Raw genomic sequence first — 56,780 nt, 5'->3', positions numbered from 1 at the left:
TGATCATCGAGGACGAACCGATCATCGCGATGGATCTGGAGGCGCTCACCACCGAGCTCGGCCATACGGTGATCGACATCGCGCGCACGCAGCGCGAGGCGCTCGACATCGTCGCGCGCCGTCGCCCCGGTCTGGTGTTGGCCGACATCCAACTCGCCGACGGCAGTTCGGGGCTCGATGCCGTCAACGCGATCCTGGAAACCTTCGAGGTGCCGGTGATCTTCGTCACCGCCTATCCGGAGCGCCTGCTGACCGGGACCAAGCCGGAGCCGACCTATCTGGTGACAAAGCCCTTCCGGCCGCAGAACCTGAAGGTGATCATCAGCCAGGCGCTGTTCTTCAAGGAACGCGCCACACGCAAGATCGCGGCCTGATCGGCGTCATGCCAGGCCCCATCGGGGGGCCTGAATCTCCGGTTCCCAAAAGGCAAGAAAGCCCGGGCCTCCCCGCCCGGGCTTTCTTTTGGCTCGATTTGATCTCGAGCTACCAGCCCATGAAGTACATGAGGATCAGCAGGGGGATCGGGACGCCAAGCAACAACATGACGATCCAGCGCATGATTGCATCTCCGTTCGGGGCAGAATTGCCTCATCGGTTTAGCAACGCGAACTTCACAATATGGTTCCCCGAAGGCCGTTGTTATGCAGTGATGGCTGCGTGACCGGAAGAGCGGAGCCTGTGCGGGGATCGAGACTGTCTGCCGGGTGCCGAAGATTGCAAAAAACCGCCGGCCATGTGGCCGGCGGTGCAGGTCAGGGGATGGGAACCATTCGGGGGGATCTTCTCAGGACGGCGCCGAGACCGGACTTCAGATGACCGTCCAGGGCGATCCGGTACCGTTTTCGGAGCCGACCGCCTGGGCCTGACGATCGGGGCCGAGTTCGTCGCTCGACGAGACGGCCAGGATTTCGAGCAGCCGACGGCGTGCCCGGTTGACCCGGCTCTTGATGGTGCCGACCGCGCAGCCGCAGATTTCGGCCGCCTCCTCGTAGGAAAAGCCGGAGGCGCCGACCAGCACCAGGGCCTCGCGCTGGTCGGCCGGCAGCGTGTCGAGCGCAACGCGGAAGTCGTCGAAATCCAGCCGCCAGGGCTGTTCGGGCTGGGACACCAACCGCGCCGCCGCCATCCCATCGACGTCCTGCACCTCGCGCTTGCGCTTGCGGTACTGGGAAAAGAAGGCGTTGCGCAGAATGGTGAAGAGCCAGCCGCGCAGACTGGTGCCCTGGGTGAAGGAGTGATAGGCGGCCCAGGCCTTGACCAGGGTTTCCTGAACCAGGTCGTCGGCCCGATCGGCATCGCCGCAGAGGGAGATCGCGAAAGCCCGCAGCGACGGGATTTCGGCGATCAGCGCGTCCTTCTGACTTTTCGACTGGGTCCCGACCATCAAGCGGCGCCTCCAAGCTCGGTGGCCCGTTTGCCCGGGTCGGGCGGCGCAGGCGTCTGGTCTCCGACGGGCTGCTCGGCCCGGTCGAGGGCATCGATGAGCGTCCGGAACCGTTCCGGGATGGGCTCCGACAGGACGCGATCGTAGATGCCGCGCAAATGCGAGCCGAGATGTGCCTGCAACCCCGCCTCGAGCGGCGGAAGTCCTGAGGACTTGGACCTTGTTTTGGACTTGCTCATGTGACCTGCTGGTGCTCGGGGACCCGGGTACGAAACCCCCGCCCCATCCTGCGGGAGAACCGCCTTGTCGATGTGGCTCGGACTAACGCGGCCAAACGGCATGAGTTCCACGCTGATCGACATGTTGTCCCGGAAAGGCGCCCGGCCTACCTTGGCGTAAGGAAATATTGGTACACCGGGAACAGCCGGACGGAGAACCTCGCATGTCGATCGCCGCCCTTGTGGCGCCGCAACTGCCCTATCTGCGCCGCTACGCCCGTGCGTTGACGGGGCGTCAGGATCTCGGTGACGCCCGCGTCGCCAAATGCCTCGAGCGCCTGGCCGACGACCCGGACCGGCTCGATGCCGATCTGGAGCCGCGCGTGGCCGTCTATCGGCTCTTCTCGGAAATCTGGAATGCGGCGCCGGTCCATGCCGGACCCGGCGGTTCGGCCGCCGACCGGCGCATCGGGGCCCTGCCGCCGCTGCCGCGCCAGGCCTTCCTGCTGACCGCCATGGAGGGCTTCACCGCCGAGGAGGCTGCCGACATTCTCGATGTCGATCCCGACCAGTTCGACGACTGGCTGGTCGAGGCCGGACGGCAGATGAGCGCCGAGATGGCGACCCGCGTCCTGATCATCGAGGACGAACCGATCATCGCCATGGAGTTGGAAAGCCTGGTGGCGGCGTTGGGCCATACGGTGACCGGCAATGCCCGCACCCATGGCGAGGCGATCGGTCTGGTCGAGCGCGACCGGCCCGGCCTCGTCCTGGCCGACATCCGGCTGGCCGACGGCAGTTCCGGTCTCGATGCGGTCAACGAGATCCTCAAGATCGCCGATCTTCCGGTGATCTTCATCACCGCCTATCCGGAATATCTGCTGACCGGCAAGCGCCCCGAACCGACCTTCCTGATCACCAAGCCGTTCCGGGACGACATGGTTCGGGCTGTGATCAGCCAGGCGCTGTTCTTCGAAACCCGGCCGGCGGCCTGACCCCGGTCAGCGCCACAGGAGCGCCAGCACCGCGATGGCCGCAGCCTGCAGGGCGAGCGCGAGCCGGTAGAGCCTGAGGGCCCTGCGGATATCCGCCGCGTCGGCGCGGCGTCGGCCGTCGCCCATGGTGGCATCGTCGACGAGCGTTTCGCCATAGACGCGCGGGCCGGCCAGCGCCAGCCCGAGAGCGCCCGCCATGGCGGCTTCCGGCCAGCCGGCATTGGGCGAGCGATGCTGGCGCGCGTCGCGCAGCACGGCGCGTGTTGCGCCGGATGCCGAGGCACCCGGCATCAGGGCCGCGGCGAGGATCAGCCAGAGTGCGGCCAGGCGCGAAGCCGGCAGGTTGATCAGGTCGTCGAAGCGCGCCGCCGCCCAGCCGAAAGCCTCGTGGCGCGGAGTCCGATGGCCGATCATGCTGTCCGCCGTGTTGGTCGCCTTGTAGAGCACGCCGCCGATCGGACCGGCCGCCGCGGTCCAGACGAGCGGGGCGACGATGCCGTCGGAGAAGTTCTCGGCCAGGCTTTCGATCGCCGCCCGGGCGACGCCGGCCTCGTCGAGACGGGCCGGGTTGCGCCCCACGATCATCGAGACGGCGCGGCGGCCCTCGTCGAGGCCCCGGTCGAGGCCGGCTGCCACGGCGGCGACATGCTGATCGAGGCTGCGCTGGGCCAGAAGCGAGGAGGCGGCGATGCCGAGAAGAAGGAGGCCGATCCAGCCGCCCGGCGCCAGGAGCACCGGCACGGCCGCTGCCGTTCCGGAGATGGCGAGCAGCAGGATGAGGGCCGCGACGCCGGCGATGCGCCGCCGGCCGGGCGGGTCGGCGTCCCGGTTCAGATGCCGGTCGAGCCCGCCGATCAGGCGGCCGATCCAGGTCACCGGATGGCCGATCCGCCGGAACAGGGCATCCGGATAGCCGAGGGCGGCTTCGATCACGAGGGCGATCAGGGCGACGGCGAGCGAGTCGGAAAGCGTCATGGCACCGGCGGAGGGGCTGGCGGAGGGACGGCGGCGGCGCCGATCGGGACTGACTGAAACCACGATGCGGCATCGAGGTAAACCGGGCGGGTGGCGGCCGCAGGTTCGGCGGGCGGACTTGCCGGCATCCGGCGTTCGGGGCATCAAGGCAGTCGAGCGCGCCCTCGCCATGGGCGGCCGCAGGAGCCGCTGCCGTGTCCGATCTCCGACCCGAAGACCGCCTCGCCGCCGCCTACGCGGCCATCGACCGTGCCAATGCGGACGATCCGACCCTCGCCGGCGATCCGCCGCGCCCCTATGCGGTGATCTACGGCGAACGCATGACCGCATGGCTCGAACGGTTGGTCCCCGACGCCTCCGATGCGCTCAGGATCGCCGTGCGCGGCCAGCATATCCGCCGCTTCGACCGGCCGCGGTCCGAATTTCCGATGGACAAGCCCGGCTATTTCGCCTGGCGCAACCGGCTCAAGGATCACCATGCCGATCTGATCGCCGGGATCATGACCGAAGTCGGCTACGGCGAAGACGATGTCTCTCGGGCGCGCTCGATCGTGCGCAAGGAGCGGCTGAAGCGTGATCCGGATGCGCAGGCGCTGGAAGACTGCGCCTGCCTGGTCTTCCTGGAGCAGGAGTTCGCGCCCTTTGCGGCCCGGCACGAGGACGACAAGATCGTCGATATCGTCGCCAAGACCTGGATCAAGATGTCGGCTGCCGGCCATGCGGCCGCAGTCGCCATGGTGCCGGCCTTGCCGGAGCGGCTGCAGCGGCTGGTCGGGCAGGCGGTCGCGGCGGCGGGAGCGCGCCGGGACTGAGCGCCCCGCCGTCCGGGCGATGCGCAGACCGGATCTTGACGGGCGCGAGGTCCGTTCAGCCGCCGCCCCGCATGTCGACGTGCCCGTCCATCGCCGCCGCCTGGGGCGGCTTCGGCCGGAAGCTGACGGTGAAGCAGGCTCCGCCTTCGGCGGTATGGTCCAGGCGGCCGTCGAGCTGGCGAACCATGGCACCGACCATCTGCATGCCGAAGCCGTTGCGGCCGTCGATGCGAAAATCCGGCGGCAGTGGTGTCGTGTTGCGGACCGAGAGGGTGCATAGCCCCTCCGCCATGGCCAGCGTCACGAATACCGCGGGCTCCGCGCCGCCGTGCTTGATCGCATTGGTGACCAGTTCGTTGACCACCAGGGCGAGCGACATGGCCTGGTCCGGGGTCAGCAGCAGTGGATCGGCCACGACCGCGCATTCGCGCCCGTCCGGCAGCATCGACTGGGACAGGTCCTGGCACAGTTCGCGCAGGAACGCGGCGAAGTCGACCGACTCGATGCCGTCGGAAGCGTGCATCCGCCGATAGGCCATCGCCATGGAGTTGACCCGGCTGACGGCCAGGTCGAACTGCTGGCGCGCCTCCGGATCGGTCACGGACCGGGACTGCAGCTTGAACAGGCTGGAGACCGTCTGCAGGCTGTTCATGATGCGGTGATTGAGCTCGCGCAGCAGAACGTCCTTGTAGGCGAAGGCCCGGGCCAGGTCGTCGGCCAGTTCGTCGAAGGCGCTGCCGAGCTGGGCGAATTCCGCCGTCCCGGTCATGGCGGTGCGCGCGCTCAGGTCCCCGTCGCGCCAGCGCCGGGTGACCGCGATGATCCGGTTGACGGGGCGGGCGATCAGACGGCGGCCGAACAGCCAGGCCAGCACCATGGCGGCGGCGGCGGCGACGACGATCCCGACGATCCCGCGCATCGTGGCGCTGTCGAGCGGGCCGAACGCCTCCGCGCGGCCGAGGCCGACCCCGATATAAAGCCCGCCCGGACTGACCGCGGGCGGAATGTAACCGACGATGCGGCGCACGCCGTCGAGCGGGGAGGTGACGTCGATGGTCCCAGGGGCGCTGGCCCGTGCGGTCTCGCGCCAGATGTCCTCCGGAAAGGGCTTGCCGACGAAGCGTCCCCCGTCGGGAAGGCGAAGCAGGATGGTGCCGTTGCGATCGGCGACGGTCATGACGCGGTTGAGCGACCATTGCGGTCCGTCGAGGTCGGCGGCGAGCCGCGCCAGCCCGATGCTGACGAAGACGACGCCCGCGGTCTCGCCCGCCGGGTTGCGGTACGGCATCGCCATGTGGAAGCTCGGCACGCCCGTCCGCTGCCCGACCGCGTAGGTCCCGACCGTGAAGCGGCCGGTTGCCATCGCCTCCCGGAAGTAGAATCGATCGCCCACCGGCGGCATCGGTCCCGCCGTGTCGAGCCGGTCGGTGGCGCAGAAGACGTTGCCGGCGCGGTCGGCAACGCCGATCGCCTCGAAATCCGGATGCGCGGTCCGCAGGGCCCGCAGGATCGCGGTGCATTCGGTCGGCTCGGCGTTGCGGATGTCCTTGGACTCGCTCAGCGCGGTCAGCATCAGCCGGACGCCTTCGGTCAGGCGTTCCTGGGCGGCCGCGACCTGCTGGGCCTGGAGGGCGACGCTGGCCCTCAGCTCGGTCTCGCGCGCGCCGCGCAGGGCGAACTCGTTGACCGCCTGGAGCGCCACGACAGGAAGGAGGGTCAGGCCGGCCAGGAGCACGACGCGACGGCTCAGGCTCATATGGCGGGTCTCCCGTCGGCCAGATGCGAGTCCCGGGAGACCGAACTCCCGAATTGGGGATCATCCACCATTTTTTCCGGCGATGCACCGGTCATTTCGGGTGGGTGGGTTCGGAATCCCCAACGTCTCCCGTTAGTTCCAGAGGTCGTCCGGCTGCGCCGCGCGCTGGCGGCCGGCGCTCGGGAGCGTCGGGCCGCTGAACGTCAGGCCGTGCGGTCGAGACCGCCGGCGCGGCATGTCGGTGGATGCGGGGGGCGAGAGTCCGTCCCGGTCAGATCGCCCCGATCTGATCGAAAAGGACCAGCTTTCGCCGTTGAGTCTGGAGCTTTGCCTTATCGATTGGATGATTCCATCCGATCGGGACAGGCTCCAGCAGATTGCTGAAAAACGCGTCGGAACGCGATCAGACGCGGCCCGTTTCAACTCTGTCATCCCCGGGGCTTGTCCCGGAGATCTCGATTTTCCAAAGACTTGGCCATCGCACTGGATCCCCGGGACAAGCCCGGGGATGTCAGAATGGCGGGTTCGGAGTGATGTTCAGCAGCCTGCTAGGCGTCGAGATTGGCCGAGAGCGCGTTTTCCTGAATGAATTCGCGGCGCGGCTCGACCTCGTCGCCCATCAGGCGGGTGAAGATCTCGTCGTTGTCCTCGGCCTCGCGCAGGCTGACCTGCAGCAGCGTGCGGGCGTTCGGATCGAGCGTCGTCTCCCAGAGCTGGCTGGGATTCATCTCGCCGAGGCCTTTGTAGCGCTGCATCGAGATGCCCTTGCGGCCCTGCGCGAAGACGGCTTCGAGCAGGCCGCGCGGGCCGCGGATCTGGGTCACGACATCCTTGCGCTTGAGCTCGGCCGCCTTCTCGTAGATTTCCTGCAAATGGGCCGTGTGCGCATCGAGCTTGCGGGCATCGGCGGAGGCGAGCAGGGCGGCGTCGATCCAGCGTGCCTCGGTCACGCCGCGCAGGGTGCGGGTGAACAGCAGGCTGCCGTCGGGCTTGGCCTCGCCAACCCAGCCCTTGGCGAATTCGTCGGCCAGGATGTCCAACCGGCGCGCGACATAGGCCGCCGCCTCGCGACCCTTCTCCAGGTCGTTCAGAACATTGGGCGTCAGCGCGCCGGCGATCGCCGCCTGCTCGACCACGTCGCGGTCGTAGCGGTGGTGCAATCCGTCCAGGATCGCGGCGACCGCGCGGGCTTCGTCGACCACGGCGCGCAGATCGAGCCCGGCCCGCTCCTCGCCGGAGGCGAGCCGGAGGCCGCTTTCCTCGAGGCCCATGTTGATCAGGTAGTCCTCGAAGGCCTTCTGGTCCTTCAGATACTGCTCGGACTTGCCGCGCGCGACCTTATAGAGCGGCGGCTGGGCGATATAGAGGTGGCCGCGTCGGATCAGGTCCTTCATCTGCCGGAAGAAGAAGGTCAGCAGCAGCGTCCGGATATGGGCGCCGTCGACGTCGGCGTCCGTCATGATGATGATCTTGTGGTAGCGCAGCTTGTCGAGGTTGAACTCGTCGGTGCCGATCGAGGTGCCGAGCGCGGTGATCAGCGTGCCGATCTGCTCGCTCGACAGCATCTTGTCGAAGCGCGCGCGCTCGACATTGAGGATCTTGCCGCGCAGCGGCAGCACGGCCTGGTTCTCGCGGTTGCGGCCCTGCTTGGCCGAGCCGCCTGCGGAATCGCCCTCGACGATGAACAGTTCCGACTTGGCCGGATCCTTCTCCTGGCAGTCGGCGAGCTTGCCGGGCAGCGAGGCCACGTCGAGCACGCCCTTGCGACGGGTCAGCTCACGCGCCTTGCGGGCGGCTTCGCGCGCGGCGGCGGCCTCGACCACCTTGCCGACGATCGTCTTCGCCTCGGAGGGGTGTTCCTCGAACCAGGTGCCGAGCGCTTCGCCGACCAGGTTCTCGACCACCGGCCGGACCTCGGAGGAGACCAGCTTGTCCTTGGTCTGGGAGGAGAATTTCGGATCCGGCACCTTGACCGACAGGACGCAGGTCAGGCCCTCGCGGCAGTCCTCGCCGGACAGGCCGACCTTTTCCTTCTTGGTCAGGCCGGAGGAATCGCCGTAGCCGACCACCTGCCGGGTCAGCGCGCCGCGGAAGCCGGCCAGATGGGTGCCGCCGTCGCGCTGCGGGATGTTGTTGGTGAAGCAGAGCGTCTGCTCATGGTAGCTGTCGTTCCACCACAGCGCGCATTCGACCGTGATCCCGTCCTTCTCCGCCTTCATGGTCACCGGCCGGGGCAGCAGCGGATGCTTGGCGCGGTCGAGATAGCGCACGAAGGCTTCCAGGCCGCCCTCGTAGCACATGGTCTCGGCGCGCATCTCGACGCCGCGGCGGTCTTCCAGCGTGATGTTGACGCCGGAATTCAAGAAGGCGAGCTCGCGCAGGCGGTGCTCGAGGGTGGCGTAGTCGAACTCGATCCGGGTGAAGGTCTCCGGGCTCGGCACGAAGGTGACCTCGGTGCCGCGCCGGCCGCCGGCATCGCCGACCACCGCCAGCGGGGCCTCCGGATCCCCGTGCCGGAAGCGCATGTGGTGCTCCAGGCCGTTGCGCCAGACGCGCAGGTCGAGCGTGGTCGACAGCGCATTGACGACCGAGACGCCGACGCCGTGCAGGCCGCCCGAGACCTTGTAGGAATTCTGATCGAACTTTCCGCCCGCATGCAGCTGGGTCATGATCACTTCGGCGGCGGAGACGCCCTCGCCGGCATGGATGTCGGTCGGGATGCCGCGACCGTCGTCGCGCACCGTCACCGAGCCGTCGGCATTGAGCCGTACCAGCACTTCGGTCGCCCAGCCGGCCAGCGCCTCGTCGATGGCGTTGTCGACCACCTCGTAGACCATGTGGTGCAGGCCGGAGCCGTCGTCGGTGTCGCCGATATACATGCCCGGCCGTTTGCGCACGGCATCGAGGCCCTTCAGCACCTTGATGGAATCGGCGCCGTATTCGGCCGATCCGTTGCTCGTCGTGCCGTTCGGGATGTCTTCGTTCATATCGATTCGTTCGCTCGCCTCAGCGCAGGATGCGCGCCCTTATAGACCCGCGCGCGCGGGACTCCAAACCGCCATCAAGCGAGGAAAAATGCCCGGAAAATCCGACCTTTCGGAGGCGCTTCCCTGACGGCGCCGGCCGCACCCCCGCGGGCGCGCCGGCGCAGACTTCGGACGTGCGTTCGCCGCGCCGCTCAGGCAGCGGCCGAGGCGCCGTCTCCGGCCGGGCGGGAGGCGATCTCGCGCAGCGCGAAGCGCTGCAGCTTGCCGGTTTCGGTGCGCGGCAGGCGTTCGACGAATTCGATCGCGCGCGGATACTTGTAGGGCGAGATCTCGGCCTTGACGAAGGCCTGCAGCTCGGCAACCAGCGCCGGTGACGGCGCGAAGCCCGGCTTCGGCACGATATAGGCCTTGACGATCATGCCGCGCTCGTCGTCCGGGGCGCCGACCACGCCGCATTCGGCGACCGCCGGATGGGTCAGCAGCACGCCTTCCACCTCCGGCCCGGCGATGTTGTAGCCGGCCGAGACGATCATGTCGTCGGAGCGGGCCTGGTACCAGAAGCGGCCCTCGGCATCGCGGACATAGGTGTCGCCGGTGACGTTCCAGCCGTCCTGGACATAGACCGTCTGCCGCTCGTCGGCGAGATAGCGGCAGCCGGTCGGGCCGATCACCGCCAGCCGGCCGGGCGTGCCGTCCGGCACCTCGGCGCCGTCGGGACCGATCACCTTGGCACGGTAGCCCGGCACCGGTCGGCCCGTCGCGCCCGGCGTCACGTCCTCGGGCGTCGAGCCGATGAAGATGTGCAGCATCTCGGTCGCGCCGATGCCCTCGGTCAGGACGATCCCGGTCGCCGCCTGCCAGGCGTCGAAGGTCGCCTTGGGCAGCGCCTCGCCGGCCGAGATGCACAGGCGCAGCGAGCCGATGTCGCGGCCGGGCAGGGCGTTCAGCATGGCCCGGTAGGCGGTCGGCGCCGTGAAGATCACGGTCGGCCGATAGCGTTCGATCGCGTCGAGCAGGTCGAGCGGCGCCGTCTTGTCGGGCAGGCAGGTCGAGGCGCCGATGCGGAACGGGAACAGGACCAGGCCGCCGAGCCCGAAGGTGAAGGCGAGCGGCGGCGAGCCGACGAAGCGGTCGTCGGGCGTGGCGCGCAGCAGATGCTTCGCGTAGGTGTCGCAGATCGCGAGCAGGTCGCGATGGAAATGCATGGTCCCCTTGGGCACGCCGGTCGTGCCCGACGTGAAGGCGATCAGGCAGACATCGTCGACAGCGGTGTCGACCGGCTCGAAGCGGTCGGGCTTGCCGGCCATCAGGGCCTCGAGGCCGTCGGGCGCGTCGGTGCCGAATTTCAGGACGGCGCGGAGGCAGTCGGAGCCGTCGCGGACCTTGAGGATGTCGTCGGCCAGCCGCGCATCGACCAGGGCCAGGCTGATCCGTGCCTTGTCGACGATGACGCCGAGTTCCTTGGCGCGCAGCAGCGGCATGGTGGCGACGACGATGCCGCCGGCCTTGATCACCGCCAGATAGACGGCGACCATCATGGGCGTGTTGGCGGCGCGCAGCAGAACGCGATTGCCGGGCACGAGGCCCATCTCGTCGACCAGCACATGGGCGATCCGGTCGATCCGGCGCGCGAGTTCGGCGAAGCTCCAGACGCCGCCCGCATGGTGGATCGCGGCCCGCTCGCCGCGGCCTTCCGCGACATGCCGGTCGACGAATTCGACGGCGGCATTGAGCCGGTCCGGATAGGCGAGTTCGGGCAGGTCGAACAGCAGCCGGGGCCAAAGGGCGGGGTCGGGAAGATTGTCCCGCGCGAAGGTGTCGGTGTGAGCCGAAGGCTTGAGTGCAGCACCCTGAACCGCCATGCCGTCCTCCATGACCGTCCCGCTCGACCGCGGAATAGTTGAAGATTAAACTATTTGGATGAGGCAAATCATGCCGGTGTGGCGTCTCCGGACGACGATTTTAGGCATGGTTTTCTCACCTTCATCGTCTGTTGGGTAAAATTCTCCCCGGCCGTCGGGCGCCCGAAGGCCGATTGCCTGATTCCGATGCGGGGTCGAAACGCAGGCAGTCGCCGGCCGTCCCGTGTGCTTGCGCCCCGGTCCGGGATCGGCGCTCCGGCGTGGCCGGCGCAGCGGACCGCAGAAAGTCCTGCGGGATCGGGGAAAATTCGGACTCTCTGCCGGTCCGACGGCATTTCCAGTCTGGATCCTGACATGTCCGGGGGGATATGGTCCGCCGGAAGCGGTGCCAAAGACGCGAAATCGCCGGCACCCACCGCAAGGTTCAGGGAGGAAACCATGAAGCTATTCGGACGTGTGTTTGCAGGCCTTGCCTTTGCGGGGCTCGCGCTGATGGCCGGCCCGGCACTGGCCCAGCAGGACATCAAGATCATGGCGCCGGCCGCGCCCGGCGGCGGCTGGGACTCGACCGCCCGCTCGATCCAGCAGACCCTGATGCAAACCGGACTGGCCAAGAGCGTCCAGGTGACCAACGTCACCGGCGCCGGCGGTACGGTCGGCCTCGCGCAGTTCATCACCGGCGCCAAGGGCGATCCCAATCAGCTGATCGTCAACGGCTTCGTCATGGTCGGCGCGATCCTGACCAACAAGTCGCCCGTCACGCTCGATCAGGTCACCCCGATCGCGCGGTTGACCGGCGAGGCCCTGGTCATCGTCGTGCCGGCCTCCTCGCCGCACAAGACCATCCAGGATCTCTCCGCGGCCGTGAAGGCGGATGTCGCCAAGGCCGTCTGGGCCGGCGGCTCGGCCGGCGGCACCGACCATATCCTGGCCGCCCTGTTCACCAAGGCCGCGGGCGCCGAGGCCGCCAAGGTCAACTATGTCGCCTTCTCGGGCGGCGGCGAGGCGCTGGCCGCGATGCTCGGCGGCCGCGTGACGGCCGGCATCTCCGGCTACGGCGAGTTCGAGAGCCAGATCAAGACCGGCAAGCTGCGCGCCCTGGCGGTGTCGTCGCCCAAGCGCATCGAAGGCGTCGACGTGCCGACCTTGAAGGAATCCGGCATCGACGTCGAAATGGTCAACTGGCGGGCCGTCATGGCGCCTCCCGGCCTCACGGCCGAGCAGCGCAAGTCGGTCACCGACATGATCGAGAAGATGACCAAGTCCAAGGAATGGGCCGAGGTGCTGAAGGCGCGCGGCTGGGACGACTACTTCATGGCCGGCGACACCTTCGACGCCTACCTGAAGAGCGAGCAGTCGCGCGTGGGCGACATCCTGCGCTCGGTCGGCCTGGTCAAGTCCTGACCGTGATCGTCGCGGCCTGACCGCAATCCGTCCGGAGGGCTGCAACGCCCTCCGGCTCTCCCTTGCCTGCAGGATGGCTCCATGAAACCGCAAGCCCTGCGCGGACGCCCGGATTGGCGTGCGCTGACCGTCGGAATCGGTCTGATCGCCATTGCCGCAATCATCGAGCGCGATGCCGGCCAGCAGACGATCACCGCCACCTACGGGATGGGCCCCGCGGCCATGCCGCACGTCGTTTCGGTCATGCTGGCCGTGCTCGGCATCGGCCACCTGATCACGGCCTTTCTGGGCGGCCTGCCGGTGCCCGACGAGGGCGATCCGATCGCGGTCGGCTGGATCGCCCTCGGGCTCGCCAGCCTGCTCGGCTGCATCGCCTTCGGCGGCGGCTTCATCCTGGCGACCACCCTGCTCTTTGCCCTGACGGCGCGGGCCTTCGGGCGGCGCGCGCTCTTCGCCGACCTGGCGATCGGCCTCGCCCTCGGCGTCGCCATCCATCTGCTGTTTGCGAAGATCCTCACCCTCTCCCTGCCGGCCGGGCCGATCGAGCGCCTGTTCTGAAGGATCGCCCATGGACGCGCTCGCCTCTCTCGCCCACGGCTTCGCGGTCGCGCTGGAGCCGACCAAGCTGATGTTCGCCGCCATCGGCGTGCTGCTCGGCACCGCCGTCGGCGTGCTGCCCGGCATCGGTCCGGCCCTGACCGTCGCGCTCCTGCTGCCGGTCACCTTCAAGCTCGACCCGACCGGATCGCTGATCATGTTCGCCGGCATCTATTATGGCGGCATGTATGGCGGCTCGACGACCGCCATCCTGATCAACGCGCCCGGCGAAAGCGCCTCGGTGGCGACCGCCATCGAGGGCAACAAGATGGCCAAGGCCGGCCGCGGCGGCCCCGCGCTGGCGACCGCGGCGATCGGCTCCTTCGTGGCCGGCACGATCGCCACCGCCGGGCTCGCCTTCCTGGCGCCCTGGCTGGTGCAGATCGCCGTCAACTTCGGACCCTGGGACTATTTCGGGCTGATGGTGCTCGCCTTCGTCACGGTCTCGGCGACCTTCGGCGATAGCCCGCTGCGCGGCCTGACCAGCCTGACCATGGGCCTCGCGCTCGGCCTGATCGGCATCGACAAGCTGACCGGCCAGTCGCGCCTGACCTTCGGCGTGCCCGAACTGCTCGACGGCGTCGAGGTGACCACGCTCGCGGTCGGCCTGTTCGCGGTCGGCGAGGCGCTGTTCGTGGCGTCGCGCTTCAAGCACGACCCGGAGGAGGTCGTGCCGATCCGCGGTTCGCTCTGGATGACCAAGGAGGATTGGAAGCGGTCCTGGGGACCCTGGCTGCGCGGCACGCTCTACGGCTTCCCGATCGGCGCGCTGCCGGCCGGCGGCGCCGAGATCCCGACCTTCCTGTCCTATGTGACCGAGCGCAAGCTCTCCAAGCACCCGGAAGAATTCGGCCAGGGCGCCATCGAGGGCGTCGCCGGCCCGGAAGCGGCCAACAACGCCTCGGCGGCCGGCACGCTGGTGCCGCTCCTGACCCTCGGCCTGCCGACCTCGGCGACCGCCGCGATCATGCTGGCCGGCTTCCAGCAATACGGCCTCAATCCCGGCCCGCTGCTGTTCGCCGAAAATCCCGGTCTGGTCTGGGGCCTGGTCGCCTCCCTGTTCATCGCCAACGCGATGCTCTTGGTGCTGAACCTGCCGCTGATCGGGCTCTGGGTCCGCCTGCTCGCCATCCCGCAGCCCTGGCTCTATGCCGGCATCCTGGTTTTCGCCGCCATGGGGACGGTTGCCGCCAAGCCGTCGGTGGTCGAGATCGGCATGCTGTTCGTGTTCGGCTTCATCGGCCTCCTGATGCGGCGCTGGGACTATCCGATCGCCCCGATGGTGGTCGGCCTGATCCTCGGCCCGATGGCGGAAGCGCAACTGCGCCGCTCGCTGCAGCTCTCGCTCGGCGACCCGATGGTGTTCCTGGAAAATCCGGGCTCCGCCACGCTCCTCGGCATCGCGGCCTTGTGCCTGATCGCGCCCTTCGTGATGCGCAATCTGAACCGCTTCAAGGCGAGCGAGGACTGACCGGCCGGCGGGCCCCGTCTCGGCGGTGAAGGCCCGCCCGTCGCGCAACGATACGAGGACCGGCCGGGTGGCATTGGAACTGTTCGATCTCAAGGGCAAGCGCGCGCTGGTCACCGGCTCGTCGCAGGGCATCGGCCTCGCGCTGGCCAAGGGGCTCGCCGCCGCCCATGCCGAGGTGGTCCTCAACGGCCGCGATGCGGTCAAGCTGGCGGCGGCCGCCGACACCATCCCGGGCGCCCGCATCCTCGCCTTCGATGCGACCGACCACGCCGCGGCCCGCGCCGCCGTCGACCGCTTCGAGGCCGAGACCGGGCCGATCGACATCCTGGTCAACAATGCCGGCATGCAGCATCGCGCGCCGCTGGAGGATTTCCCCGAGGAGGCCTTCCAGCGCCTGCTGCAGACCAATATCGCGTCGGTGTTCAATGTCGGCCAAGCCTGTGCCCGGCACATGATAGCCCGCCGCGCCGGCAAGATCATCAACATCGCCTCGGTGCAGACCGCCCTCGCCCGGCCCTCGATCGCCCCCTATACGGCGACCAAGGGCGCGGTCGGCAACCTGACCAAGGGCATGGCAACCGACTGGGCGCGCCACGGGCTGCAGGTCAACGCCATCGCGCCGGGCTATTTCGACACCCCGCTCAACGCCGCGCTGGTGGCCGATCCGGCCTTCTCGGCCTGGCTCGAGAAGCGCACCCCGGCCGGCCGCTGGGGCAAGGTCGAGGAACTGGTCGGCGCCTGCATCTTCCTGGCCTCCGACGCCTCAACCTTCGTCAACGGCCATGTTCTCTATGTCGACGGCGGCATCACCGCGTCTCTCTGACGCCCCGCGTCTCTCTGACGCCCCGCCTCGCCCTGGTCCCTCGCCTGCCGGCACCCGGCAACGGACCCGAGGCCGCCTGGGCGCAACCGCAGCCGGAGCCCTCAGCCCCGCCGGTCGAGCGCGAGCCGGAGGCCGAAGCCGATCAGCACCGCGCCGGTGACGCCGTCGATGCCGCGCAGCACGGCCGGCCGGCGCAGCAGCGCGGCGATCGGTCGGGTCGCCGCGGTCAGGGCCGCGAACCAGGCGATGCCCATGACGGCGTGGATGGCGGCGAGCCCGATGCTGAACGCGACGACCGGGACGCCGTCCGGGATGAACTGCGGCAGGAAGCTGACATAGAACACGCCGACCTTGGGGTTGAGCAGGTTGGTCATCAGCCCGCGCGCGACCCAGCCGCCGCGGCCGGCCGCACCGGCCCCCGGCGCCGCCAGCCTGCCGGCCGCATCGCCCGGGCGGATCGCCGCCCACAGCATGCCGGCGCCGAGCCAGACCAGATAGGCCGCGCCCGCAGCCTGCAGCACCCGGTAGGCCAGGTCCGACACGGCCAGCACGGCCCCCAGCCCAACCGCGGCGACCAACCCCCAGGCCAGACAGCCGGCGCTGATCCCGATCCCGGCCGCCATGGCGGGCCGCGCACCCTCGACGGTCGCGGTGCGCAGCACCAGCGCGGTGTCGAGACCGGGCGTCAGGGTGAGCAACCCCGCAGCCAGCGAGAAGGCGAGGATGGCGGAAAGGGGATCCATTCTGGCCTCCGGGAGGGGCACGGGACGAGGCGGGCGCCGGGACGGCACGGGCACCGAGCGGACCGGGATGCAGCTGCATCATACCGGTCGGATCGGCAGTCCCCCGATGCGGCGCGCCCGGCGCATGGCGCCTTCCTATCCGAACCGCCCGACCGAGTCCTCCGCTGCGGGCGCGGGATCAGCCTTGCGGCTCCGGCGGGCGGGAGCGCCGGACCGATCGCGGCGGAACCCGGCGATCCGGCGGTCCTGACCGACGGTGCCGCGCCCGGCCGGACGTGCGGTCGATCCCTCCGCTCAGATGCGCCTCAACATGAAGCCGCCGATATAGAGCCGGTCCGGACGGGTCGGGTCGGCGGTGGTCTCATAGGGAAAGGCGGTCATCACCGTGACGGTCCCGTCGCTGCCGGTCAGCGTGATGGTGGTCTCGCCGACGCTGTAGCGGCCCCCCTGTCCGCGGCTGATGCCCGCAACCGCACCGTTGAGCACCCCGGAGGACGACAGCGAGGAACTGGTGTCGATCTGGTAGGTGCCGTCCGGGGCGAAGCGATAGGTGCGCGTGCTGCCGACATTGGTATTGCCGAGCCCGCCCGTGAAGCTGCCGGCGAGCACCTGGCCGGGCTGGAAGGTCTTGACCCGGCAGAACAGCCCGGCATTCCAGTTGAAGCACTGGCCGGCCGGCTGGGCGGCACGGTAGTCGGCGGCTTGAACGCGGCCGTCGCCGAAGCGCAGGGTCCAGCGGCTGCCTTCCACAACCACGGTGCCGGAGGTCTTCGGATCGGCGCCGGCGAAGTCGAAATCGCGGAGCGCCGCCTTCGGCTCCCGGACGAATCGATCGCCGGCGAAGTACCAGACCGCCAGTTCCACGGACGATCCCCAGACCCGCGTCATGACATAGAGGCCGTCGCGCTCGGCGGCCCCGACCGGCGCCGCTCCGACCAAAATCGCCGCGAATCCGACCGCACAGGCCGCCAGCCCGTCCCGGATCGCTCTTCGATCGCGCATCGCATTCCTCCAGCTTGCGGTCCGGACGCCGACGGGCGGCCGATCCAGGTGACATAGTGACGGGCATCGACGACAATTCATACCGCTGCCGGTCATACCGCCGCCGGTCATGCCGCCGCCGGACCCTGTCGCCGGAGGGGCGGGTCTTGGGGGCGGGCGGCCCCGCGTCAGCACGTCGCCTTGCCAAGGGCTGCCGAATTGGTATCTTGTATGCCAAGGTAGCCCGGTCGCGGGCTGCCGGACCCTGAAGGACCCCGGCACGATATCCGCGCCGTCAGATGCGCGGGGGAGGTCTGCAGGTTCGGGAGGCGACGCCATGAATCTCCATGAATTCCAGGCGAAGGACATCCTCGCCCGCTACGGCCTGATGTCGCCGGGCGGTGCGGTCGCGATCACGCCCGAAGAGGCGGAGGCCGTGGCCCGGCGCCTCGGTTCGCCGATGATCGCCGTCAAGGCCCAGGTCCATGCCGGCGGCCGCGGCAAGGCCGGCGGGGTCCGGCTGGTGACCTCGCCCCATGCCGCCCGCGAGGCTGCCGCGGAGATGCTCGGGCGCAAGCTGGTCACGGCGCAGACCGGGCCGGAAGGCCGCATCGTCCGCCGCGTCTTCGTCGAGACCGGGCTCGCCTCGGCGCGCGACCTCAACCTGGCCGTCCTGGTCGACCGCACCCTGGGCGAACTGGTCGTGCTCGGCAGCCCGGAGGGTGGCGAGGACTTGGAAGAGCGCGCGCTGAAGGGCGAATTGAAGCTCGAGCGGCTGCCGCTCGGCACCGGCGCGACGCCACGCCACGACGAGGCGCTCGCCTTCGCCGCACGGCTCGGCCTGACCGGCGCGGAGGGCGCGGCGCTCGCCGGCATCGTCGACGGCCTGCGCCGGGCCTTCGTCGAACTCGACGCCAGCCTGATCGAGATCAACCCGCTGGCCCTGACCGAGGACGGCCGGCTGGTCGCTTTCGACGCCAAGATGGTGATCGACGACAATGCCCTGTTCCGCCAGCCGGAACTCGCCGCCTTGCGCGACGACGAGGAGGCCGACCCGATCGAGGTCCAGGCCCAGCACCATCAGCTGAACTATGTCCGCCTCGACGGCGACATCGGGCTCGTCGTCAACGGCGCCGGCCTCGGCCTCGCCACGCTCGATCTCCTGCGCGAGGCGCAGGGACGGCCGGCCAATTTCATGGACATCCGCACCACGGCCAAGAGCCAGCACATCGCCTACGGCTTCGGCCTCTTGTTCGACAATCCGGCCGTCAAGGCGATCCTGGTCAACATCCATGGCGGCGGCATGCAGCCCTGCGACACGGTGGTCGAAGGGCTCGGCATGGCGGCGCGCCGCTCCGGCCGCACGATCCCGATCGTCGCCCGGCTGGCCGGCAACAATGCCGATTTCGCGCGCTCGCGCTTCGTCAATTTCGGCCTGCCGATCGTCGAATGCCCCGACATGTGGACCGCCGCGACCCGCGCGGTCGCCATTGCCCGGCATGGGAGGTGATCATGGCCATCTTGGTCGATGCCGACACCCGCGTCCTCTGTCAGGGCATGACCGGCTGGGCCGGCACGCATCACACGGCGCTGATGATGGACTACGGCACCTGCGTGGTCGCCGGCGTCACGCCCGGCAAGGGCGGGCGCCATCACCTGAATGTGCCCGTATTCGATCGGGTCGCCCCGGCGGTCGCGGCGACCGGCGCCAATGCCAGCATGATCTTCGTGCCGCCCGCCCACGCCGCCGCCGCCATGATCGAGGCGATCGAGGCCGGGATCGGGCTGGTCGTGGCGGTCACCGAACGGGTGCCGGTGATGGACATGGTGCGCGTGCGCGCGGCGCTGAAGGGCAGCCGCACGCGGCTGGTCGGGCCGAATTCGCAGGGCATCCTGGCGCCCGGCCTCGCCAAGATCGGCGTCATGGGCACCGGCGCGGAGCGGCCCGGCTCGGTCGGCATCGTGTCGCGCTCGGCCTCGCTGACGACCGAGGTCGTCGACCAGATCACCCGCGCCGGGCTCGGCCAGTCGACCACGGTCGGCGTCGGCGGCGATCCGATCCACGGCATCGGCATGGCCGAATGCCTGGACCTGTTCTTCGCCGACCCGGACACCGAGGCCGTGGTGCTGATCGGCGAACTCGGCGGCACCGAAGAGCAGGAGGCGGCCGAATTCCTGCAGTCGACCGGGCTGAAGAAGCCGGTCATCGCCTATCTGGCCGGCCGCCATGCCCCGCCGGAGCGGCGCATGGGCCATGCCGGCACGATCACGCTGCACGGCCGCGGCGACGTGGTCGCCAAGACGGCGGCGCTCAGGGCGGCCGGCGTCACGGTCGTCTCCGGCGCCCACCGGGTCGGCGAGACGGTGCGCCAGGTGCTCGGCGCCGCAGCGCGATGACGGCGGCGCGATGACGGCGGCTCGGTGACGCCGCACGGGCCGACAGGGGCGCGTGCAGGCGCGGCAGCGGGTCGCGTTTGCGGGCCGGTCCGCATGGGCCACATCTGGGATACCAACAGGGTCGCCGGCAGCCTGCCGCGCGCGACGGACAATCGGGGGAAGCGATGAAGGTTTGCATCTACGGCGCCGGCGCGATCGGCGGCTACATGGCCGTGATGATGAAGCGCGGCGGCGTCGACGTTTCGCTCGTCGCGCGCGGCGCCCATCTGGAGGCGATCAAGGCCAACGGCCTGACGCTGCGCATGGCCGGCGAGGAGATCACCGAGCGCATGCCGGCCGCCAAGGATCCGGCCGAACTCGGCCACCAGGACTATGTGATCATCGCCCTGAAGGCGCATCAGGCCTGGGAATCGGCCGAGGCGATGAAGCCACTGCTCGGCCCCGACACCGCCGTCGTGACCGCCCAGAACGGCGTGCCGTGGTGGTACTTCCACGGCATCGAGGGGCAGTATTCCGATCTCCGCCTGCTCAGCGTCGATCCCGACAACCGGCAGTGGGATGCGATCGGGCCTGAGCGCGTGATCGGCTGCACCGTCTATCCGGCGACCGAGATCGTCGAGCCGGGCGTCATCAAGCATATCTACGGCGACCAGTTCGGCCTCGGCGAGCCCAACAAGCAGATCACCCCGCGCGTCCAGAAGCTCGCCGACGCGATCAATGCCGGCGGGCTGAAGGCCAAGATCTATCCCGACATCCGCAACGACATCTGGCTGAAGCTGTGGGGCAATCTCTGCTTCAACCCGATCTCGGCGCTGACCCACGCCACCCTCGATGTCGTGGCGACCGACCCGGGCACGCGCACGCTGGCGCGCAACATGATGCTGGAGGCCCAGCGCATCGGCGCCCGCCTCGGCGTGCATTTCCGCGTCGATGTCGACCGCCGCATCAACGGCGCCGCCAAGGTCGGCGCGCACCGCACCTCGATGCTGCAGGACCTCGACAAGGGGCGTCCGCTGGAGATCGACGCGCTTCTGACCGCCGTCCAGGAAATGGGCCGGCTGGTCGACCTGGAGACGCCCTTCATCGACAGCGTGCTGGCCCTCGTCCAGCAGATGGGCCGCGTCAAGGGCGTCTACCCGACGTTCCCGGAGAAGGCGGCCGACGAGGAGGGGCGCTCGATCGCCCCGTGAGCCGCGGCGGTGTCGGCGGGCGGCGCCGGAAGCCGGACCGCCCCGCCGACCTACCGCATCAAGTCCCAACGTCCCGGTACGCCGCTCAGGCGTAGCGTCGGGCGAGCGTGACGCAGAGGACGACGGCACCGGTGGCGGCGATCATGCTGGCCGCGATCGGCTCGCCGAGCAGCCATCCGGCCAGCACCAGGCCGAAGAAGGGCTGCAGCAGCTGCAACTGGCCGACGCCGGCGATGCCGCCGAGCGCAAGGCCGCGATACCAGAACACGAATCCGACCAGCATCGAGAAGACCGAGACATAGCCGAGGCCGAGCCAGGCCGGCAGCGCGACGCGCGACCAGTCGGCCGGCCAGGTGACGGCGGCCAGCACCAGCATGACCGGGGCCGCCAGCAGCAGCGCCCAGGAGATCACCTGCCAGCCGCCGAGCCGTCGCGACAGGGCCGCCCCCTCCGCATAGCCGAGCCCGCAGACCACGATCGCGCCCAGCATGGCGAGATCGCCGCCGAGGCTCGCCGCGGCGTCGTTGGCGAGCGCGAAGCCGGCCACCACGGCGCTGCCGAGGATCGAGAACAGCCAGAAGGCCGGCGCCGGGCGCTCGCCGCCGCGCAGCACGCCGAACACGGCGGTCGCCAGCGGCAGGAGCGCGATGAACACGATCGAATGCGCCGCCGTGACCTGGGTCAGCGCGAGCGCGGTCAGGAGCGGGAAGCCGAGCACCACCCCGAAGGCGACGATGGCGAGCGAGGCGAGATCGCGTCGCGCCGGCAGGCTCTGGCGCAGGGCCGTGAGCAGGATCGCGCCCAGGGTCGCCGCGATCGCGGCCCGCGCGGCGGTCAGGAACAGCGGCGAGAAGCCCGCGACCGCAATCCGCGTCGCCGGCAGCGAGCCGGAAAAGATCAGCACCCCCAGGAGCCCGTTGGTCCACCCGGCCGTCGACGCCTTCATGCCTGTCTCCCGATCCGATGCCGCCTAGGCGGCCGCTGCCGCTTTGGCGGCCGCTGCCGCTCCGGTGCCCGAAGCCCCGGCTCCACTGCGAGCGCCGAGCCGTGCGGCCCGTCCGCTGCCGGCCGGGTGGCGTCAGGCCGACCCGGCCGGCCGTTGATCGGACTACCGCCGGCCGGCTGGTGCGAACAGGCACAGTCCAGTACAATTCAGCCAAACTGTATGGCTGGTGGGCGCCGTACAGTTGCGGGGGATCGGGGTGTGACGACGCGCGTGGCGACGGTGATGACGGCGATCCGGACCCGCATTGCGGCGCGCGGGCTCGGTCCGGGCGACCGTCTGCCGTCGATCCGCGCCCTGGCGGCCAGCATGGCGGTCTCGCCGTCGACGGTGGTCGAGGCCTATGACCGGCTGGTCGCCGAGGGCGTGATCCGGGCCCGTCGCGGGGCCGGCTTCCACGTCGCCACGGCCGAGCCGGCACCGTTCCGCGTCGCCGCCGCGGAACCGTCGCGCGACCGGGCGGTCGATCCCTTCTGGGTCTCCCGCCAGTCGCTCGACACCGAGGCCTCGGCCTCCAAACCCGGCTGCGGCTGGCTGCCGGCCGACTGGATGCCGGTCGGCGCCCTCCGACGGGCGTTGCGCGGGCTGGCGCGCGGCGCCGATGCGCTCTTGACCGACTATGGCGGCACGCGCGGCTCGCCGGCCCTGCGCCGCCTGCTTGCCGGCCGTTTCGCCGAGGAGGGGCTGGCGATCGGCCCGGACCAGATCCTGCTGACCGGCTCCGGCACCCAGGCGATCGACCTGGTCTGCCGCTTCCTGCTCCGGCCCGGCGACACGGTGCTGATCGACGATCCGGGCTACTTCAACTTCCGCGCCCTCCTGGAGGCGCACCGGGTCGGCGTCGTCGGATTGCCCTATGGCCCGGCCGGCCCGGATCCGGCGGCCTTCGAGGCGATCGTCGCATCCGCGCGGCCGCGGCTCTACATCACCAATTCGGCCCTGCACAATCCGACCGGCGCGACCATCGCCCCGGCGACCGCGCACCGGCTGCTGAACCTGGCGACGGCCCACGGAGTGACGATCGTCGAGGACGACATCTTCGCCGACTTCGAGCCCGATCCCTCGCCGCGCTATGCCGCGCTCGACGGTCTCGACCGGGTCGTGCGCATCGGCAGCTTCTCCAAGACCCTGTCGGCCTCGGTGCGTTGCGGCTATGTGGCGGCGCGGCCGGACTGGATCGAGGGGCTGGTCGACCTGCAGGTGGCGACCGCCTTCGGCGGGCCGAGCCCGGTCGCGACCGATCTGGTCGCGGCGGTGCTCGCCGGCGGCGGCTATCGCAAGCATCTCGACGAGGTCCGCCGGCGTCTGTCGGGTGCCCGGCGCGCGACGGCGCAGCGGCTCGGCCGGCTCGGCCTCGTCCCCGCCCTGATGCCGCGCGGCGGCTTCTATCTCTGGTGCCGTCTGCCCGACGGCCTCGATAGCGCCGCGATCGCGCGGCTGGCGCTCGCCGAAGGCCATGTCCTTGCCCCCGGCAACGTCTTCAGCGTCTCGAATTCGGCCGCCGCCTTCCTGCGCTTCAACGTCACCCAATGCGGCGCCCCGGACCTGGACGCCGTGCTGGCAAGGGCGATGCGGGCGGCGGCGCGGTCGGGCGAGCCGGTGTGAAAATCGGTGTTCGCCGCCGTCGATGTGCGAACCCGGAGAGATTGCGAAGAGCGGGAGGGTGCCCAAAAGCAAAACGCCCCGGAGGGGGCGTTGCAGGTCGTCATGGGCAGAAGCGAAACTGGAGCGGGCGAAGGGATTCGAACCCTCGACCCCAACCTTGGCAAGGTTGTGCTCTACCCCTGAGCTACACCCGCATCCGGTTTCGGCGCCCGGCAGCGCCGGACGGCGGTTCTATGCACCATGGCGCCGGGCATTGCAACACCCATTTTTCCATCCCGAACGCGCCTGTGGATGACGGGCCGGGCGGTCGCCTCCGCGGCGCGGAAAGCTGCGGTTTTGCGAGGATCGGGCGTCCGGGTGCGGGAGCCGGCGGACCGGCCACAGCGTTTCGCCGACGAAGCGACCGCCGAATCGCCCGGCACGGGCGCGGCCGGCGGCAAGGACCCGGCGGCGATCGGATCGGCGGGGAGGGGCGGCGGACGGAACCCCGCCGGGACGGCGCCATCGGCAACGGAAGGCGGACGCGACCGGAAGGCGGGCGCGAATTCCGGCGGCGCTCAGGCCGGGATGGCGGCGGTCTGGCGGCGGGCTTCGGCGATCAGGCAGGCGACCGCGCAGGAGGCGAGCCGGGTCAGGCGCGAATCGGCGCGGCTGGTCAAGATGATCGGCACCCTGGCGCCGAGCACGATGCCGGCGGCATCGGCCCCGGCCAGGAAGGACAGGCTCTTGGCCAGCATGTTGCCGGCCTCCAGGTCGGGCACGACCAGCACATTGGCGCGTCCGGCGACCGGCGAGACGATGTGCTTCAGCGCCGCCGCGCCGAGATCGACCGCATTGTCGAGCGCCAGCGGCCCGTCGATCAGCGCGCCGGTGATCTGGCCGCGATCGGCCATCTTGCACAGAGCCGCCGCCTCGATGGTCGAGGGTACCTTCGGATTGACGGTCTCCATGGCCGACAGGATCGCCACCCGCACCTCGGGAAAGCGCAGCGCATGGGCGAGGTCGATCGCGTTTTGGACGATGTCGGCCTTGGCGGCGAGGTCGGGCGCGATGTTGATCGCCGCATCGGTGATGATCAGCGGCTCGTCATGGCCGGGCACGTCCATCACGAAGCAATGGCTGACCCGTCGCGCCGTGCGCAGGCCGCCGGTCGAGGCGACCACGGCGGACATCAGTTCGTCGGTGTGCAGGCTGCCCTTCATCAGGGCTTCGGCCTCGCCCGCCAGCACCAGCGCCACGGCACGGTCGGCGGCGGCATGGCTGTGTGGCGCGTCTTCCAGCCGGAACGGCGCGATATCCATCCCGGCCGTGGTTGCGGCCGCGACGATTTTGGCCCGCGGGCCGACCAGGATCGGCTCGATCAGGCCCATTCCGGCGGCCTCCACGGCGGCTTCGATCGAGACCGGGTCGCAGGGATGGACCACCGCCACCCGGAGCGGCCGCGCCGCCTGGGCGGCGGCGATCAATTGGCGGTAGCGGAGGTGATTGGCGTCGTGTTGCATGGAAACCTTTCCGGGTCGGCGGGCGATCAGCGCCTCGTCGCGCGCCCGCGGCGATGCCGGTCGCCCGGCGGCCGGTTTCGCGCGCTGCACTGCAGCATGGTTCATCTGTGCACGTCCGCCGACGGTCTGGAAAGTCCGGCGAATTCCGGGGGTGGAGGCGGTTCGCGCAGGCTCTGTGATCTTTGCGACAGCCCGATCGCGGCTCGTCCCTAGAATAACAGACACGGGGTCCGCTTTGGGCACGTTTCGACAACTCGCACATTACCGGGAACAGGCTGATGACCGATCTCGAATTCCTGACCAGTCTGATTGCAGAGGTCGGCACCCGCGACGACGACATCGCCGGTGTGCTGCGCACGTCGCCGAATTCCTGGCTGGTGCGCTTTGCCGATGTCGATGTCGAGATCGAGCATCAGGCGAGCCGCGACCGGCTGGTCTTCGCCTCCGTGATCGGGCCGACGCTCGCCGGCAATCGCGAAGCCGTCCTGGAGGCGCTGCTCTGCTACGGCTTCCTCTGGCGTCAGACCGGCGGCATGCGCATGGCGCTGACCGAGCCGGGCGGCGACGTCCTGCAGCTGTTCGACCTGGAGGCTGCGCGGATCGATCTCGCGACGCTGACCAACGTCGTCGTCAACATGGCCGACAACACGCGCAACTGGCGCGTCTTCCTGGCCGCCGCCGCCGATGCCGGCAGCATCGCCGCGCCGGCCCAGGCGCCCGCCGTCGACTCCATGATCCGGATCTGAGGAGAGCGCCATGCCGATCGTCGGTGGAAACCTGGTCGTCACGAGCCAGACCACGCTCACGGAACTTCAGTCCTACCTGAAGGATCATACGGCCCAGGGCGACAAGATCCTCGGCAAGGTCGACAAGACCACCGGCAACACGATTCTCTATGTCGGCGGCAAGACCACGCTCGGGGATACGATTTCGGGCAAGGCGGAACGTCGCAAGGAACTCGCCAAGCAGACCTTCGACCGGCTCCTGGAAGAGGCCGTGAAGTCGGACATGAGCGCGCTCGGCAAGGATGCGCGGATCTCGCTGATGGGCCTGGCCGAAAATATCGGCTCGGCGCGCGAAAGCACCGGCAAGCATTCCATGCGCAGCGCCCAGATGGAGCGGCTGACGACGGCCTATATCAACCGATCGACCACCGAACACGGGATGGCGGCGACCGTGCACGGCGGCCCGAAGCTGAGCGATCTGGGCAATTTCGGCAGCACGATCCAGGTGGCCGTCGGTCATTTCCAGCAGGCGCTGGCGTCCGGCAAGGACCTGACGCCCTATGCGGAGGCCCTCGGCGACGCGCTGGCGACCGCCTGGCTCGCCGGCCACAATACTCCGAACGAACGCATCGAGTTCGCCGCCTCGAACGGCAAGGGCTTGCGCAACGAAATCCGCGACATGATGCAGACCCTGATCGGTGGCGATGCGGGGTTGGCCTTTGCCCACAACGACAAGGTCGAGACGGCGCTCGCCAAGGCCTTCAACCGCGCGGCCGGCCAGATGCTGCCGGACGGCGAAGTCGCCGGCACGTCGACCCAGATCCGCGGCCCCGGCAGCAAGATGAACGACCTGCCCAACATTCGGATCGGGGGTCAGGAATACAAGCCGGTCGGCTATATCGCGGAAGGCGGCTTCGCGCGGGTGTTTCGCTATGCCCCGGTCAGCGGCCAGGGCAACGAGATCGCCTACAAGCGCCCGGAGGCGGGCAGTCTGAAAGGCAAGTCGGACCTTGCCCGCATGGAGACGCTCGACGAACAGACCAAGGCGTCCGGCGAGGAACTGCTCAATCATCTGACCGCGCAGGGCAACGGCCATGAGAATGTGGTCGAACTGCTCGGCGCCACGCGCAACAGCGACGGTCAGCTCGGCTTCGCCATGGAGATCCTGCCGCACGGCACCATGCTCGACTTTGCGGGCGAACTGGCCGGCGCGGTCGGCACCGGCCCGGGCAAGATCGACAAGAGCCTCGCCGACGTACTGCGACTGACGCTGATCCAGGACCTCGCCGAAGGCATGGCGCATGTCCAGGACACCAACGGCGTCATCGACCTCGACTTCAAGTCCCCGAACGCCATGATCGGCGAGAACGGCATCGGCAAGGTGATCGATCTCGGCGCCGCCCGGCGCGGCAACACGGTCACGCTGCAGGATGTCCCCCTGCCGGACAATCCGTTGTGGCTGGCGCCCGAGATCCTGAAGGGCAAGAGCGATATCTCCGATCTCGCCAAGCCGATGGGCGTGCTGAAGAAGGTCGAGGATTGGACGACCTCCGTCGTGCAGGGGATGTTCCCCAAGTTGAAGTCGGGAAAGGCGATGTCGATCGGCGGCAACATCCTGGCGCCCGACACGGTCCGGGAAGGGAGCCGGGTCAAGGGGCAGCAGTCCGCCCTCCAGGTCAATGGCGCGGTCAATGTCTGGGCGCTCGGCATGGTGGCGGCGGATCTGTTCGCCGGCGACATGTGGGGCAGCCAGTACAGATTCATGTCCGATGCCCAGGATGCGATCGTGGATTTCGGCAAGAACCCGAACAATGTCGCGATCGCCCCGAAGCTGCCCGACGGGAGCCTGCCGCCGACCGCCTTGCGGGAATCGACCGGCAATCCGACGGTCGACGGCTTCCTGAACCAGATGCTCGCGCCGGTGCCCGGCAACCGGCCGACCCTGACGCAGGTGACCAATCACCAGATCTTCCAGGGCCGCGGCATCGGCGGCCAGGAGGCGCGCGATCTGATCGTCGCCCTGAAGAGCGGCGATCCGACCCGGATCGATCTCGCCAAGGCCAATCTCGACCGTGTCGTCAATCCGCCGCCGCCGAACCGGATGCCGCCGCAGACGCCGCCCCGGCCGCTGCCGCAGCCGCCGACCACGGTGCAGATGCCGCCGCTCCCGGACGTCCCCGACGGCACGGGCTGAGCGGTCCCGAACGGCGCCGTCCCGACACCAAGGTTCCGACAACAGAAGAGCGGGTCCGGTCATCCCGGGCCCGCTCTGTCGTTTCGGAAGGACGGCGACCGATGCCGCCGTCGGATCAGACCAGATCGAAGCGGATCGGCTGGGCGCCCTTGTAGAGGGTCATGCGGCCGAGCTCGTAGACCTTGTCGAGGTCCGACACGATGGTGATGAAATGGTTGCCGGCGAGCTGGCCGACCTTGCTCGAGAAGCTGACGCCGCCATAGGCGAGCAGGATCTCGGTTTCCGAAATGCCGCCCGGATAGAGGATGATGTGGCCCGGCGCCGGATGGCTGGTGTGGTTCTCGTAGTCGACGCCGAACTGGTAGTCGCCGAGCGGCATCCAGACGCCCTCGCCCGACCAGCGCACATGCACCACTTCGCTGATGAAGGGCAGGCGGGCCTTGAAGGCGGCGACCGTCTTCGGCGCCTTGGCGTGCTCGAAGACGGCATCGAAGGTGAACGGGCCGGCGGTGATCTTCAGGTCGGGCATGAGTTCCTCTGGGAGCTTGACCAGGATGGGGCGCGAGGCGGGGATGGCGATCCGGGTCCGGTCCCGATCGGACGCATCGCCCGATCGGGACCGGAGACCGGCCTCGAGCGAGCATTACACCGTCGCGCGCGCGCCGGAAACCGGGGCCGAAACATCCGTATGCGATGCCGTTGCCGCAGCGTCGGCGCGCGGTCTCCTGAAACCGCTCACTGATGCGACAGGTGGATGTCGCGGATCATCCGGCGGCGCATCTCGTAGAGGCCCTCGTCGAGGCCGGCGACATAGATATGCGGCTGGTCGAGGCGGCGGTGGGCCGGATCGAGCCGGTCGAGCCCGGTGCGGGCGAAGGCCTGGATCTCGTCGAGCGACGGCATCTCGTAGACGATGTCGCCGCGGGTCATCATGCGCCGGTGCGGCACGTAGCAGAGCTGGCCGGCGCGGAACTTGGTCGGCCGCTCCGGATCGGCGAGATTGACCGAGACGAGGTCCGAGGTCAGCTGGAAGCGGCCGTTGTCGGGGCTGGTCAGCTTGTCGGTGGCGCCCCAGCCGGTCACCCGGCCGAGCGTGTCGAGCGACAGGAGCGTGTCGCCGGCGATCCGCTCGCGCCCGTCCTTGTCGCGCAGCATGCGCACCACGCCATAGGGACCCGGAATGGTCGTCTTGGTGTCGGCGGCGCTGACGCCGCGCTCGGCAACCTTGATGACCGGCCGGCCGGCGACCTCGGCCAGCTTGTAGACGCCGCCGAGCGCGCCGCCCTCGTGCGGGGCGCCGATGTCGGTGCCGACCATCCAGCGGTCGATCGCCGCCTCGCCGGCCTTCTGCTGGGCGCGCAGCGAGGCGATGGTGCGCGGGTTGAGGTCGTTGGAGGCCATTACGTAGGTGTCGCGGAACCCGGCCTCGTCCAGGATGCGGCGCACCTCGAGGCTGAGCCAGCCGAGATCGCCGGAATCCAGCCGCACGCCGAGCAACGGCTTGCCGAGTTCCTTGCAGATGCGGGTGGCGAGCCGCGCCGCGGTCAGCGTGTCGTAGGTGTCGAGCAGCATGACCACGTCGTCCATCGTCTCCGCATAGTTGCGGAAGGCGGTCTCCTCCTCCTTGTGGAAGGTGACATAGGCATGCGCGAAGGTGCCGCGCGCCGGCAGGCCGAGCGCGCGGGCGACGGCGACGTTGGAGGTGCCGCTGAAGCCGCCGATGAAGGCGGCGCGCGCCGAGGCATAGCCGCCGACATCCATGCTGCGCCGGAGGCTGCCGTCGATGACCGGGGTGCCCTCGGCCGCATGGACGCAGCGCGAAGCCTCGGTGGCGACCAGCGACTGGGCGTTGATCAGGTTGAGCAGCGTCGCCTCGACGATCAGGCACTGCCATTGCGGGCCGGAAACCCGGGCGACCGGCACGTTCGGAAAGGTCAGTTCCCCCTCCGGCAGGGCGTCGATGGTCAGCGACAGCGGCGTGTCCCTGACCATCTTCAGAAAGGCATCGTCGAAAAGCCGATTGCCCTTCATGGTCTTCAGCGAGGCGAGATAGTCGGTGCGATAGTCCGTGAAGCGGAAATCGCGCAGCCAGCGCAGGAAGTCGTGGATGCCGGCTACCAGCGTGTAGCTGCCGCCGAAGGGATTCTTGCGCACGAAGGCATGATAGGTGGTCGGCGTGTCGTGATCGCCCTTGCGGAAATGGGCGAGCGCCATCGTATAGGCATACATGTCCGCATGAAGCGGGCCGTGCGGCAGATTCCACATGTCCGAACTCCCCGCCCCGGCGCGGCTTTTCTTGGTGTGGCCGGCTCTGATGGCCGGTCCTTGCTTCTTTGTCGGCTTACTCTGCCGCAGGCCGCTGCACCAGTCGGGCGCATCGCATGCCTGACCGCTCGGTAACGGTAGCGCAGGCCGGCCGGCGCCGATAGCCGGGCGGCGGCGCGAAAAGCGTGCAGTCCGCGCGGCGCCGGCCGATCGGCGTCAGGGCCGCCGTCACACCGCGAGATCGCGGAATTCGCGATGCGTCCGCAGCCAGCCGGCCGCGTAGCCGCAGAGCGGACGGATCGACAGCCCCTCGGCGCGCGCCGTCTCGGCGACGGCGCGCATCAGGCGGTCGGCGGCGCCGGTCCCGCGCAACGGCACCGGCGCCTCGACATGGGTGACGATCAGGAGGCCGTCGCGGCGCCGGTAGTCGGCGAAGGCGACCAGACCGTCGATCTCCAGCTCGAAGCGGTTGCCGGCAGCATTGTCGCGGAAACCGTTCGTGGTGGAGCCGGCCGGGTTCGGGTGCGTCATGGCTTGTTTTCCTGGGACCGCTGCGGCGACGGCCGTCGGTCGGGATCCTGGAACGCCGGCCGGGCGGCTTGCGTTCCGCCCGGCCCACCGAACCGCCAGAAACCGCCAGAAACCACCCGAAGGCTCAAGCCAGCGTATAGCTGGTCTTGACCGTGGTGTAGAACTCCTTGGCATAGGCGCCCTGCTCGCGCGGACCGTAGGACGAGCCCTTCCGGCCGCCGAACGGGACGTGATAGTCGACGCCGGCGGTCGGCAGGTTGACCATCACCATGCCGGCCTCGGCATTGCGCTTGAAGTGCTGGGCGTGTTTCAGGCTGGTCGTGCAGATGCCGGACGACAGGCCGAATTCGGTGTCGTTGGCGATCGCCAAGGCCTCGTCGTAGCCCTTGGCGCGGATGACCACGCCGACCGGCCCGAAGATCTCCTCGCGGGCGACCCGCATGCGGTTGTCGACATCGGCGAACAGCGCCGGGGCCATGTAGAAGCCGGGCGTCTCGCGGTTGAGGCGATCGCCGCCGATCACCAGCCGCGCGCCCTCGTCCTTGGCGATGGCGACATATTTCAGGTTCTGGTCGAGCTGGCTCTGGTCGACGACCGGGCCGATATGGGTGCCGGCCTTGAGCGCGTCGTCGACGACGAGGCCCTTCAGGCGCTCGGCGACGGCCTCGACGAAGCGGTCGTGGATGCCTTCGGTCACGATCAGGCGCGAGGAGGCCGTGCAGCGCTGGCCGGTCGAGAAGAAGGCGCCGTTGACGGCGCATTCGACCGCGATCTTGAGATCGGCGTCGTCGAGCACGACCAGCGGGTTCTTGCCGCCCATCTCCAGCTGGATCTTCTTCATCGGGCTCGCCTCGACGGCCGCGGCGGCGACCCGGCGGCCGGTCGAAACCGAGCCGGTGAAGGAGATCGCGTCGATGCCGGGCGCGCGCAGCAGGGTCTCGCCGACCACCGAGCCGCGGCCCATGACCATGTTGAAGACGCCCGCCGGCAGGCCGGCCTTGGCGATGATCTCGCCGAGCAGATGCGCGGTGCCGGGCACCAGGTCGGCCGGCTTGAACACCACGCAATTGCCGTAGGCCAGCGCGGGGGCGATCTTCCAGGCCGGAATCGCGACGGGGAAGTTCCAGGGCGTGATCAGGCCGACCACGCCGACCGCTTCGCGCGTCATCTCGACACCGACACCGGGCCGCACCGAGGGCACGATCTCGCCGGAAAGCCGCAGGCACTCGCCGGCGAAGAAGGCGAAGATCTGGCCGGCGCGGACGGTCTCGCCGATGCCCTCCGGCAGGGTCTTGCCCTCCTCGCGCGACAGCATGCGGCCGATCTCGTCCTTGCGGGCCAGGATCTCGTCGGAGATGCGCTTCAGGATCTCGTAGCGCTCCTGCGGCGTCGAGCGGCTCCAGCCGGGAAAGGCGGCGCGGGCCGCCGCGATCGCGCGTTCGGCATCGGCGGCGCTGGCGCGCGGATAGAGCCCGACCACGTCATTGGTGTTGGACGGATTGATGTCGGGAGCGGCATCGCCGGCGGCGACCCATTCCCCGGCGATGAAATTCAGCGCGGCGTCCGTCATGTCGTTCTCCCTGGATCGTTTCCCGTGCGGGTTTCCGCCGTCATAGCCCATCGCGGCCTCCGCTGGAAACGCTTCCATCGCAAGTCGCATGCGTCCGGCACCCGGCCGGACGAAAGCGACGGCGGGCCATCGGCGCCGCCGTCGCGAGGGGTCAGGTGGTTGCGCGGCCGGTCATTTCAGATCGGTCACTTGAGATACTGGCCGACCGTTTCCTTGGTGACGGTGTCGAGCCCGGTATAGATGATCTCCGGGATCTTCTCCTTCTTCTTCAGCGCCAGCAGGGCGTCCATGGATTTCTCGCCCATCTCGAACGGCCGCTGCCCGGTCAAGGCGTTGGAATAGCCGTCGCGCAGCAGTTCGAGCTGCATCTTGAGCGTATCGGCGACGACCAGCGTGAACTTGCCGGCGTCGATCTCCTTCTTGTTCTTGTTGACGAAGGCCTTGAAGCCTTCCGGCGCGAACATCGGCCAGCCGCCGATCGGGACGATCGCGGCCAGATCCGGGGTCGCGCTCTTCAGGTCCGCCATCTGCTGCACGGCGAGCGCCACGTCGTCGTTGCAGAAGGTCGGCGAGCCGGACACCTCGACCCACTTGGAGCCCTTCAGCGCCTCGCGCACGCCGTCGACGCGCTCGGCCAGGTTCTTGGCGCCGGGGCCGCCCGACACCATGGCGTATTTGCCGCCCTCGGGCCTGAGCGCGAGCAGCTGCTTGCCGAGCGCGAGGCCGAATTCCTTGTTGTTGGTGCCGATATAGGCCGAACGGGCCGAGCCGGGCGCATCCGCGTCGAAGGTGATCACCGGGATGCCGGCATCGACCGCCGCCTTGATCGAGCGGGTCGCGGAGGCGACATCGGCGACCGAGATGGCGAGGCCGTCGACCTTCTGGGTGATGAAGTCCTGGATCAGCTGCGCCTGGGTGGCCGGCTCGTGCTCGACCGGGCCGCGATAGATGCATTCGATATTGCCGAGTTCCTTGGCGCGCTTCAGGCAGCCGTCCCGGGCGAGATCGAAGAACGGGTTGTTCATCGCCTTCGGCACGACGGCGAAACGGTATTTCTGCTGGGCCTCGGCCGGTTGACCGAGCGTCGCGAGCACGGCGACAGCCGCCGCGAGCATCCATTTCCGCATGGCACTTCCTCCGGTTTGGGTCCGCGTGTCTTGAGACCCGGTCTCGGCTGCGGACGGGCGCGGGGCGCGCGGTGCCGGACCGGTATGCGAAAGGGAGGAACGCAGCCGGTCACGGCCCGCGGGTGCGCAGGCGGTCGACCAGGACGGCGAGAACGATGATGCAGCCGACCAGGGTCTGCTGCCAGTAGGAGCTGACCTGGGCCAGGACCAGTCCGTTGCGGATGACCTCGAGCAGGATGCAGCCGACGATCGCGCCGAGCGGGCCGCCGATGCCGCCGGCCAGATTGGCGCCGCCGATCACCGCCGCGGCGATGATGTTGAGCTCGTAGCTGTTGGCCATGTTGGCCGGCGCCGAGCCGAGCCAGCCGGAGACGATGATGCCGTTGAGGCCGGCAGCCAGCGCGGAGAGGACATAGACCTGGATCTTGACCCGGCCGACCGGCACGCCGGTCAGCTCCGCCGCCTTCTCGTTGCCGCCGAGTGCAAAGACATGGCGGCCCCAGGCGGTGTGGTGCAGCACGATCGCCATGACGATCGCCAGCCCGACCAGATAGACGAAGGACATCGGCAGCGGGCCGACCCGGCCGGCGGTGATCGCGTAGAAGAGGTCGGCATCCGGCCCGCTCGGGAAGCTGCCGCGGCCGTTGGTGACGACGTAGCAGAGCCCGCGCACGATCGACAGCATGCCGAGCGTGGTGACGAAGGGCGACAGGCCGAGCCGCGCGATGGCGAAGCCGTTGGCGAGCCCGATCACCAGCGACACGGCGAGCCCGGCCAGGATCGACAGGGCCACGATCAGCCCCGGCACCGCCGCGGCCGGCTTGCCGTCGACGGTTGTGATCAGCCAGGGCGCGATCGAGCCGTCCGACAAGGCCGTCATGGTCATCGCCGAGATGATCGCCGCGAAGCACATCACCGAGCCGACCGAGAGGTCGATGCCGCCGGTGATGATCACCAGCGTGATGCCGAGCGTGGCGATGGCGATGAACGAGAAGTTCTGCGCCACGTTGGAGATGTTGCCGGCGGTCAGGAAGTTCTGGCTGGCCAGCGACATGCCGATCACGACCGCGACCAGCGCGAGGCTGACATAGGCCGATTGCGAGGCGAACAGCCCGCGCTGCCACCAGGATGCGCGGCCGACATTGTCGAGATCGAGTCCGGGAACGCGTCCGGGTTCAGCCATTACGCCGTCTCCTTCGCGCCGGTGATCAGGGCGGTGACTTCCTCGGGCGTCGAGTGGGCGATCGGCTTGTCGGCGACCTTGCGGCCGCGCCGGAGCACGACGACCCGGTCGCAGACCGAGAACACGTCCGGCATGCGGTGCGAGATCAGGATGACGGCGATGCCCTGGTCGCGCAGGCGGCGGATCAGGTCGAGAACCTCGGACACCTGCCGGATCGAGATGGCGGCGGTCGGCTCGTCCATCAGCACGATCTTGGCGGCGGCGAGCCGGGTGCGCGCGATGGCCACCGCCTGGCGCTGGCCGCCGGACATCTTGTGCACCAGGTCGCCGGGGCGGGTCTCGGACTTCAGGTCCGCGAACAGTTCCGCCGCCCGCCGCGTCATGGCGCGGTGGTCGAGGAAGCGGAACGGGCCGACCCGGCGCTTGAGCTCCCGGCCGAGGAAGACGTTGGCGGCGGCGGACAGGTTGTTGCAGATGGCGAGGTCCTGGTAGACGACCTCGATGCCCTTCTCGCGCGCCTCGACCGGGCGGTGGAACTGCACCGCCTCGCCATCGAGCACGATCCGGCCGGCGCTCGGCGGGAAATTGCCGGCGATCAGCTTGACCATGGTCGACTTGCCGGCGCCGTTGTCGCCCATCAGGCCGACGATCTCGCCACGTCCGACGGCGAAATCGACATCCGACAGGGCCTTGATCGGTCCGAAACTCTTCGAAATCCCGCTCAACTCGAGCAACGCCATCGCATCCTCCCCGACGGCCGTTTCCCCGGATGGGCTGCCATCGCCCCGGCTCGGCCGGGGTCGTGACAACGCCTATTCCTCCGAGTTTATGCGCGGGTCGGCATCTTTGGGAAGTCTGAATCTTGTCATATGTCCGAGGAATTAACGAAGCTCGTCGAGGCGTGTCTTCAGCGGAACGTACTCGTTCAGCTGGTGCCGCCAAAACGACCAAGGCCGCGATCGGAGCCCGATCGCGGCCTTGTCGGATAACTGCCGGTCTTCCGATGCCGGCCCGCCGGGGCCGGGCGTCAGCCGCCGAAAATGGTGGCCTTCAGATAGTGGCCCATGCCCTGGCCGCAGGCTGCCGCCGTGTTGCCGTGGCAGGCGACCTCGTAGGCGCCCATCCAGACCATCTTGAGCGCCACGTAGAAGATGACGAAGAAGCCGAGCCACGCGATCCAGCGGTAGCGGGTCAGCAGATGGGCGATCAAGGTAGCGGCCGCGCCCATCAGGGCGACCGAGAGCAGGAGGCCGACCACCAGCACCCAGACATGCTCGCCCGCGGCGCCGACCACGGCGAGCACGTTGTCGAGCGACATCGACACGTCGGCGACCACGATCTGGACCATCGCGTCCATGAAGCTCGCGCCCTGGCCGGCGGCTTCCGTCGCCACCGCACCGGCCACGGCCGCCCCGCCGACCGCGGTCGCGACCTCGGCGCCCTCGGTTCCGGACAGCGACTGCTCGGCCATGGTCACCGCGGCCTCTTCCTCCTCCACCGTCTCGGTGATCTCCCGGTACATCTTCCAGCAGACCCAGAGCAGCAGGATGCCGCCGGCGAGCGTCAGCCCGACGATCGACATCAGCTTGGTGGCGACCAGGGCGAAGATGATGCGCAGCACGACGGCGCCGCCGATGCCCCACAGGATGACCTTCTTGCGGATCGACGGATGCACCGCCGCGGCGGCCATGCCGACCACGATGGCATTGTCGCCGGAGAGGACGACGTTGATGAAGATGACGTTGGCGAGCGCGATCAGCTCGGGATAGAAGTCCTGAAACATGGGCGATCCTTGAGCCGCTGGACAGTGAAGCGCATAACCCGTTCGTCCCGTCTGCGGACGGGACGTCGGGATCGGCTGGTTGCGGTCGGATTCCCCACTCCGAACCGCCCCGGCAGGGCCGTGGGCGATCGGGAATGGGGACGTCGACCTCGATCCACCGGTAGCCGATCGGGCAGTCGGTCGCAAACGGTTTACTGGGTGGTTCTGGCATTTCATGTTCCAGATCCGCCGATGCGTTCGTGCTGTCAGCTATTCGTCACACTTGGTCAGCTTTCTGTCATGTCATGACAGCTTTTCGTCATCTTGTGAAACCTTCCCGCGGCGGGTGCCGCATCCTATCCGTCAGGAGCCGACATGGCCGGAAGCCAGGACTACGCCGCCGATCCGCGCAATGAACATGTGAAAATCTACCTGAACGGCGCCCTGGTTCCGCGCGCCGAGGCCAAGGTCTCGATCTTCGACGCCGGCTACGTTCTCGGCGACGGCGTCTGGGAGGGGTTCCGCCTGCACAAGGGCACCGTCGTGTTCGCCGACCGGCATTTCGACCGCCTCTATGCCGGCGCGAAGTCGATCGACATGGATATCGGCATGGCCAAGGCGGAGCTCGCCGCCGAACTCGACCGGATGCTGGCCGAGAACGGCATGTCGGACGGCGTGCATATCCGCCTGATGGTCACGCGCGGCCTGAAGAAGACGCCGAACCAGGACCCGCGCCACACCATTTCGAAGGCCACGATCGCCATCGCGGCCGAGTACAAGCTGCCGTCGCCCGAACTGGCCAGGACCGGCCTGTCGCTGTTCACCTCGACGATCCGCTGCTCGCCGCCCGACATGTTCGACATGCGGCTCAACTCGCACAGCCGCCTGAACCTGATCCAGGCGCTGATCCAGGCCATCAAGGCCGGCGCCGACGAGGCGCTGATGCTCGATCCGCACGGCTTCGTGTCGAGCTGCAACGCGACCAATTTCTTCTTCGTCACGAACGGCGAGGTCCGGACCTCGTCCGGCGCCTATTGCTTCAACGGCATCACGCGCGCCCATGTCATCGAACTGTGCGAGCGCCACGGCGTGCCGATCCGGCTCGGCAACTTCACCCTCGCCGAGGTCTACGATGCCGACGAGGCCTTCGTGACCGGCACCTTCGGCGGGCTGACCCCGATCCGCCGCATCGACGGCCGCGACCTGCCGACCGCCCTGCCGGGACCGGTCACCGCCCGCCTGCGCCGGCACTATGCCGACCTGATGGACGAGGATGCCGGCGTGATCGAGGCCTGATCGGCCGACCGCCGGGCTCGGCCGCAGCCGGCTGCCGCCCGGCGCGGCCCCGGGCACCGGCAGGCGGCGGTCGCAGTAGGGGGCGGATATGGGCAGCCTCCGGCGCGCCGGAGGCTGGGCCTACTCGGCGCGCTTCGGGGCCAGGACGCGGGGATTGGTGCGGGCCGGGTCGACCTCGACCACATCGACGCCGACCGAGAGGCCCTGCGGGCCGGAATAGACGATCACGCCGTCGACCGGCGAGACGTCGGCATAGTCCCGCCCGACGGCCAGCACCACGTGGCTGTCGCCGGCCGCGATGGCGTTGGTCGGATCGAGGCCGATCCAGCCTTCCGCGGGGCCGCACCAGATCTCGACCCAGGCATGGGTGGCATCCGCACCGGCCAGACGGGGACGGCCGGGCGGCGGCTCGGTCCGCAGGTAGCCCGACACGTACCGGGCCGGCAGGCCGAGGCCGCGCAGGCCGGAGATCATCGCATGGGCGAAATCCTGGCACACGCCGCGCCGCCCGGCGAACACCTTGGCGACCGGAGTGGTCACGTCCGTGGCGGTCGGGTCATAGGCGAAGTCGGACCGGATCCGGCGATTGAGCTCGACCGCGCCGTCGAGGATGCGCCGGCCGGGCGGGAAGGAGCGCGCCGCATAGGTCGTCGCCTCGTCGACGAGCGGGACCGAGCGGCTCGGGAAGACATAGTGGACCGGATCCTCCGGAGCGAGGCTGAAGCCGGTCGCGGCGAGATCGGCGATGGTCTCCCAGGTCGGCGTGCTGCCCGGCCGGGGGAGATCGCGGGCGACCACCGACACGGTCGAGGCGGCATGGATCTCCAGGAAGGCGTGCGGGGTGCGCAGCGTGATCCGGGTCGTCCGGTTGCCGAAGAAGTCGACGCCTTCGCTGCGCTCGGCCGGCCGCGGGTCGACCACGAGACTGGTCGCCAGCACGCGCTGGCCGGGCCGGTCGACAGGGGTCAGGTGCAGCATGTTGCGCGTGACCGGGACCGTCGCGCGATAGTGATACCGCGTGACATGGGTGACCTCGTAGATCATGGGCCGCCGGTCTCCCCCATCGATCCGCCGCCCGGGCCGATCTCGTCGGCGGGCTCCTCGCCGGCGCTTTCGCCGAAGTAGCGGCGCGTGATCGCGTCGGAGAGCTTCATCAGGCGGATCTCGACATCCATGATCATGTCCGCGTCGAACTCCGCCGGATCGGCGGATTTCAGCAGGGCGGCGAGGCGCAGGGCGGCGCGCGCGGCGTCGTCGGCGCGGCCGTCATGGCGGCTGGACAGATGCGTCAGATGCTCGACCAGGCGATCCAGCTGGAAGGCGGCGGAGCGCGGATGGGTCTCGTCGAGCAGGACCAGGTCGAGGACGGTCTTCACCGAGGGCCCGGAAATGTAGCGGGCGCGGTGCACGATCTGGCTGTCGGTCAGTTCCAGGAGCCGGATCAGAAGGTTCGAGCCGGCCTCCGGCTCCGCCAGGCGCCGGGCGTAGCGCGCGACCGCGATCGCCCGCTCGATGCGCGCGCCCATGTCGAGGAACCGCCAGCCGGACGGCCGGTACATGTTCTCGTGGGCGAGGCCGGTAAAGGCCGCGATGGTTCGCAGGCCCAGGTCTGCGGCGGCGAACAGGTCCGCCTCGTCCTCGTCGCCGTCGCGGTCGACATCGCCGACCGTCTCGTTGCGCTCCGACGACGGCCGGGGGAAGACGGCGGTCAGATCGGCCAGCGCTCGCCAGGCATCCGGCGACAGCCGGTCGCGCACCACGGAAGCGGTGCGGCGGGCCTCGCGCGCCAGCTGCGGTGCGGCGCCGACCGAGGTGCCGCCGAGCGCCTCGCGCACGATCTCGGCATAGTCGTCGAGCCCGAACGGCGTCGCCCCCCAGGCGGCCAGGAGATCGGCGACATGGCGGGTGGAGGGGCCGTCGCCGGTATCCGGGCCGTCGTCGCTGGTCTGTCCGGCGAGGCTGCGGGCGAGCCGCAGGGTGGCCTCGGTGCGCTCCAGATAGCGGCCGAGCCAGTAGAGATTGTCGGCGGCCCGGCTCGGCAGGGCACCGGTATCGCGCCGGATTTCGACCTGATCGGGGTCCGGCACCAGAAGGCTCGGCTCCGGGGCGGCGCCGGTGGCGACCCAGACGTCGGCCGAGCGGCCGCCGCGCTGCATCGACAGGGCGCGCGCGTCCGGCCGGTCGGAAATGCGGCAGAGGCCACCCGGCATGACCGTCCAGCCGTCCGGTCCGCGCACGGCGAAGACGCGCAGCGCGAAGGGACGCGGCTGCAGCCGCCCGCGCTCGAAGACCGGCGTCGTGGCCAGCCGCACCGGCTCCTGGCCGACGAAATCGGTGCCGCGCCGCTCCATGGCGGCGATCAGCCGCTTCAGGTCCTCCGGCGACAGGTCGGCGCCGTTGACGCCCATATTGTCGAGCGTGCCGCGCAAGGTGCGGCCGAAGGCGGGTGCGAGCGCCTTGGCGCGGATGTCGCCGATCACGGCGGCGCGCGCGTCCGGATCGCCGCACCACCAGGTGGCGAGGTTGGACAGGCGCAGGTCTTCGCCAAGCAGGTGCCGGGACAGCGCCGGCAGGAACGGCATCAGGGCGGGTGCCTCGACCAGTCCGGCGCCGAGCGCATTGGCGATCACCACCGTCCCGGCGCGCACCGCCTGCATCAGGCCGGGCACGCCGATGCGCGAATGGGCGTTGAGTTCGAGCGGGTCGGCGAAATCGGCATCCAGCCGGCGCAGGATCACGTCGGCACGGATCGGACCCTCCACGGTCCGCAGCCAGACCTGATCGCCGCGCACCGACAGGTCGCCGCCCTCGACCAGCAGGAAGCCGAGCACGCGGGCCAGATAGGCATGCTCGAAATAGGTTTCGTTGGCCGGGCCGGGCGACAGCAGGGCGATGCGCGGCTCGTCGCGGCCGGACGCCTTGGCGAGGCCGGAGCGCAGCGCCTGGAAGAAGCGCGTCAGCCGTTCGATCCTGAGCGCCCGGAACACGTCCGGCAGGCCGCGCGACGACAGGGCGATCCGGTTCTCGATGGCGTAGCCGGCGCCCGAGGGCGCCTGCGTGCGGTCGCCGAGCACCCACCAGCGGCCGTCCGGTCCGCGCGTCACGTCGGCGGCGAAGACATGCAGATGATGGCCGCCGGCCGGTTTCACCCCCACCAGGGGACGCAGGAACTCCCCGTTTCCGGCGACCAGCGCGGCCGGCAGGTGACCTTGGCGGACAAGGTCGGCGGGGCCGTAGAGATCGGCCAGGATCGCTTCCAGAAGCTCGGCGCGCTGGACGACGCCGGCGGCGAGGGTCGACCAGTCGGTCTCGGCGAGGACGAGCGGCAGATGCGACAGCGGCCAGGGCCGCTCGGCCCCGGTCTCGTCGCCATAGACCCGGTAGACCACGCCGGCATCGGCCAGATGCCGGTCGGCCAGCGCGAAGCGGCGGCGCACCTCGTTCGGACCGAGCCCCGCGAGCAGATTGAGCAGAGGCAGCCAGTGGGCGCGCGGGCGCCCGTCCTCCGCCATCATCTCGTCGTGGACGCCGGCCTCCGGGCGATAGCCGGCCATCAGCGCCCGCACCGCCTCGCTTCCCGGAGCGCCTGCGCTCCCGGCGAAGCGCATCTCGAATTCGAGCTGGGCGGTCTCGGTCATTCCGAATGGAACCTCAGAGGCGGGGCGGCGGACGGCGCAGGTCGAGCGTCAGCGGGAAGTCGAGGCTGCGCTCGTCCGGCGGGACGGCCGCGAAGCCCGGTGTATGGCCGTGATCGAAGAAGCGGGCAAGCCGGCGCGCCTCGGCCTCGTAGGAATTGACCGGGAAGGTATCGTAGTTGCGCCCGCCCGGATGCGCCACATGATAGACGCAGCCGCCGAGCGACCGGCCGGTCCAGCGGTCGAGCACGTCGATGGTCAGCGGCGCGTTCACCGGCAGGGTCGGATGGATGCCCGAGGCCGGCTGCCAGGCCTTGTAGCGGATGCCGGCCACGAATTCGCCGGAGCGGCCGGTCGAGGTCATCGGCACCCGGCGGCCATTGGCCGTGACCACATGCCGCGCCGGATTGAGGCCCTCCGCCTTGACCTGCAGGCGTTCGGTGGAGCTGTCGACATAGCGCACCGTGCCGCCCGCCGCGCCCTCCTCGCCGGTGACGTGCCAGGGCTCCAGCGCGGTGCGGATCTCCAGCTTCACGCCGGCATGCTCGACGGCGCCGTAGAAGGGGAAGCGGAACTCGCGCTGCGCCTCGAACCAGACCGGGTCGAAGGCGTAGCCGGCGCAGTTCAGATCGTCGAGGACGCCGAGGAAATCCTCCCAGACGAAATGCGGCAGCATGAAGCGGTCGTGCAGCGCCGTGCCCCAGCGGGCGAATTCGCCCTCCTGCGGCTCCCGCCACAGCCAGGCGATGATCGCCCGCAGCAGAAGCTGCTGGGCGAGGCTCATGCGGGCGTCCGGCGGCATCTCGAAGGAGCGGAACTCGACCAGTCCGAGCCGGCCGGTCGGGCCGTCGGGCGAGAACAGCTTGTCGATGCAGATCTCGGTGCGGTGCGTGTTGCCCGACACGTCGGTCAGCAGGTTGCGGAACAGCCGGTCCGTCAGCCAGGGCAGCGGCGGATTGCCGGTCCAGGGCGTCGGCACGTTGGCGAGCGCGATTTCCAGCTCGTAGAGCGCGTCGTGGCGGGCCTCGTCGATGCGCGGCGCCTGGCTGGTCGGCCCGATGAACAGGCCGGAGAACAGGAACGACAGCGAGGGCCGGCGCTGCCAGTAGAGCACCAGGCTCTTCAGGAGATCGGGGCGGCGCAGGAACGGACTGTCGACGGGGAAACGGGCGCCGACCACGACATGGTTGCCGCCGCCCGTGCCGGTGTGGCGGCCGTCGACCATGAACTTCTCGGTGCCGAGCCGGCTGTGCCGGGCATCCTCGTAGAGGCCGGTGGTGATCGCGACGCATTCGTCCCAGGTGCCGGCCGGCTGGACGTTGACCTCAATGACGCCGGGATCGGGCGTCACCTTGATCACGTCGAGGCGCGGATCCCACGGCGGCGGATAGCCCTCGATATGAACCGGCACGCCGACCGTGGCGGCGGTCAGCTCGACGGCGGCGATGAGTTCGAGATAGTCGTCGAGGGCGGAGACCGGCGGCATGAAGACATGCAGCACGCCGTCGCGCGGCTCGACCGTCATCGCGGTGCGCACCTGGTTGGCGCCGATCTCCTCGAGGAAGCGCTGGGTCGCGCGCGTCGGGGCTTCCGAGCGGCTGTAGACCTGCGCCAGTTCGTCGGGATCGGGCAGCGGCGGCAGCTGCAGGAAGGTGTCGCGCTCGGTGATGTAGGGGTAGTTGGCCGGCGGGATCCAGGGCAGCGAGGCGATCGGCAGGCGGTAGCCGACCGGGCTGTCGCCGGGGATCAGGAACAGCTTCTGGCGCCTGAGCCGCCACTTCTCCGAATACCAGCCGGTGCCGGCCGCCGCCTGCCAGCGCTGCACGGGCAGCACATAGCCGGTCGGCCGGGCGAGACCATGCTCGAACACCTTGGCGATGCGGTGCCGGTCCTCCGGGTTTTCGAGCTTGGAGTCCTCGGTGGTGACGTTGTCGGGGAGTTCGATCTCCCGCAGAATCCAGTGCGCCGGATCCTCATAGGCCGGAATGACGTAGTCGGCGCCGATGTCGAGCCGCTCGGCAATGCCGGCGCAGACCTTCTGGGCGGCCTCGACGGTGGCGTTGCGCGGACCGGCCTCGCGGGCGATCAGGTCGGGATTGCGCCAGATCGGCTTGCCGTCCTTGCGCCAATAGAGCGCGAAGGACCAGCGCGGCAGGCTTTCGCCCGGATACCACTTGCCCTGGCCGTAATGCAGGAACCCGCCGGGCGCGAAGCGCTCGCGCAGGCGCCGGATCAGGTCGTCGGCCCGGTCGCGCTTTGTCGGTCCGACCGCGGCGGTGTTCCACTCGGCCGACTGGTAGTCGTCGATCGACACGAAGGTCGGCTCGCCGCCCATGGTCAGGCGGACGTCGTGCTTGACCAGATCCGCGTCGACCTTGCGGCCGAGATCGTCCAGGGCCGCCCAGGCATCGTCCGAGAAGGGCGCCGTGACGCGCGGCTTCTCGGCGATGCGGGTGACCCGCATGTCGAAATGGAACTCGACCTCGGCCTGGCCGCCATAGGCCGAGACGGTGCCGGTGATCGGTGCGGCGGAGCGGTAGTGCGGCGTTCCGGCGAGCGGGATATGGCCCTCGCCGGCGAACAGACCGGAGGTCGGGTCGAGGCCGACCCAGCCGGCGCCCGGAATATAGACCTCGCACCAGGCATGCAGGTCGGTGAAGTCGTGATCGGTGCCGGACGGGCCGTCGAGCGCCGCGATGTCGGCCTTGAGCTGGATCAGGTAGCCGGAGACGAAGCGGGCGGCGAGGCCGAGCCGGCGCAGAAGCTGGACCAGCAGCCAGCCGGTGTCGCGGCACGAGCCGGAGGCGAGCGTCAGCGTGTCGTTCGGCTCCTGGACGCCCGGTTCCATCCGGATCACATAGCGGATGTCCTGCGACAGGCGCTGGTTGACGGCGACCAGGAAGTCGACGATCGGCATTTCGCCGCGATCGATGCCCGCCAGATAGGCCTCGAATTCCGGCCCGGTCGGCTCGGTGACCAGATAGGGCGCCAGTTCCACCGCCAGTTCGGGCGTGTAGGCGAAGGGGTACTTCTCGGCATAGCTCTCGACGAAGAAGTCGAACGGATTATAGACCGCCATCTCCGCGAGCAGGTCGACCTCGATGCGGAACTCCGTCGTCTTCTCCGGGAAGACCAGGCGCGCCAGCCAGTTGCCGTGCGGATCCTGCTGCCAGTTGATGAAATGCTGTTCGGGCACGACCTTCAGCGAATAGCTCGGCACGCGCGTGCGCGAATGCGGTGCCGGGCGCAGCCGGATGACCTGCGGGCCGAGGGTGACCGGCCGGTCGTAGCGGTAGGCGGTGACGTGGTGAAGGGCGGTCAGGATGGCCAATGTCGGGCTCGCTGGCTGTCTCGGCTGAGGCATCGGCCCCGATCGAAGCGGGGCCCCGAAGGGATCCGAACCTTTAGCCTAGTTCCTGGGCAACGGTATGCAAAGCCTTCACTTTGGGCGGCGCCATGCGACCGCCGCCCGTGGCGGAACGGCAACGGCTCCCTGGGATTCGGGTCTTGCAGCCATGCGATCGGCGAGGCCGCGCATCCGCTGGGCCGCGCCGATGACAAATGCCGTTAGGGATCCGCCGGGTCTTGCCGGAGCGGCAGGTTCGCGCTCCCATGGCGGCCGCCTCTCACGAAGGGTTTCTCTGTGCGAATCCTGTCCCGCCTCGCCGTCGGCCTCGTCGCCGCCCTGACATCCGTTTCGATCCGCACCGCCGGCGCGGCCGAAACGGGCTTTCCCTGTGCGGGCTCGTTCCTGCCGCTCGAGCGGCGCCACGACCTGCCGGTGCTGCTGACCGGACTGTTCCTGCCGCTGGCCGTGCTCGACGCGGCGTTGCGCGACCATCTCGGCGAGAAGCCGCGCAAGCCGGTGACCGTCCGGGTGGTCGGCGCCGACGGCAAGCCGGTGCGCGGCGCCCGGATCGGCGTGCTCTACCAGGACAAGGATCTGCCCCGTTTCGTCGTCGACGACGAGGCCGGCACGGTCGCGCTGCCGGAGGGGCCCTATGTGGTCAATGCCGTGCTGCCGGGCAAGGCGATCGCCTGGGGCACCGCCCGGTTCCGCGTCGGCCCTGGAGCGACGCCCGCCGTCACCGTCAAGCTCGACCGCACCCTTCCGGCCATCGCGCCGGTCGCGGTGGAAGCCGCCGCGCCGGGCGGGGCGGTGGTTTCGGTGCCGCTGACCGGCTTCAGCGAGGGGATCTATGGCCTCAAGGCCGATCCAGGCAGCGCGCTGATCCGCGAGGTCTGGCCGAACGAGATCGGGCAGGGCGAGGTGGCGCTACCGTCCGAACCGGGCGCCTACCGGATCGTCTACATGACCTGCGCGCCGCGCGTGACGCTCGCCGAATGGCCGATCCGGGTCGGAAAGCCGGACATCGCCCTCGACGTGCCGGGTTCGGTGACCGCTGGCGACAGCTTCGAGGTGACCGTGCGCGGACGGTCGGGTCTCGCCGCCAGATCGCCGGAACTGCTCGGACGTAAGGCCGATGACGGTGCGCGGGTCTACGACCGAGGCGAGGCGGTCGTCGGCGGCGGCGAGACCGCCCGGCGCTACAGGCTGACGGCGCCGCCGCTGGCGGGTCGCTACCGCGTCGTCGTTTCGGTCGAGGCGAACGAGAAGGACGTGCTGGCCGAGCGCGAGCTTTCGGTCGCCGCCAGGACCTACGTGGTCGGACTGCCGGACGCCATTTCTCTCGGCGAGCGGATCAAGCCCGAACTGGCCGGGCCGAGCGGCATCTCGATCGAGCTCTGGGCGCTCGACAAGTCCGGTCGCCCCACCCGCATGGTCGCCGAAGCCATCAAGGGCAACACCGAACGCTTCCCCGCACCGGAGGGGCGCTACGAGGCGCGGCTGGTGACCTTTTCGGACGGCATCGTCCTGGCCCGCAAGACCGTCACCGTCACCGGACGGGCCTTCGGCGATGTTGCCGGCGAGGTCGCGCGCGGCGGGACGCTGCCGGTCACCTTCGCCATGAAGGCCCTGTTCTTCGACAAGGTCGGCTTCCTGCCGGCCGGCGTTCCCCTGCCGCGCTTCGGCACCGACGCGCTTCACGACGTGCGCAACCGGACCGAATTCGAAGTGCCCGCGCCCTCGAAACCCGGCCGCTACGACCTCGTCTATGTCTATGGCCGCCCGGGCACGGCCGATGCGGTGATCGAACGCGTGCCGGTCACCGTCAAATGAAACGGGCCGATCCGAGGATCGGCCCGTCGATATCGGGAACGGGTCGCTCGCCGCGGATCAGCGGGCGAGGCTCTCCAGTTCCTTGAGGATGGCGGCGCCCATCTCCTGGGTGCTGACCGCGTTGGAGCCCTTCTCGGCGATGTCCTTGGTGCGGGTGCCGGTGGCCAGCACGTTGGCGATGGCCTTGTCGAGCAGGTCGGCGGCCTCGCCGAGGCCGAAGGAGTAGCGCAGCGCCATGCCGACCGAGGCGATCATGGCGATCGGATTGGCGAGGCTGCGGCCGGCGATGTCCGGCGCCGAACCGTGCACCGGCTCGTAGAGCGACTTGCGCTGGCCGGTGCTCGGGTCGGGTGCGCCGAGCGAGGCGGAGGGCAGCATGCCGAGCGAGCCGGTCAGCATGGCGGCCACGTCGGACAGGATGTCGCCGAACAGGTTGTCGCAGACGATCACGTCATACTGCTTCGGCCAGCGCACGAGCTGCATGGCGCAGTTGTCGGCGAGCACGTGCTCGAGCTGCACGTCCGGATATTCTTCCTTGCCGATCTTGGTGACGACCTGGTTCCACAGCACGCCGGACTTCATGACGTTGCGCTTCTCGGCCGAGGAGACCTTGTTGCGCCGGGTGCGGGCGAGATCGAAGGCGACGCGGGCGATGCGCTCGATTTCGTGGGTCGTGTAGAGCTGGGTGTCGACCGCGCGCTTCTCGCCGTTCTCCAGCGTGACGATCTCCTTCGGCTCGCCGAAATAGACGCCGCCGGTCAGTTCGCGCAGGATCAGGATGTCGAGGCCCTCGACCACGTCGCGCTTCAGCGAGGAGGCGTCGGCGAGCGCCGGATAGCAGATGGCCGGGCGCAGGTTGGCGAACAGGCCGAGATCCTTGCGCAGGCGCAGCAGCCCGGCTTCCGGACGGGCGTCGTAGGGCACGCCGTCCCACTTCGGGCCGCCGACCGCGCCGAACAGGACCGCGTCGGCCTGGTCGGCGAGCTTCATCGTCTCCTCGGAGATGGCCTTGCCGCAGGCATCATAGGAGGCGCCGCCGACCAGCGCCGTTTCGGTCTCGAAGGACGCGATGCCGCGCTTGCCGAACCAGTTCAGAATGCCCTTGGCCTCTCCCATGATCTCGGGGCCGATCCCGTCGCCGGGCAGGAGAAGGAGATTGTGGGACGCCATGGGGTTCCTCGCAGGGTCTGGGTGGCCGGGACGCGTCGGGGCGGAGCCGGAACGAGCGGCGTTCTTTAGCAAGCGTCCTCAAGGGCGGCAACGTTCGGCATGCCGGCCAGGCGACGGTACGAATAGGTACCGACCGGCTCGGCGGCCCGAGCCGGCCCGGGCCGGCCCGCGACCTGTTCCGCCCGCGTCAGCCGGCCGGCATGGCGACCCGCGCGGCGCCGGTGTCGTCCGGCGCGGCATCGCCGAGCGCGTGCCATTGATCGGCGGCCTCGTCATAGACATGCAGTTCGCCCAGGCTGATGTCGAACCAGGCCCCATGCAGGGCGAGCTTGCCGCGGCTTTCCAGGGTATTGACGCAAGGGAAGCTGCGCAGGTTGTTCAGCGAGTGCCGGATCGAGATGCGCTCCAGGAGCAGGCGGCGCTGGTCGGGCGCGAGGCCCTGATGGCAGGCGCATTCGGCGACGGGTTGCTCGAGCAGCGAAATCCACTTGCCGATGAAGTCGCCGGGCGAGAGCGGCTCGGCATTCTCGTTGAGCGCGGCCGCGATGCCGCCGCAGCGGCCATGGCCCATGACCACGATGGTCTTGACCCTGAGCGCCATGACGGCGAATTCGAGCGCGGCCGAAGTGCCGTGGTGCTCGCCGTCCGGAGTATAGGGCGGCACCAGGTTGGCCACGTTGCGCACGACGAAGAGATCGCCGGGCGGCGCGTCGAAGATCAGTTCGGGCGCGGCGCGGCTGTCGCAGCAGGCGATGATCATGGTCTCGGGCTTCTGGCCGGCCTCGGCCAGATGGCGATAGCGTTCGTGCTCGACCGTGTACCGGCCCGACCGGAAATTCCGATACCCGTGGAGAAGTCGCGTTGGCAGCATGGCAGGCCCTCCGTTCCGTTCGATCGCATGAAATCGCAGCCGCGGCGAGACTAGATGGTGCGGCGCAGCGATCTGTCACGGTCCCGGAGAGACTTTTCCTATAGCCCGAAAGGACGACCGGCGCCGGGGGTGCCGACGCCGGTCGCAAGGTGCGCGGAGAGGGTCAGATGTTCTTCTTGCCCATTTCGGCGGCGATATACTCGGCCTGCCGGGTGGCGAGCGCCACGATCGTCAGGGTCGGGTTTTCGGAGGCGCCGCTGGTGAACTGGCTGCCGTCGGAGATGAACAGGTTCTTCACGTCATGCGTCTGGCCGTATTTGTTGCAGACGCCGTCGCGCGCATTGGCCGACATGCGACAGGTGCCGAGATTGTGGGTCGACGGATAGGGCGGGGTCGGGAAGGTCCGCACCGCACCGACCGCGTCATAGACCGCCGCGCCCTGCTTCCAGGCGTGGTTGCGCATGGCGATGTCGTTGGGATGGTCGTCGAAATGCACGTTCGGGACCGGCATCCCGTACTTGTCCTTCTGGGTGGCATGCAGGGTGATGCCGTTCTTCTCCTGCGGCATGTCCTCGCCGACGATCCACATGCCGGCCATGTTCTCGTAGCCGTCCATGGCCGAGGTGAAAGACCGGCCCCAGCCGCCCGGATCCAGGAACGCCGCCATGAAGGGCAGGCCGAGCGAGAGCGTCTCCATCTCGTAGCCGGCCGCAAAGCCGCGCTTCGGATCGTGGACGGACTCGTCCTTGATGATCCCCGCCATGGTGGTGCCGCGCCACATCTTCACCGGCTTCTCGAACACGGCATAGACCGAGGCGGTCAGGTGGCGCATGTAGTTGCGCCCGACCTGGCCGGACGAATTGGCCAGGCCGTTCGGGAACTGGTTGGAGGCGGAGTTGAGCAACAGCCGCGGCGTCTCGATCGAGTTGCCGGCCACCGCCACGATGCGCGCCTTCTGGCGCTGGACCGTGCCGGACTTGTCGGCATAGACCACCGCCGTCACCTTGCCGGAGGCGTCGTGCTCGATCTTCAGCACGTGGCTGTTCGGCCGGACCTCCAGGTTACCGGTCGCCTCGCCCTTCGGGATTTCCGAATAGAGCGTCGACCACTTGGCGCCCGACTTGCAGCCCTGGAAGCAGAAGCCGATCTGCTGGCAGGCGCCGCGGCCGTCGCGGGGCTGCGAGTTGATCGACATGTTGCCGGTCGAGACGGTCTTGTAGCCGAGCTTCTTGGCGCCGGCTTCGAACACCTTGTAGTTGTTGTTGCCGGGCAGGCCGGGAATGCCGTGGGTCCGGGTGGTGCCCATCCGGTTCTCGGCCTTCTCGTACCACGGCTCCATTTCGGCGAGCGTCACCGGCCAGTCGAGCAGGTTGGCGCCGGCGATCTCGCCATAGGTCGTCCGGGCCTTGAACTCATGCTCCTGGAAGCGCAGCGAGGCGCCGGCCCAGTGGATGGTCGAGCCGCCGACGGCGCGCACGATCCAGGCCGGAAGGCCCGGGAAATCGCGCGCCACGCGCCAGGATCCGGAGGTGGTGCGCGGGTCGAGCCACGAGATCTTCGAGAAGTTCGACCATTCGTCGTTCTCGAAATCCTCGATCTCGTGCCGTCCGCCCGCCTCAAGGCAGACGACCTTGATGCCCTTGAGGGCGAGGTCGGTCGCCAGCGTGCCGCCGCCGGCGCCGGAGCCGATCACCACGACGACGCTGTCGTCGTCGAGCTTGAAGGGTGCAGCCATGGGGTTGTCCTCCCTGCCGGTCAGAGCCAGGCGATGTCGTTGAAGCCGCGGTTGATGTAACCGCCCTTGGAAGCGGATTCGCCCTCGTAGCCGAAGAGCGGCCAGACTTCCTTCTGGTTGTAGAGGCTGACCACCAGGGTGCCGCGCACCTTCTGGAAGAAGCTGTCCTTCTCCATGCCCTTCAGGATCGCCACGCGGTCGGCCTCCCAGCCGACATCCGCATAGCCGACGCCATGGGCGGCCTTGGCCTTGGCGTCGAGGCCGGCAATGCCCTCCTCGACCAGCGCCTTGGCGCCGGCGTCCCTGGCCGCATCGGTGTCGAAGCCCTTGACGGCGACCGCGTAGAAGCGGTCGGCGAGCCGGTCATGCGGATAGATGTCGCGGGCCATCCGGATCAGGGTCCGGAGCGTGGTCGGCTTCAGGGCCTGCGCCTCCAGCGCCCAGGCCTCGGTGGGGCAGAAGATCGCCCCGCCCTTGACCACGATGGCGGCAGCGGTGCCGGTCAGCAGGAAATTGCGTCGGCTGAGGCCCTTCTTGTCCGGGGCCGGCAGTTCATCGCGCTTGGTCATTCGCGTTCCTCCCGAGTGTCGATCGGCCGGCCTCCCGCCGGCCGGTATCAGCGGTAGCGTCCGTGGGTCTGCAGCACCTCGATCTTGTAGCCGTCCGGATCCTGGACGAAGAAGAAGCGGGCCATCAGGCCGCCGTCGCGGTGGAACTCCTTGATCGGATTGGGATTCAGTCCGGCCGCGACGAAACGGGCATGCTCGGCGTCGAGATCGGCCACCGCGAAGGCGACATGGCCGTAGCCGGTGCCGAGGTCATAGGGCTCGGTGCGGCCGTGATTGATCGTCAGTTCGACTTCGAAATCATTCTCGGCATTGCGCAGGTAGACGAGCGTGAAGCCGTCGAAGTCGAACCGGTCGGCGACCGCGAGGCCGAAAGCCTGACCGTAGAATGCGACGGATCGGGCCTCTTCGAGGACCCGGATCATCATGTGGATTGCCTTCGCCATGCCATCCTCTTGGACTGGGAGCCGTGCCGGGCTGCCGCGCGATCACATCGCCGACAGGGATTTCAGATACCGGATGATCAGCTTGCGCTTCTCTTCGTCGGCCTGGCGGTAGTTCATGACGGTGCCGGGCCGGGTCAGCTGGGCGTTGGTGATCCAGGGTTCGAGCAGATCCTCGGTCCAGACCTCGCCCCAGGACTGCAGTGCGGGGGAATAGGCGAAGCCGGGCAGGGTTCCGGCCTTGCGTCCGATCACGCCGTGGAGATTGGGACCCTGGCGCGGCGCGGCGCCCGGCTCGACGCTGTGACAGGTTCCACAGCTCTTCAGGAACTGGGCCTTGGCGGCCTCAAGGTCGTCGGCGCGGGTCGGGACCGTCAGGACAAGGACGGCGGTCGCCTGGGCAAGGAACATCGTTGCCGCAACCGCAAAGGCTGCAGTCTTCCTGGTACGGAACAAGTGCGCTTCCTCCAGCGGATCCGTTTGCGGATCTTCGTGGCTTCTGGAGGGAGTGTAGGCGTTCGCCGGCGGAGCGGGTGGTAGGTCTATACTACAAGCGCGCTATTCGGCCGCCGCGAGCGGGTAGCGGAAATCCCGACGTGCCTCGACGACGAGCGCGGCCTCGGCCTCGTCGCGGCCGCGGATCTCGGCCAGATAGGTGAGGCAGGCGCAGCGCAGCAGCGAGGCGAAATTGGCCACCTCGCCATGCCGGTCGAGGATCTCGTCATGCAGCTTGGTCAGGAACTTCGGCAGCGTGACGCCCTGCTGGTCCGCGATCTCCTCGAGAATCTGCCAGAAGCGCAGTTCGAGACGGATCGAGGTGGCGTGGCCGCCGAGCCGGACGGACCGGGTCTGGAATGCGTAGGTCGCCGGCGGCAGGCTCGCGAAAATCTGGCACATTCGGTTCCTCCCAGGGCGCACCCGATCTGACGTCGGGTGTCGCCTCATACTTTATGCGCAGACGCCGCCGGACACTACTGGCCTTTCTGAGGAGGATCGCGGACGCAATACCGGCGAAACGAAAAAGGGGTAGCTCTAGGGAAGGCGCCGGTGGTCCGGCCGCGCGGACCCATCCCGGAAGGCTTCCCGGAGCCTCCGCAGGGTCATGGCGGTGTCAAAGCGTCATCCATGGAGGGGACGGGCATGCTCCGCAGAGCCTTCCGGGCGCCGGCCGCAGCGGCCGCCATCCTCTTCGCGCTGCCCGCCGCCACCGCCCCGGCCCAGGAGATCGGCGGCGTCTATGCCGTCAAGGGCACCAATTTCGACGGCACGACCTATCGCGGCAAGGCGACCATCTCGCTGACCGACAGCACCAATTGCCGCATCGTCTGGGAGACCGGCGGCGCCACCTCGGTCGGCATCTGCATGCGCAATCTCGACGCCTTCTCGGCCGCCTATGCGCTCGGCCATTCGTTCGGCCTCGTCGTCTACCACATCCAGCCGGACGGCTCGCTCGAAGGCGTCTGGAGCACGGCCGACCAGTCCGGCGCCGGCACCGAGACACTGACGCCGCAGGCCGCGCAACGGTAGCCGTCAGTCTTTCGGCGAACGCCGGGCGTTGCCCTGTTCGACTTCCTCGTCAATGATCGTCACCAGATTGGAGAACAGCCTCGCGACCTCGAAGGCGCCGCCATATTCCAAACTGTTTTCGAGCGCATAATTAATGCGGATCAAGGCATCGAATTCGACATGCTTGATCGCGAAATGCGTGCCGTATTCGTCGATCACCACGCACCACTGCAGCGGAATGCCGTGCTTAATGCGGGCCTCCAGGGCGATCAGTACCTCGCCGAAGGCAATCGCGAAGGCTTCCGCGGCTGCGGACACGGCCGCCCTCGTGATCGGATCGTCGATCAGGGACTGGAGGATCGCCAGATCGGTCGGCTGTCGCATCAGGCGGGCCCCGGGCAACGCGGTCGCAGTCTTGTCGGCGGCCGTGCGCCAGAGCATTTCCAGAACGGGCCGGTCGGCCGGGGTCAGACGGCGGATGATCAAGGTCATGGCGGCGTGCCCAGGCCGTTTCTCTCGATCGACAGGCTAGCGCAGGTGCAACCTCCGATAAAGCGCGGAGCCACGCGAAGGCCCGCCGGATGAGGTTTGGACGGGCGGCGACCGTTCTGCCGATCTGCCGCAGCCGGCCTCGCCCCGGTTGCCCCGCCGCGCAATCGCGTCTATGCGGAGGACCCCTTTCAGAACCGGCCAGAAACCCATGCCCGCCCTCCGCGACCACCGCCGCATCGTCGTCAAGATCGGCTCCGCCCTGCTGGTCGACCGTGCCACCGGCGCCCTGAAGCAGCCGTGGCTGGAAAGCCTCGCCGACGACGTGGCCGGTCTGATGAAGGGCGGCGCGGAGGTGATCCTGGTTTCCTCGGGCGCCATCGCGCTCGGACGGGGTCGTCTCGGCCTGCCGAAGGGCGCGCTGCAGCTGGCCGAAAGCCAGGCGGCCGCTGCCGTCGGCCAGATCGCGCTGGCGCGGGCCTATTCGGAAGTGCTCGGCGCCCACGGCTTCACGGCCGCGCAGGTGCTCCTGACCCTCGACGACACGGAAAGCCGCCGGCGCTATCTGAACGCCCGCGCCACCCTGTCGGTGCTCCTGGAGCGCCGCGCCGTGCCGGTGATCAACGAGAACGACACCGTCGCCACCACCGAGATCCGCTACGGCGACAACGACCGCCTGGCCGCGCGCGTCGCCACCATGATCGGCGCCGATCTCCTGGTGCTGCTGTCCGACATCGACGGCCTCTACACCGCCCCGCCCAACGACGATCCGAACGCGAGGCTGATCCCGGTCGTGGAGCGGATCACGCCCGAGATCGAGGCCATGGCCGGCGGGGCCGGCTCGGAACTGTCGCGCGGCGGCATGAAGACCAAGATCGAGGCCGGCAAGATCGCCACCGATGCCGGCACGGCGATGATCATCACGCTCGGCAAGCGGCTGAACCCGCTCGGCTCCATCGATGCCGGCGCGACCGCGACCTGGTTCCTCGGCCAGGGCAGCCCGGTGACGGCACGCAAGAAGTGGATCGCCGGCTCGCTCGACGCGCGCGGCACGGTCCATGTCGATGCCGGCGCGGCCGGGGCGCTGCGGCGCGGCAAGAGCCTGCTGCCGGCCGGCTGCACCCGCGTCGAGGGCCGCTTCGCGCGCGGCGACGCGGTCCTGATCCTCGGCCCGGGCGGCGAACAGCTCGGCCGCGGCCTCGTCGCCTTCGATGCCGACGACGCGGCTGCCATGCTGGGACGCAAGACCCATGAAATCGAGGCGGTTCTCGGCTATACGGGTCGCACGGTGATGATCCACCGCGACGACATGGTCCTGAGGGGCGAATGATGCTGGAAGCCCGCGTGATCGAAGGCTCGACGGTCGAGGAGACCATGCGCGAGATCGGCCGCCGTGCCCGCGGCGCCGCACGGGTGCTCGCGATCGCGCCGACGGCCGTCAAGAATGCCGCGCTGGCCGCGATGGCCGCGCAGATCCGGGCGGCCGCCCCGGCGATCCTGGCCGCCAATGCCGAGGATGTCGCCACTGCGGTTCGCGACGGGCTTGCCGCCAGCTTCCTCGACCGGCTGACCCTCAATCCGGCGCGCGTCGAGGCGATGGCGCGCGGCATCGAGGAGATCGCCGCGCTCGCCGATCCGGTCGGCCGCGTGCTGGCCGGCTGGACCCGCCCGAACGGCCTCGTCATCGAGCGCGTCGCGACGCCGCTCGGCGTGATCGGGATCATCTACGAGAGCCGCCCGAACGTGACGGCGGATGCCGGCGCGCTGTGCCTGAAGAGCGGCAATGCGGCCATCCTGCGCGGCGGCTCGGACGGCTTCCGCTCGTCCTCGGCGATCGTCGCCGCCCTGCGCGAGGGCCTGCACGAGGCCGGCCTGCCGGTGGATGCGATCCAGCTCGTGCCGACCCGCGACCGGGCTGCGGTCGGCGCCATGCTGCGCGGGCTCGACGGCGCCATCGACGTGATCGTGCCGCGCGGCGGCAAGAGCCTGGTGGCGCGCGTGCAGGACGAGGCACGCGTGCCGATCTTCGCGCATCTGGACGGCAACTGCCACGTCTACGTCCATGCCGCGGCCGATCTCGCCATGGCGCAGGCGATCGTGGTCAACGCCAAGATGCGCCGCACGGGCATCTGCGGCGCGGCCGAGACCCTGCTGGTCGACGCCGCCGTGGCCGAGACGCATCTGCCGGTGCTGGTCGCGGCTCTCCGGGCGGCCGGCTGCCGCATCCGCGGCGATGCGGCGACGCGCCGGCTGTGCCCGGAAGTGGACGCGGCCGAGGAGGCCGACTGGTCGACCGAGTATCTCGACGCGATCATCGCCGTGAAGGTGGTCGACGGCCTCGACGCGGCGATCGACCATGTCGGCCATTACGGCTCGCACCATACCGACGCGATCGTCACCGACGATCCGGCCGCGGCGGCGCGCTTCATGGCCGAGATCGATTCCGCCATCCTGCTCTGGAACGCCTCGACCCAGTTCGCCGACGGCGGCGAATTCGGCATGGGGGCGGAGATCGGCATCGCCACCGGCAAGATGCACGCGCGCGGGCCGGTCGGCGTCGAGCAGCTGTGCTCGTTCAAGTATCGCGTCACCGGCACGGGTCAGGTCCGTCCGTGACCCCGGACGGCGCCACGCCGGAGCCGCGCCCCGAGGACCTCAAGGTGCCGCCGGTCGTCGCCGGCCTGCGCGTCGGCCTGTTCGGCGGCTCGTTCGATCCGCCGCACCAGGGCCATCTCCACGTCGTCGAGACGGCGCTGGAACGGCTCCGCCTGGACCGGGTCTGGATGATGGTCACGCCCGGCAACCCCTTGAAGAACCGTGCCGGATTGCCCCCGCTCGCCGCCCGCATCGAGGCCGCGCGCGCCCTGGTGCGCCATCCGCGCGTGGTCGTGACCGGCCTGGAGGCCGGCTTCGGCTCGCCCTTCAGCTGGGAGACGGTGCGCCGGCTGACCGCCTGCCTGCCGGCGGTCCGTTTCGTCTGGATCATGGGCGCCGACAATCTCGGCGCGTTCCATCGCTGGCAGCACTGGCGTCGCATCGCCGACGCGGTGCCGATCGCGATCGTCGACCGGCCCGGCCACACCCTCGCGGCCCTGTCGAGCCCTGCCGCCCGGGCGCTCGCCGGCCGCCGCATCCCCGAACACGAGGCCGCCTCGATCCTGGACGCGCCGCCCCCCGTCTGGACCTTCCTGCACGCCCCGCGCTCGCCCCTGTCCTCCACCGCCCTGCGCCGCGCGGGCGTGCGGTAGGGGCGGATACCGGAGATGCCGATCTGCACTTTTGCAGCTGCCATTCCGTGATCTTGGGTTTACCTTCGGTTGAAAGCGTTGCGCAGCGCTGGATGGGAGAGACTATTATTGCATTTCTCGTTAAGTGAAGGTGTTTTTCATGTCGATGTCAGTCCATATCGTATTCTGCGGTTCCGTTCCTGGTGTTTTTGACGTGCAGGCGGTTTTGGAGAAAAATGGATTTGAGCTTTCCTTGATCGAAGATCTGGTAACATTTGAAGTTCACTCTGGTTATCTACCCGTGCGGCGTGTCGGGCGGCCATCGGGTGCCGCATTCAAGCTGGGTGGACTTGAGGAAATTCGCCAGATCGAAAACTGGGCCAAGGTCGGCTTCGACCAGAAATTCGACAAAGTGGCTAATCTGTATTTCGCTGGAGATCTGGAAGCATTTGCAATCGCATATGCCTTTGCGTCCGCTTTCGCATCTACTACGGGCGGGGTGGTGATTGACAGTGAACAGCGCATCCTTCAGGATTCTGTGGAAGCATTGGAGGTAGCCAGACTGATCTGGATCTGCGCGGATGAGCTGACAAATAAT

49 protein-coding genes and 1 tRNA gene (1 of these 50 cut by a window edge) are annotated in these 56,780 nt (G+C 69.1%); 20 read left to right on the top strand and 30 right to left on the bottom strand.

The window, feature by feature from the left end:
* On the top strand, positions 1–374 hold the end of the coding sequence (locus ABB55_RS10410) for a response regulator (RefSeq protein ID WP_054358750.1). The gene continues 412 nt to the left of window position 1, outside the view; only the last 374 of its 786 coding nucleotides appear in the window; the start codon falls outside the window, past its left edge; it ends in the stop codon at positions 372–374.
* A 434-nt stretch (positions 375–808) separates the two neighbouring features.
* Here the strand turns inward: ABB55_RS10410 and ABB55_RS10405 are convergent, their stop codons facing one another.
* Together ABB55_RS10405 and ABB55_RS10400 are read right to left on the bottom strand one after the other, a co-directional pair.
* Complete coding sequence (locus ABB55_RS10405) at positions 809–1,384, bottom strand: sigma-70 family RNA polymerase sigma factor (RefSeq protein ID WP_054358749.1); 576 nt, start codon at positions 1,382–1,384, stop codon at positions 809–811.
* Positions 1,384–1,623, bottom strand: a complete 240-nt coding sequence (locus tag ABB55_RS10400; protein ID WP_140940123.1) for a NepR family anti-sigma factor — start codon at positions 1,621–1,623, stop codon at positions 1,384–1,386. Before ABB55_RS10400 ends, ABB55_RS10405 begins: the two co-directional genes overlap by 1 nt.
* 203 nt (positions 1,624–1,826) lie before the next feature.
* Between ABB55_RS10400 and ABB55_RS10395 the strand changes: the two genes are divergently transcribed.
* Positions 1,827–2,597: a response regulator gene (locus ABB55_RS10395; protein ID WP_054358747.1), complete on the top strand. Its 771-nt coding sequence runs from the start codon at positions 1,827–1,829 to the stop codon at positions 2,595–2,597.
* A 6-nt stretch (positions 2,598–2,603) separates the two neighbouring features.
* On the opposite strand, the gene cbiB is transcribed toward ABB55_RS10395, so the two are convergent.
* Positions 2,604–3,572, bottom strand: a complete 969-nt coding sequence (gene cbiB / locus ABB55_RS10390) for an adenosylcobinamide-phosphate synthase CbiB (RefSeq protein ID WP_054358746.1) — start codon at positions 3,570–3,572, stop codon at positions 2,604–2,606.
* Positions 3,573–3,766: 194 nt separating this feature from the next.
* Here cbiB and ABB55_RS10385 point away from each other — a divergent pair, with 194 nt between their 5' ends.
* Positions 3,767–4,384 carry a DUF4202 domain-containing protein gene (locus ABB55_RS10385; RefSeq protein WP_054358745.1) on the top strand — a complete coding sequence of 206 codons (618 nt, stop codon included), beginning with the start codon at positions 3,767–3,769 and terminating at the stop codon, positions 4,382–4,384.
* A gap of 55 nt (positions 4,385–4,439) precedes the next feature.
* Here the strand turns inward: ABB55_RS10385 and ABB55_RS10380 are convergent, their stop codons facing one another.
* From ABB55_RS10380 to ABB55_RS10370, 3 genes are all read right to left on the bottom strand, one after another.
* Positions 4,440–6,140: a sensor histidine kinase gene (locus tag ABB55_RS10380; RefSeq protein WP_054358744.1), complete on the bottom strand. Its 1,701-nt coding sequence runs from the start codon at positions 6,138–6,140 to the stop codon at positions 4,440–4,442.
* A 548-nt stretch (positions 6,141–6,688) separates the two neighbouring features.
* Positions 6,689–9,127, bottom strand: a complete 2,439-nt coding sequence (gene gyrB, locus ABB55_RS10375) for a DNA topoisomerase (ATP-hydrolyzing) subunit B (RefSeq protein WP_054358743.1) — start codon at positions 9,125–9,127, stop codon at positions 6,689–6,691.
* 191 nt (positions 9,128–9,318) lie between these two features.
* Positions 9,319–10,989, bottom strand: coding sequence for a benzoate-CoA ligase family protein (locus ABB55_RS10370; protein ID WP_244472017.1), 1,671 nt, complete (start codon positions 10,987–10,989; stop codon positions 9,319–9,321).
* A 438-nt stretch (positions 10,990–11,427) separates the two neighbouring features.
* On the opposite strand from ABB55_RS10370, the gene ABB55_RS10365 reads away from it, so the two are divergent.
* The 4 genes from ABB55_RS10365 (at position 11,428) to ABB55_RS10350 (ending at position 15,284) form a co-directional block, all read left to right on the top strand.
* Entirely contained in the window at positions 11,428–12,393 is a 966-nt protein-coding gene (locus tag ABB55_RS10365) for a Bug family tripartite tricarboxylate transporter substrate binding protein (protein ID WP_054358741.1), read from the top strand.
* 81 nt (positions 12,394–12,474) lie between these two features.
* Complete coding sequence (locus tag ABB55_RS10360; protein ID WP_152981997.1) at positions 12,475–12,951, top strand: tripartite tricarboxylate transporter TctB family protein; 477 nt, start codon at positions 12,475–12,477, stop codon at positions 12,949–12,951.
* A 10-nt stretch (positions 12,952–12,961) separates the two neighbouring features.
* Entirely contained in the window at positions 12,962–14,461 is a 1,500-nt protein-coding gene (locus ABB55_RS10355) for a tripartite tricarboxylate transporter permease (RefSeq protein WP_054358739.1), read from the top strand.
* 67 nt (positions 14,462–14,528) lie between these two features.
* A complete protein-coding gene (locus tag ABB55_RS10350; RefSeq protein ID WP_054358738.1) occupies positions 14,529–15,284 on the top strand; it encodes an SDR family oxidoreductase in 756 nt (251 codons plus the stop codon).
* Positions 15,285–15,385: 101 nt separating this feature from the next.
* On the opposite strand, the gene ABB55_RS10345 is transcribed toward ABB55_RS10350, so the two are convergent.
* Together ABB55_RS10345 and ABB55_RS10340 are read right to left on the bottom strand one after the other, a co-directional pair.
* The gene (locus ABB55_RS10345; RefSeq protein WP_054358737.1) at positions 15,386–16,027 is read right to left on the bottom strand and encodes a LysE family translocator; all 642 of its coding nucleotides are present in this window, start codon (positions 16,025–16,027) and stop codon (positions 15,386–15,388) included.
* Between the two features lie 294 nt (positions 16,028–16,321).
* The gene (locus tag ABB55_RS10340) at positions 16,322–17,029 is read right to left on the bottom strand and encodes a hypothetical protein (protein ID WP_054358736.1); all 708 of its coding nucleotides are present in this window, start codon (positions 17,027–17,029) and stop codon (positions 16,322–16,324) included.
* A 316-nt stretch (positions 17,030–17,345) separates the two neighbouring features.
* Between ABB55_RS10340 and sucC the strand changes: the two genes are divergently transcribed.
* The 3 genes from sucC to ABB55_RS10325 all read left to right on the top strand — a co-directional run bounded on the left by sucC (position 17,346) and on the right by ABB55_RS10325 (position 20,595).
* On the top strand, positions 17,346–18,518 hold the full coding sequence (gene sucC, locus ABB55_RS10335; protein WP_054358735.1) for an ADP-forming succinate--CoA ligase subunit beta: 1,173 nt from the start codon (positions 17,346–17,348) through the stop codon (positions 18,516–18,518).
* Positions 18,519–18,520: 2 nt separating this feature from the next.
* On the top strand, positions 18,521–19,405 hold the full coding sequence (gene sucD, locus ABB55_RS10330) for a succinate--CoA ligase subunit alpha (protein ID WP_054361965.1): 885 nt from the start codon (positions 18,521–18,523) through the stop codon (positions 19,403–19,405).
* A gap of 164 nt (positions 19,406–19,569) precedes the next feature.
* Positions 19,570–20,595, top strand: coding sequence for a 2-dehydropantoate 2-reductase (locus tag ABB55_RS10325; protein ID WP_054358734.1), 1,026 nt, complete (start codon positions 19,570–19,572; stop codon positions 20,593–20,595).
* A gap of 85 nt (positions 20,596–20,680) precedes the next feature.
* Here ABB55_RS10325 and ABB55_RS10320 read toward each other — a convergent pair whose 3' ends face one another.
* Positions 20,681–21,541 (bottom strand): DMT family transporter, encoded by an 861-nt coding sequence (locus tag ABB55_RS10320; RefSeq protein ID WP_054358733.1) that lies wholly within the window; start codon positions 21,539–21,541, stop codon positions 20,681–20,683.
* 282 nt (positions 21,542–21,823) lie between these two features.
* Here ABB55_RS10320 and ABB55_RS10315 point away from each other — a divergent pair, with 282 nt between their 5' ends.
* The gene (locus ABB55_RS10315) at positions 21,824–23,203 is read left to right on the top strand and encodes an aminotransferase-like domain-containing protein (protein ID WP_054361964.1); all 1,380 of its coding nucleotides are present in this window, start codon (positions 21,824–21,826) and stop codon (positions 23,201–23,203) included.
* 119 nt (positions 23,204–23,322) lie between these two features.
* On the opposite strand, the gene ABB55_RS10310 is transcribed toward ABB55_RS10315, so the two are convergent.
* Positions 23,323–23,397, bottom strand: a tRNA-Gly gene (locus tag ABB55_RS10310).
* Positions 23,398–23,760: 363 nt separating this feature from the next.
* On the bottom strand, positions 23,761–24,705 hold the full coding sequence (locus tag ABB55_RS10305; RefSeq protein WP_054358732.1) for a phosphate acetyltransferase: 945 nt from the start codon (positions 24,703–24,705) through the stop codon (positions 23,761–23,763).
* Between the two features lie 278 nt (positions 24,706–24,983).
* Here ABB55_RS10305 and ABB55_RS10300 point away from each other — a divergent pair, with 278 nt between their 5' ends.
* Both ABB55_RS10300 and ABB55_RS10295 read left to right on the top strand, forming a co-directional pair.
* Entirely contained in the window at positions 24,984–25,451 is a 468-nt protein-coding gene (locus ABB55_RS10300) for a type III secretion system chaperone (RefSeq protein WP_054358731.1), read from the top strand.
* A gap of 10 nt (positions 25,452–25,461) precedes the next feature.
* The gene (locus ABB55_RS10295) at positions 25,462–27,624 is read left to right on the top strand and encodes a protein kinase family protein (RefSeq protein ID WP_054358730.1); all 2,163 of its coding nucleotides are present in this window, start codon (positions 25,462–25,464) and stop codon (positions 27,622–27,624) included.
* A 115-nt stretch (positions 27,625–27,739) separates the two neighbouring features.
* On the opposite strand, the gene ABB55_RS10290 is transcribed toward ABB55_RS10295, so the two are convergent.
* From ABB55_RS10290 to ABB55_RS10255, 8 genes are all read right to left on the bottom strand, one after another.
* Positions 27,740–28,153 carry a DUF3830 family protein gene (locus tag ABB55_RS10290; protein ID WP_054358729.1) on the bottom strand — a complete coding sequence of 138 codons (414 nt, stop codon included), beginning with the start codon at positions 28,151–28,153 and terminating at the stop codon, positions 27,740–27,742.
* A gap of 206 nt (positions 28,154–28,359) precedes the next feature.
* The gene (gene pncB, locus ABB55_RS10285) at positions 28,360–29,889 is read right to left on the bottom strand and encodes a nicotinate phosphoribosyltransferase (RefSeq protein ID WP_054358728.1); all 1,530 of its coding nucleotides are present in this window, start codon (positions 29,887–29,889) and stop codon (positions 28,360–28,362) included.
* A 228-nt stretch (positions 29,890–30,117) separates the two neighbouring features.
* Positions 30,118–30,420 (bottom strand): GNAT family N-acetyltransferase, encoded by a 303-nt coding sequence (locus ABB55_RS10280; protein WP_054358727.1) that lies wholly within the window; start codon positions 30,418–30,420, stop codon positions 30,118–30,120.
* A 124-nt stretch (positions 30,421–30,544) separates the two neighbouring features.
* Complete coding sequence (locus ABB55_RS10275; RefSeq protein ID WP_054358726.1) at positions 30,545–31,990, bottom strand: aldehyde dehydrogenase family protein; 1,446 nt, start codon at positions 31,988–31,990, stop codon at positions 30,545–30,547.
* A gap of 185 nt (positions 31,991–32,175) precedes the next feature.
* Positions 32,176–33,117: a sugar-binding protein gene (locus ABB55_RS10270; protein ID WP_054358725.1), complete on the bottom strand. Its 942-nt coding sequence runs from the start codon at positions 33,115–33,117 to the stop codon at positions 32,176–32,178.
* 109 nt (positions 33,118–33,226) lie between these two features.
* The gene (locus tag ABB55_RS10265; RefSeq protein WP_054358724.1) at positions 33,227–34,300 is read right to left on the bottom strand and encodes an ABC transporter permease; all 1,074 of its coding nucleotides are present in this window, start codon (positions 34,298–34,300) and stop codon (positions 33,227–33,229) included.
* Positions 34,300–35,040 carry an ATP-binding cassette domain-containing protein gene (locus ABB55_RS10260; RefSeq protein WP_054358723.1) on the bottom strand — a complete coding sequence of 247 codons (741 nt, stop codon included), beginning with the start codon at positions 35,038–35,040 and terminating at the stop codon, positions 34,300–34,302. The genes ABB55_RS10265 and ABB55_RS10260 overlap by 1 nt, the downstream gene beginning before the upstream one ends.
* 287 nt (positions 35,041–35,327) lie before the next feature.
* Complete coding sequence (locus tag ABB55_RS10255; protein ID WP_054358722.1) at positions 35,328–36,083, bottom strand: YjbE family putative metal transport protein; 756 nt, start codon at positions 36,081–36,083, stop codon at positions 35,328–35,330.
* A 354-nt stretch (positions 36,084–36,437) separates the two neighbouring features.
* Between ABB55_RS10255 and ABB55_RS10250 the strand changes: the two genes are divergently transcribed.
* On the top strand, positions 36,438–37,358 hold the full coding sequence (locus ABB55_RS10250; protein WP_054358721.1) for an aminotransferase class IV: 921 nt from the start codon (positions 36,438–36,440) through the stop codon (positions 37,356–37,358).
* A 120-nt stretch (positions 37,359–37,478) separates the two neighbouring features.
* On the opposite strand, the gene ABB55_RS10245 is transcribed toward ABB55_RS10250, so the two are convergent.
* The 3 genes from ABB55_RS10245 to ABB55_RS10235 are packed head-to-tail and all read right to left on the bottom strand — an operon-like array spanning position 37,479 to position 44,324.
* Positions 37,479–38,402: a transglutaminase family protein gene (locus ABB55_RS10245; RefSeq protein WP_054358720.1), complete on the bottom strand. Its 924-nt coding sequence runs from the start codon at positions 38,400–38,402 to the stop codon at positions 37,479–37,481.
* On the bottom strand, positions 38,399–40,996 hold the full coding sequence (locus ABB55_RS10240; protein ID WP_244472016.1) for a circularly permuted type 2 ATP-grasp protein: 2,598 nt from the start codon (positions 40,994–40,996) through the stop codon (positions 38,399–38,401). The genes ABB55_RS10245 and ABB55_RS10240 overlap by 4 nt, the downstream gene beginning before the upstream one ends.
* Before the next feature lie 13 nt (positions 40,997–41,009).
* Positions 41,010–44,324 (bottom strand): transglutaminase family protein, encoded by a 3,315-nt coding sequence (locus ABB55_RS10235; RefSeq protein ID WP_054358719.1) that lies wholly within the window; start codon positions 44,322–44,324, stop codon positions 41,010–41,012.
* A 312-nt stretch (positions 44,325–44,636) separates the two neighbouring features.
* Between ABB55_RS10235 and ABB55_RS10230 the strand changes: the two genes are divergently transcribed.
* Positions 44,637–46,175: a carboxypeptidase-like regulatory domain-containing protein gene (locus ABB55_RS10230; RefSeq protein WP_054358718.1), complete on the top strand. Its 1,539-nt coding sequence runs from the start codon at positions 44,637–44,639 to the stop codon at positions 46,173–46,175.
* 57 nt (positions 46,176–46,232) lie between these two features.
* Here the strand turns inward: ABB55_RS10230 and leuB are convergent, their stop codons facing one another.
* The 7 genes from leuB to ABB55_RS10195 all read right to left on the bottom strand — a co-directional run bounded on the left by leuB (position 46,233) and on the right by ABB55_RS10195 (position 51,857).
* Entirely contained in the window at positions 46,233–47,345 is a 1,113-nt protein-coding gene (gene leuB, locus ABB55_RS10225; protein WP_054358717.1) for a 3-isopropylmalate dehydrogenase, read from the bottom strand.
* A gap of 187 nt (positions 47,346–47,532) precedes the next feature.
* The gene (locus ABB55_RS10220) at positions 47,533–48,216 is read right to left on the bottom strand and encodes a carbonic anhydrase (RefSeq protein WP_054358716.1); all 684 of its coding nucleotides are present in this window, start codon (positions 48,214–48,216) and stop codon (positions 47,533–47,535) included.
* 163 nt (positions 48,217–48,379) lie between these two features.
* Positions 48,380–49,951, bottom strand: coding sequence for a GMC family oxidoreductase (locus tag ABB55_RS10215; RefSeq protein WP_054358715.1), 1,572 nt, complete (start codon positions 49,949–49,951; stop codon positions 48,380–48,382).
* Positions 49,952–49,971: 20 nt separating this feature from the next.
* The gene (locus ABB55_RS10210; protein ID WP_054358714.1) at positions 49,972–50,520 is read right to left on the bottom strand and encodes a gluconate 2-dehydrogenase subunit 3 family protein; all 549 of its coding nucleotides are present in this window, start codon (positions 50,518–50,520) and stop codon (positions 49,972–49,974) included.
* A gap of 47 nt (positions 50,521–50,567) precedes the next feature.
* A complete protein-coding gene (locus ABB55_RS10205) occupies positions 50,568–50,963 on the bottom strand; it encodes a VOC family protein (RefSeq protein WP_054358713.1) in 396 nt (131 codons plus the stop codon).
* Positions 50,964–51,005: 42 nt separating this feature from the next.
* Positions 51,006–51,416 (bottom strand): c-type cytochrome, encoded by a 411-nt coding sequence (locus ABB55_RS10200; RefSeq protein WP_244472015.1) that lies wholly within the window; start codon positions 51,414–51,416, stop codon positions 51,006–51,008.
* Positions 51,417–51,518: 102 nt separating this feature from the next.
* Complete coding sequence (locus ABB55_RS10195; protein ID WP_054358711.1) at positions 51,519–51,857, bottom strand: ribbon-helix-helix domain-containing protein; 339 nt, start codon at positions 51,855–51,857, stop codon at positions 51,519–51,521.
* Between the two features lie 243 nt (positions 51,858–52,100).
* Here ABB55_RS10195 and ABB55_RS10190 point away from each other — a divergent pair, with 243 nt between their 5' ends.
* Positions 52,101–52,487: a hypothetical protein gene (locus tag ABB55_RS10190; RefSeq protein ID WP_054358710.1), complete on the top strand. Its 387-nt coding sequence runs from the start codon at positions 52,101–52,103 to the stop codon at positions 52,485–52,487.
* 3 nt (positions 52,488–52,490) lie between these two features.
* Here ABB55_RS10190 and ABB55_RS10185 read toward each other — a convergent pair whose 3' ends face one another.
* Positions 52,491–52,958: a DUF3806 domain-containing protein gene (locus tag ABB55_RS10185; RefSeq protein ID WP_054358709.1), complete on the bottom strand. Its 468-nt coding sequence runs from the start codon at positions 52,956–52,958 to the stop codon at positions 52,491–52,493.
* A 208-nt stretch (positions 52,959–53,166) separates the two neighbouring features.
* Here ABB55_RS10185 and proB point away from each other — a divergent pair, with 208 nt between their 5' ends.
* From proB to ABB55_RS30310, 4 genes are all read left to right on the top strand, one after another.
* Positions 53,167–54,285 carry a glutamate 5-kinase gene (gene proB, locus ABB55_RS10180; RefSeq protein WP_083463513.1) on the top strand — a complete coding sequence of 373 codons (1,119 nt, stop codon included), beginning with the start codon at positions 53,167–53,169 and terminating at the stop codon, positions 54,283–54,285.
* Entirely contained in the window at positions 54,282–55,571 is a 1,290-nt protein-coding gene (locus tag ABB55_RS10175) for a glutamate-5-semialdehyde dehydrogenase (RefSeq protein WP_054358707.1), read from the top strand. The genes proB and ABB55_RS10175 overlap by 4 nt, the downstream gene beginning before the upstream one ends.
* Positions 55,568–56,203: a nicotinate-nucleotide adenylyltransferase gene (locus ABB55_RS10170; protein ID WP_054358706.1), complete on the top strand. Its 636-nt coding sequence runs from the start codon at positions 55,568–55,570 to the stop codon at positions 56,201–56,203. Before ABB55_RS10175 ends, ABB55_RS10170 begins: the two co-directional genes overlap by 4 nt.
* A gap of 139 nt (positions 56,204–56,342) precedes the next feature.
* Positions 56,343–56,780 (top strand): hypothetical protein (locus ABB55_RS30310; protein ID WP_160321207.1); only part of this gene is annotated, 438 nt, incomplete at its 3' end.

The sequence above is a fragment of the Prosthecodimorpha hirschii genome (genome assembly GCF_001305515.1).
Taxonomy (GTDB): Bacteria; Pseudomonadota; Alphaproteobacteria; order Rhizobiales; family Ancalomicrobiaceae; genus Prosthecodimorpha; species Prosthecodimorpha hirschii.
Note: the sequence above shows the minus strand (reverse complement) of the source record. Positions and strands in the feature narration are given on the sequence as shown.

Excerpts from the sequence above, each read along its gene's own strand:
- ABB55_RS10405 (WP_054358749.1), bottom strand. The coding sequence starts at position 1,384 with ATGGTCGGGACCCAGTCGAAAAGTCAGAAGGACGCGCTGATCGCCGAA.
- ABB55_RS10400 (WP_140940123.1), bottom strand. The coding sequence starts at position 1,623 with ATGAGCAAGTCCAAAACAAGGTCCAAGTCCTCAGGACTTCCGCCGCTC.
- ABB55_RS10395 (WP_054358747.1), top strand. The coding sequence starts at position 1,827 with ATGTCGATCGCCGCCCTTGTGGCGCCGCAACTGCCCTATCTGCGCCGC.
- cbiB (WP_054358746.1), bottom strand. The coding sequence starts at position 3,572 with ATGACGCTTTCCGACTCGCTCGCCGTCGCCCTGATCGCCCTCGTGATC.
- ABB55_RS10380 (WP_054358744.1), bottom strand. The coding sequence starts at position 6,140 with ATGAGCCTGAGCCGTCGCGTCGTGCTCCTGGCCGGCCTGACCCTCCTT.
- gyrB (WP_054358743.1), bottom strand. The coding sequence starts at position 9,127 with ATGAACGAAGACATCCCGAACGGCACGACGAGCAACGGATCGGCCGAA.
- ABB55_RS10370 (WP_244472017.1), bottom strand. The coding sequence starts at position 10,989 with ATGGCGGTTCAGGGTGCTGCACTCAAGCCTTCGGCTCACACCGACACC.
- ABB55_RS10365 (WP_054358741.1), top strand. The coding sequence starts at position 11,428 with ATGAAGCTATTCGGACGTGTGTTTGCAGGCCTTGCCTTTGCGGGGCTC.
- ABB55_RS10360 (WP_152981997.1), top strand. The coding sequence starts at position 12,475 with ATGAAACCGCAAGCCCTGCGCGGACGCCCGGATTGGCGTGCGCTGACC.
- ABB55_RS10355 (WP_054358739.1), top strand. The coding sequence starts at position 12,962 with ATGGACGCGCTCGCCTCTCTCGCCCACGGCTTCGCGGTCGCGCTGGAG.
- ABB55_RS10345 (WP_054358737.1), bottom strand. The coding sequence starts at position 16,027 with ATGGATCCCCTTTCCGCCATCCTCGCCTTCTCGCTGGCTGCGGGGTTG.
- ABB55_RS10340 (WP_054358736.1), bottom strand. The coding sequence starts at position 17,029 with ATGCGCGATCGAAGAGCGATCCGGGACGGGCTGGCGGCCTGTGCGGTC.
- sucC (WP_054358735.1), top strand. The coding sequence starts at position 17,346 with ATGAATCTCCATGAATTCCAGGCGAAGGACATCCTCGCCCGCTACGGC.
- sucD (WP_054361965.1), top strand. The coding sequence starts at position 18,521 with ATGGCCATCTTGGTCGATGCCGACACCCGCGTCCTCTGTCAGGGCATG.
- ABB55_RS10325 (WP_054358734.1), top strand. The coding sequence starts at position 19,570 with ATGAAGGTTTGCATCTACGGCGCCGGCGCGATCGGCGGCTACATGGCC.
- ABB55_RS10320 (WP_054358733.1), bottom strand. The coding sequence starts at position 21,541 with ATGAAGGCGTCGACGGCCGGGTGGACCAACGGGCTCCTGGGGGTGCTG.
- ABB55_RS10315 (WP_054361964.1), top strand. The coding sequence starts at position 21,824 with ATGACGGCGATCCGGACCCGCATTGCGGCGCGCGGGCTCGGTCCGGGC.
- ABB55_RS10305 (WP_054358732.1), bottom strand. The coding sequence starts at position 24,705 with ATGCAACACGACGCCAATCACCTCCGCTACCGCCAATTGATCGCCGCC.
- ABB55_RS10300 (WP_054358731.1), top strand. The coding sequence starts at position 24,984 with ATGACCGATCTCGAATTCCTGACCAGTCTGATTGCAGAGGTCGGCACC.
- ABB55_RS10295 (WP_054358730.1), top strand. The coding sequence starts at position 25,462 with ATGCCGATCGTCGGTGGAAACCTGGTCGTCACGAGCCAGACCACGCTC.
- ABB55_RS10290 (WP_054358729.1), bottom strand. The coding sequence starts at position 28,153 with ATGCCCGACCTGAAGATCACCGCCGGCCCGTTCACCTTCGATGCCGTC.
- pncB (WP_054358728.1), bottom strand. The coding sequence starts at position 29,889 with ATGTGGAATCTGCCGCACGGCCCGCTTCATGCGGACATGTATGCCTAT.
- ABB55_RS10280 (WP_054358727.1), bottom strand. The coding sequence starts at position 30,420 with ATGACGCACCCGAACCCGGCCGGCTCCACCACGAACGGTTTCCGCGAC.
- ABB55_RS10275 (WP_054358726.1), bottom strand. The coding sequence starts at position 31,990 with ATGACGGACGCCGCGCTGAATTTCATCGCCGGGGAATGGGTCGCCGCC.
- ABB55_RS10270 (WP_054358725.1), bottom strand. The coding sequence starts at position 33,117 with ATGCGGAAATGGATGCTCGCGGCGGCTGTCGCCGTGCTCGCGACGCTC.
- ABB55_RS10265 (WP_054358724.1), bottom strand. The coding sequence starts at position 34,300 with ATGGCTGAACCCGGACGCGTTCCCGGACTCGATCTCGACAATGTCGGC.
- ABB55_RS10260 (WP_054358723.1), bottom strand. The coding sequence starts at position 35,040 with ATGGCGTTGCTCGAGTTGAGCGGGATTTCGAAGAGTTTCGGACCGATC.
- ABB55_RS10255 (WP_054358722.1), bottom strand. The coding sequence starts at position 36,083 with ATGTTTCAGGACTTCTATCCCGAGCTGATCGCGCTCGCCAACGTCATC.
- ABB55_RS10250 (WP_054358721.1), top strand. The coding sequence starts at position 36,438 with ATGGCCGGAAGCCAGGACTACGCCGCCGATCCGCGCAATGAACATGTG.
- ABB55_RS10245 (WP_054358720.1), bottom strand. The coding sequence starts at position 38,402 with ATGATCTACGAGGTCACCCATGTCACGCGGTATCACTATCGCGCGACG.
- ABB55_RS10240 (WP_244472016.1), bottom strand. The coding sequence starts at position 40,996 with ATGACCGAGACCGCCCAGCTCGAATTCGAGATGCGCTTCGCCGGGAGC.
- leuB (WP_054358717.1), bottom strand. The coding sequence starts at position 47,345 with ATGGCGTCCCACAATCTCCTTCTCCTGCCCGGCGACGGGATCGGCCCC.
- ABB55_RS10220 (WP_054358716.1), bottom strand. The coding sequence starts at position 48,216 with ATGCTGCCAACGCGACTTCTCCACGGGTATCGGAATTTCCGGTCGGGC.
- ABB55_RS10215 (WP_054358715.1), bottom strand. The coding sequence starts at position 49,951 with ATGGCTGCACCCTTCAAGCTCGACGACGACAGCGTCGTCGTGGTGATC.
- ABB55_RS10210 (WP_054358714.1), bottom strand. The coding sequence starts at position 50,520 with ATGACCAAGCGCGATGAACTGCCGGCCCCGGACAAGAAGGGCCTCAGC.
- ABB55_RS10205 (WP_054358713.1), bottom strand. The coding sequence starts at position 50,963 with ATGGCGAAGGCAATCCACATGATGATCCGGGTCCTCGAAGAGGCCCGA.
- ABB55_RS10195 (WP_054358711.1), bottom strand. The coding sequence starts at position 51,857 with ATGTGCCAGATTTTCGCGAGCCTGCCGCCGGCGACCTACGCATTCCAG.
- ABB55_RS10190 (WP_054358710.1), top strand. The coding sequence starts at position 52,101 with ATGCTCCGCAGAGCCTTCCGGGCGCCGGCCGCAGCGGCCGCCATCCTC.
- ABB55_RS10185 (WP_054358709.1), bottom strand. The coding sequence starts at position 52,958 with ATGACCTTGATCATCCGCCGTCTGACCCCGGCCGACCGGCCCGTTCTG.
- proB (WP_083463513.1), top strand. The coding sequence starts at position 53,167 with ATGCCCGCCCTCCGCGACCACCGCCGCATCGTCGTCAAGATCGGCTCC.
- ABB55_RS10175 (WP_054358707.1), top strand. The coding sequence starts at position 54,282 with ATGATGCTGGAAGCCCGCGTGATCGAAGGCTCGACGGTCGAGGAGACC.